The following is a 55,488-nucleotide window of genomic DNA, read 5'->3' as shown; positions in this document are numbered from 1 at the left end:
GCGTCGCGGGGCGCGGTCGCCCGGATGCCGTCGATGATCGCCCGCGCCTCCGCCTCGTGGTCGTACTCCCAGAGGTTCGCCGCCTTCAACGCCCGTACCAGGTGCGGGTTCTCCAGGGCGGCGGGGCCGTCGGGGGACGACAGCAGACGGTCGTAGAGCGCCGTCGCGGCGGGGCGGTCGCCGGACAGCTCCAAGTGGGCCGCCGCACGCAGCAGAAGGGCCTCGGCGTCCTCGGGATACAGGGCGGCGGTCCGCTCCAGGCGGGCCGCTTCGGCGGCGTGGTCGACGGTTTCGACGTTCTCGACGGTCTCGGCGTTCTCGGCGGGCGTGTCGGGGCGCATGGGGGACACCGTACTGCCGTGCGGTGACAAAAGTGAGGTATCTGCAGGCCAGGTGACCGGGGCCGGACCGGGACCGGGACCGGGGAGGGGCCGGGACGGGACGGTCCTCCACTCGCGGCCGGGGCCGGGACGGGACGGTCCTCCACTCGCGGCCTCGGACCCCGGCGTCGGGGCCGGCTCAGGCTCCGGCGCGCGGGCGGCTCAGGACCGTCACGCCGACCGCGCCCACCGCCGCCAGGACCGCCGACACCACCATCGCCACGTCGGCGCCCCGGGACAGGCTGCCCGAGGACGTCGCGATGGCGATGGTCAGGGCCACACCCGCGCAGGAGCCGATGTAGCGGAAGGTCTGCTGGGCGCCCGAGCCCATCGCCGCGCGCTGCGGCGGGACCGACTCCACCGCCACCAGGGGCAGGGCCGCGTTGAGCAGGCCGCTGCCCACGCCGCCGATCAGCAGGCCGGGCAGCAGGCGCGTCCACGTGCCGGAGCCGAGCGCGCCGAGCATCGTCAGGGCCGCGGCGCCGTGCAGGAGGAAGCCCAGGGCGAGTTGGCGGCGCGCCGGGACCCGGCCCGCCAGCCGCTTCGCCTGGAGCGCCACCGCGAAGCTCAGGGCGGACCACAGCAGGAACAGCCACGCGGTGTCCATGGCGGACAGGCCCAGCGACTGCTGCAGCAGCGCCGGCAGGAAGGTGAACAGGCCGATCACCGCGAAGCCCGTGAAGAGGCCGGCCGCCGAGGAGGCCAGGAAGTGGCGGTGGCGCAGCAGGGACAGGTCGATCATCGGCGTACCGGCGCGGCGCTCCACCAGCAGGAACACGCCGACCAGCACGACCGCGGCCGCGAACAGCAGCCCCACCGGCGCCCGCAGCCAGCCGTCCCGGCCCAGGGTCAGGGCCGCCACCAGGGCCACCAGGGCCAGGCCGAAGGTGAGCGCGCCGAGCACGTCGGGGCGGCCGCCCCTGGGCGCCCGCGACTCGGTGAGCGCGCGCACGCCGAAGGCGGCGGCGACCAGGGTGGCGGCGCCGAAGACGCCGTAGCCGACACGCCAGTCGGGCAGCGCGCCCGCCACCAGGGGGCCGACCGCTATGCCGCCGCTGACGAAGGCGCCCCAGACACCGGTGGCGTGCAGCCGGCCGCGCGGGGTGGGGAAGGCGTGCACGAGCAGGCCCAGGCTGCTGGCCAGGATGGCCGCGCTCGCCGCGCCCTGGGCGATACGGGCCAGCGTGAACTGCCAGGTCGACGTCGCGAGGGCGCCCAGCAGGGTGGTCAGGCCGAGCGCCAGGGTGCCGGTGAGGAAGACGCGGCGGCGGCCGTAGTCGTCGGCCAGGCTGCCCGCGACCAGGAGCAGCGCGGCCAGGCCCAGCGGGGTGCCGTTGAGCAGCCAGGCCTGGGCCGACAGGGGGGTGTGCAGGGCGGCGGCGGTGCCGCGGAGGGTGACGGCCGGGGCGGTGTACGTCATGAGGGCGATCGCGGTGGCGGCGCTGGTCAGGGCCAGGGTCGCGCGGGGACGCGGGGGCGAGTCGCCGGGGGTTCGTGCCCGGGCTGTGGAGGGGGCGTCGGTGGGGGCGTCCGTTCCGGTGGCCGGGGTGGGCACGGTGGCGGCGGTGGTGGGGGCGGTCGTAGCGGCGGTCGTGGCAGCCGTGGCGGTGGTGGGGTCGGACCCGGTCATGGTGGCGATTCCTTCCGGGGGAGGGGAGACCTGGCGCGGGGCGCCGATGCTGTCGATTCGGTGACTGAACCTATGACGCTCGTGAACCGTAGCACGATGAGTTCGGTCATCGAACCAAGAGTGGGAAAAGTGGTTACAGTGGATGCCATGGCACTGGGCAAGGACTACGCGACGCAGGAGTGCTCGATCGCCCGCGCGCTGGAGGTCGTCGGGGAGCGCTGGACGCTGCTCGTCATCCGCGACGCTCTCTACGGCGTGCGGCGGTACAACGACTTCCTGACCCACCTCGGCATCCCGCGCGCCGTGCTCGCCGCGCGGCTCCAGACGCTGACCGCGGAGGGGCTCCTCGTCAAGCGCCGCTACCAGCAGTCCCCGCCCCGGGACGAGTACGTCCTCACCGAGCGGGGCGCCGGCCTGTGGCCGACGCTGCTCTCGCTCGGCACGTGGGGGCGGGAGCACTACGGCGAGGCCCGGCTCCGCTACTTCCGGCACGCCGGCTGCGGTGCCGAACTCGGCTCGAACGGTGCGTGCACCGCCTGCGGAACCGTCGTGCCCCTGGAGGACGTCATCATGATCCCGGGCCCCGGACTCGATCCGGACCCGGCCGACCCGGTCAGCCGGGCGCTGCTGAAGCCGAAGCGGTTGCTCCAGCCGCTCCAGACCGAGCCGGCGTGACACCGGGCCGGCCTGACACCCGGGCCGGCCTGACACCCGGGCCGGCCTGACACCCGGGCCGGTCTGACACCCGGGCCGGCCTGACACCGGGCCGTGAAGGGCCCGGGTGGCAACATCTCGCGGAGGGCCCGCGGGACGACGACAGGCCGAGGAGGCCGGGGACAGGGGGCGACCGTGATCCGCGACCGGGTCCGCCGTCCGCGCCGTCCGCTTCCCGCGGCGGCGTCGCCGCTCCTGCTGCTGTCCGCGCTGCTGCCGCTGTCCGCGCTGCTGCCGCTGTTCCAGGCCGTCGTGCTCGGCGTACTCGATCTCGACAACGGCGGTCTCTTCGCCGGTGTCGCCCTCGCCGCCGCGGCCACCGCCGTGGCCGGGGCCGCGCTCACCGCCTGCGCGCTGCTCGCCGCACGGCGCACGCCCGCGGTGCCGCCCGCCCGGGTGCGTACGGCCATCCGGGACCGGGACCGCCGTACGGCGTTCCTGCCGCAGCGCGATCCCGACGCGGCCGGCCGGCCGCGGCCCCGGGCGCCCGGACTCGCCCTTCCGACGACCGTCGCGCAGGGCATCCCGGGCATGTGAGGGGCACCTTGTGGGCCCGGTGCGGCTGGTGCGCCCCGGGCACCCCCACCGTGGGTTCGGTGCGCCCAGAGCGCCCGTCGGGTTCCGCCCGTCCCGCTCCGTGACCCCGTCCCGTGACCCCGTCCCGTGACCCCGTCCCGTGACCCCGTCCCGTGACCCCGCGCGCGTCGTCATGCCGCCATTCCCATGCCCCTGTGCATCCGGCACGACGAGACCCCGGGAGGTTCACCCATGTCCTTGTTCGCCACTGTGGTGGAGCAGTTCGCCCACCTGCTCCAGCCGCTGTTCCACGCCTCGGCGACGGCCGCCGCGATCGTCCTGTTCACCGCACTCGTACGACTCCTCGTCCACCCCCTGTCCCGGGCCGCGGCACGCGGGCAGCGGGCCCGGGCCGCGCTCGCGCCGAGGATCGCCGAGCTGCGCCGGAAGTACGGCGAGGACCCGCGGAAACTGCAGAAGGCGGTCCTGGAGCTGCACGCGGCGGAGAAGGTGTCGCCGTTCTCGGGCATCCTGCCGAGCCTTTGCCAGCTGCCCGCCTTCTTCCTCCTCTACCGCCTGTTCTCCGGGCCGGGCGCCGGCGGCCTGCTCGACCACCGTCTGTTCGCGGCGCCGCTCGGCGGACGGTGGGCGGACGTCCTCGGCGACGGCCAGGTCCTCGGGGCGGCGGGGGCCGTGTACTGGGCGCTGTTCGCGGTCGTCGCGCTCATCGCCGGCTTCAACTACCGGCAGGCGAAGAGGAGCGCGGCCGGGCTGTCCGGGGCGACGGGGGCGGCCGGTACGGGCGATCGCCCCAGCGGCGCCAGCGGCGCAACCGGGGCCGCCGGGGCTGCCGGGGCGGTCGCCAGGGTGCTGCCGTTCATGTCCTTCTTCACCCTCGTCACCGTCGCCGTCGTACCGCTGGCCGCCGCGTTGTACGTGGTGACCAGCACGGCGTGGAGCGCGGTCGAACGGGCGGTGCTGTACCGCTGAGGCGTGGGCCGGCGGGTCGGCTGCCCGCCGACCCGCCGACCCGCCGACCCGTCGGCCCGTCGGCCCGGCGGGCAGCGGCGGGCGGGCGCCGGTGCGAGGGGCGCGGTGACCGGTCGCCGCGGTCCAGTACGTGAACCAGGTGTTGCGGACCGGACGCCGGGCCTGGAAGATCGTCCGGTCCGCGAGCGAGGGAGACGGTGCGCATGAGGCTGCTGCGAGTCGGGCCGGCGGGGGCGGAGCGGCCCGCGCTGCTGGACGCCGGGGGAACGCTGCGGGACCTGTCGGGCCTCGTCCCGGACATCGACGGCGCGCTGCTCGCCGACGACGCGGCGCTCGGCCGGATCAGGGACGCCGGCGCCGCGGGGGAACTGCCCGTGCTGGAGGCGGCCGGGCTGCGGATCGGGCCGCCGCTCGCGCGGATCGGCAAGATCGTGTGCATCGGGCTGAACTACCACGACCACGCCCGCGAGACCGGCGCCCTGCCGCCCACCGAGCCGGTGATCTTCTTCAAGGCGCCGGACACCGTGGTCGGGCCGAACGACACCGTGCTCGTGCCCCGCGGCTCCACCAGCACCGACTGGGAGGTGGAGCTGGCCGTCGTCATCGGTCGCACGGCCCGGTACCTGGAGTCGCGCGAGGAGGCGCTCGCGCACGTCGCCGGGTACGCGGTGGCCAACGACGTCTCCGAGCGCGAGTTCCAGATGGAGCGCGGCGGGACCTGGGACAAGGGCAAGAACTGCGAGACGTTCAACCCGCTCGGGCCCTGGCTGGTGACGGCCGACGAGGTGCCGGACCCGCAGCGGCTGCCGCTGCGGCTGTGGGTCAACGGGGAGCTGAAGCAGGACGGGAACACCGCCGAGCAGATCTTCCCCGTCGCCGAAGTCGTCCGGTACGTCAGCCGGTTCATGACCCTGTACCCGGGGGACGTCATCAACACCGGTACGCCGGCCGGCGTGGCCATGGGCCGGCCCGAGCCCAAGCCCTATCTGCGCGCGGGTGACGTGATGGAGCTGGAGATCGAGGGGCTGGGCCGCCAGCGGCAGGAGCTGAGGGACGCGTAGACGCCCGCCGTCCCCGTGGCCCGCGCCCGCCGTCCCCGTGGCCCGCGCCCGCCGTCCCCCGTCCCGCGGCCCGTGGCCCGCTCAGGCGAGGAGGGCGGCCACGCGACGCCACTCCTGCCGGGGCAGCGTGTCGCGGTCCTGGCCCGCCACGACCACCTGGAGGGCCACGTGATCCGCGCCCGCGGCCTCGAACTCCCGGACGCGGTCACGGATCCTGGACTCCTCGCCCCAGGCGAACACCGCGTCGACCAGCCGGTCGCTGCCGCCGCCGCGCAGATCGTCCTCGGTGAAGCCCAGGCGCAGGAAGTTGCCGGTGTAGTTGGGCAGCTCCAGGTACATGGCGAGGTAGCCGCGGGCGATCTCGCGGGCGCGGGCCGGGTCGGTCTCCAGGACGACCTTGAACTCGGGTGCCAGCAGGGGCCCTTCGCCCAGGATCTCGCGGGCGCGCGCCGTGTGCTCCGGTGTGACCAGGTACGGCACCGCGCCGGCCGCCCGGTCCCGGGCCAGCTCCAGCATCCGTGGACGCAGCGCGGCGAGCACCCGGCGGTCCGCGGGCACCCCCGCGGCGTCCAGGGCGTCGAGATAGGCGACCAGCGCCGAGTACGGGCGGCGGTACTGCTCGGCGAGCCTGGCGTGGCTCACGCCGAGTCCCAGCACGAACCTGCCCGGGTACGCCGCCTCCAGCTCGGCGAAGCCCGCCGCGCTCGCCTCGGCGTCGTGCTGCCAGATGCTCTGGATGCTGGTGCCGACGGCGAGCCGCGAGGTCGCCGCGAGCAGCGGAGCGGCGTTCGGGGCGGCGCTGCTGCCGCCGAGCCAGGCCGCCCCGAACCCGAGTTCCTCCAGCTCGGCGGCGGCCTCGCCGATCTCACCACGTCGGCCGGGATCCTCGGAGCGCAGGCCGATGCTCCAGACGCCGTACCGTCCGACGGTCTCCTTCAGTGGGGTTGCCGTACCGCTCATCGGTTCCGATCCCTCCGGGGGTGGGGTGCTGTGATCATCGCGTCCACAGCACCCCAACCCGGGGAAACGCGCCGGTAATCCCGGTGAACCCGCCGGGTTCCCGTGGTCCCAGGGGGTTCCCTGTGGTCCGGGGGTCCGGTGGTGCGGGGGCTCGGTGGTGGTGCGGGGGCCGCGGGGACCCATGGGGCCGGTGCCCCGTGGGTTGCCGGGCCCCCACGGGTCCGGTGGTCCGGGCGCCGCCGGGCCCCCATGGGGGACTACCGGTCCCCGGACCGCTCCCCGGACCGCTCCACGAACCGCTCCAGCGCCTCCACCACCAGCCGGTGGTCCTGGAGCTGGGGCAGGCCGGAGACCGTCACCGCGCCGATCACGCCGGCGCCCTCCACGGCGATCGGGAACGAGCCGCCGTGGGCCGCGTAGCGGTCCGGGTCCAGCCGGGAGGACTCCTCGAAGGTGCTGCCCTTGGCCCGGAAACGGGCCCCCACCAGGTACGACGCCGAGCCGTAGCGCTCCACCACCCGGCGCTTGCGGGCGATCCAGGCGTCGTTGTCCGGGGTCGAGCCGGGCAGCGCCGCGTGGAAGAGCTGCTGGCCCGCGCGGTGGATGTCGACGGCGACCGGCGCCTGCCGCTCCCGCGCCAGCTCCACCAGCAGCGAGCCCAGCGCCCAGGCGTCCTCGTACGTGAACCGCCGCAGGACCAGGCGGCGTTCCTCGGCCTCCAGCTCCTCCACGGTCGGGGTGATCTCCGGTGCGGACCGGGGCGCGACCCGCGCGGCCGGCCTGGGGTTGTCCGTCACGGCGTCACCACCACGCCGTCGCGGGCCGAACGCCGGGCCGCCTCCAGGACGTCCAGGGCCGCGGCGGCCTCCCAGGCGGTGACCGGGTTGGGGGCGCCGTCGCGCAGGGCGGCGGCCACCGCCGCGTAGTACGCCGGGTAGTCGCCGGGCAGGGTCGGCACCGGGCGCCCGCCGCCGGTCAGCGGGGACTCCCCGGCGCCGACGCGGCCCCACAGGGACTCCTCCTCCGTGCCCCAGTCACCGGGCTCGGCGCCGGGCCGCCGGCCCTCGCGCAGCGCCGCCTCCTGCGGGTCCAGGCCGTACTTCACGAAGCCCGCCCGCGAGCCGAGGACCCGGAAGCGCGGGCCCAACTGGGCGGCCGTCGCGGAGACGTACAGGTGGGAGCGGACGCCGTTGGCGTGCGTCAGCGCGAGGAACGTGTCGTCGTCGGTCTCGGCTCCCTCCCGGCGCACGAGCACCTCGGCGTACACCTGGGTGACCGGACCGAACAGGACCAGGGCCTGGTCGACCACATGGCTCCCGAGGTCGTAGAGCAGCCCCCCGATCTCCGCCGGGTCGCCCGACTCGCGCCAGCCGCCCTTCGGCTGCGGCCGCCAGCGCTCGAACCGCGACTCGAACCGCCACACGTCGCCCAGCTCGCCCTTCGCGATCAGCTCGCGCAGGGTGCGGAAGTCGTTGTCCCAGCGGCGGTTCTGGAAAACGGACAGCAGCAGCCCGCGCTCCTCGGCGAGCGCTGCCAGGCCGCGCGCCTCGGCGGCCGTACCGGCGACCGGCTTGTCCACGACCACCGGCAGCCCGGCCTCGAGGGCGGTGGTGGCGAGCGGGACGTGCGTGCGGTTCGGGGAGGCCACGACGACCAGGTCGAGTTCGCCGGCCCGGGCGAACAGCTCGTCGGGGCCGGCCACGACGCGTACGTCCGGGAACTCGGCCCGGGCCTGTGCCTGCCGTTGCGGGTGGGAGGTGACGACCGTGTCGAGGTGCAGGCCCTCGGTCGCGGCGATCAGCGGGGCGTGGAAGACGGAACCCGCGAGGCCGTAGCCGATGAGGCCCACGCGGAGGGGAGTGCCATGGGTCATGCCCCTACTTTCGCAACGCTGTTGCCAAAGTGCAAGCGGGGGCGACAATGGGGAGGTGAGCAGCGGAGTGGACGAAGCGGGTGCGGGTGCGTCGGGCGCGGGCGCGGGTGCGGGCACGGGGGCGGGTGCGGGTGCGCGTACGAGGACCGGCGTGGTCCGGGGGACGGGAGCCGGGGCAGCCGTGGGAGCCCGGGGCGCCGTGGGCGCGGCCGGCGCGGCGGGGCGGCCGGCCGGACCGGCGGGGGTGAACCTGCTCGCGCTGCGCAGCCACAACACCGCCCTGGTACTCGACCTGCTGCGCGGAGCCGGGGCCGGGGGCATCAGCCGGCTGGAACTCGCCGAGCGGACCGGGCTCACCCCGCAGGCGGTCAGCAAGATCACCGCCCGGCTGCGGCAGGAGGGGCTCGCGGCGGAGGCGGGACGCCGCGCGTCCACGGGCGGCAAGCCGCGCACCGTGCTGCGCCTGGTGCCGGAGGCCGGGCACGCGGCCGGTGTGCACGTCGACCGGGACGAGGTGCGGACGGTGCTGGTCGACCTGAACGGCACCGTCGTCGGCGAGCGCCGCGCCCCGCTCGATCTGGGCGCGGCGGCCGCGGCGGTCGTCGAGCAGGTGGCCCGGGAGGTCGAGGACTTGGTGGACGAGGCGCTGGGAGGTGTCGTGTCGCCGGTCGGGGTGGGGGTGGCGCTGCCCGGGCCGCTCGACCACGGGCGCGGGGTGCTGCACCGGGTGACCGGGTTCCCGCAGTGGGACGGGTTCCCGCTCCGGGACGCGCTTCAGCGGCGGCTCGGGATACCGGTCGTGGTCGACAAGGACACCAACGCGGCGGCGCTGGGTCTGGCGGTGGCCGGGGGCGGCGAGGAGCACGGCGCGGGCGGTGGTGGCGTGAGCGGGGACGGCGGCGGGCGCGACGGGGGTGCGGGTGCCGAAGGTGCGGGCGGCGGGCGTGCGGGTGGCGAAGGTGCGGGCGGTGGGGGTGCGGGTGGCGAAGGTGCGGGCGGTGGGGGTGCGGGTGGCGGGGGTGGCGCCTCCTTCGCCTATCTCCACGTCGGTACGGGGCTCGGGGCCGGACTGGTGATCGGGGGGCGGGTGCACCGCGGACCGCGGACCGGGGCGGGAGAGTTCGGGCACCAGGTGATCCAGCTGGACGGACCCGTGTGCGAATGCGGGGACCGCGGGTGCCTCGAGGCGCTGTGCCTGGACGCCGTGGGCCGCGGGGACCCGCGGGAGGCGGCACGGGTGCTCGGGACCGGCGCGGCGAATCTGGTGGGGCTGCTGGACATCGAGGAGGTGCTGCTGGGAGGCCGCACGGTGGAGGCGGCGCCGGAGGCGTTCGTGCACGGGGTGTCGGAGGTGCTCCGGGCCCGGGCGCGCAGGGAGGGCACGGACGGCGGGGCGGTGCCGGTGCGGGTCGTCGGCGATGAGCGGTCGGTCGCCGAAGGGGCCGCCCAGCTGGTGCTCGCGCCGATGTTCGGACGCGGCGACGGATAGCCGCCTCACCGGACGGCCGCCTCACCGGACGGCCTCCCCGCTGGACGGCTGCCTCGCCGGACCGCTCCCGCCGGACCGGTCGCTCGGGCGGTGGCACGACGCCGTTCGAGGGGAAACGCGGCGCCGTTCGGGGGCGGGGGACGGCGTGGCTTCCCGGGCTGGAGCGCCGAGGCGGAATGGTCATGTGTTCATGCGATTGTGCACGTCCCTGCCCTTCTGCCTCGCCGCGGCCGCCGTCGCTCTGGCCGGCCCGGCCCACGCCGCCCCGCGTCCCGTCTGCGCCGGGCCGGACGACCGTCACTTCCCCATCACCAGCCGCGTCCACGGCGGCCCGGAGTCGTACACCGCCGGTGGCGGATACGGCACCTTCTCCATCGACCTCACCAACACCACCTCGGCCACCTGCGCCGGCATCCACCCGGTCGTCGTGCTCGTCGACGCCAAGCGCGCGCTGAAGGCCGGTCAGGTACGGCTGGAGTTCTACGACGGCTCCCGTCCCCGTCCCGTGCGCCTGGAGACGACCGACCGGGCCGAGCTCGTCGGCCCCTTCGACGCGGGGCTGCCCGGGGTCACCCTGGGCCCGGGCAGGACCGTCACCGTCAAGGTACGGCTGGCGATCACCTCGGACGCCGTGGCCAACGAGGTCACGGCGAACGCCGCCGTCGTACAGCGGCACGACGACGACGGGGAGTGGGTCGGCCAGTCCGGCGACTACCGGTTCCGCATCGCCTCGGACGCCGCCACCGGCCCGGCCCCGGCCGGCAGCCGCGAGGCCGATCCCCGCGCCAGCGCAGGCGCGGACGCCAGTGCCGGCGCGGACGCCGGCGCAAGCGCGGGGGCCGGGGTCGGCCCGGGTCCGGGTACGGCGTCCGACGGCCCGGGCGCCTCCACCGCCGTCCCCGGCGCCGACCCGACCGCCGCCCTGGACCCCTCCGACTCCGACGGCCTGCCCTTCGCCGACGAACTCGCCCGCACCGGACTCGCCACCCCGCGCGGCCTGCTCACGGGCGCCGCCCTGCTGCTCGCCGTCGGCAGCACCCTGGCACTGGCCCGCAGACGCCGCTGAGCCGGGGGCGCGACCGCGCCCCGCGGCGCCGTCTCGCGGCCGCGCCCCGCGGCGCCGTCTCGCGGCCGCGCCCCGCGCTCCCGTCTCGCGGCCGCGCCTCGAGACCTCGTCTCGCGGCCGCGCCTGGTGCCTTAGCCCGCGGGCATACGGCGGTGGTACGGGCGGACATGCCGACGCCGGGTGGCGGACCGTTTCGGCAAGATCCGGCCACTGACTAGGCTGGGCGCACGCAGGCCCGCGGACGGCAGGAGATCGGCACATGGCAGACCGCAAGCCCATCGAGTCCTGGCTCACCGACATGGACGGTGTCCTGATCCACGAGGGCATCCCGATCCCCGGCGCCGACGCCTTCCTGAAGAAACTGCGCGAGTCCGGCCGCCCGTTCCTGGTGCTGACCAACAACTCGATCTACACGCCGCGCGACCTGCACGCCCGGCTGCGGCGCATGGGCCTGGACGTGCCCGAGGAGAACATCTGGACCTCCGCCCTGGCCACCGCCCAGTTCCTGGACGACCAGCGACCCGGCGGCAGCGCCTACGTCATCGGCGAGGCGGGCCTGACCACCGCGCTGCACGACATCGGGTACATCCTCACCGACCAGGAGCCGGACTTCGTGATCCTCGGCGAGACCCGGACGTACTCCTTCGAGGCGCTGACGAAGGCCGTGCGGCTGATCAACGCCGGCGCCCGGTTCATCGCCACCAACCCCGACAACGTCGGCCCCTCGGCCCAGGGCGACCTGCCCGCCACCGGCTCGGTGGCCGCGCTGATCACCGCGGCGACCGGCAAGAAGCCGTACTTCGTCGGCAAGCCCAACCCGCTGATGATGCGGGCCGGGCTCAACGCGATCGGCGCCCACTCCGAGGCCTCCGCCATGATCGGCGACCGTATGGACACCGACGTGCTCGCCGGCCTGGAGGCCGGGATGCGCACCTTCCTGGTGCTCAGCGGCGTCACCCGGCCGCAGGAAGTCGACCGCTACCCGTTCCGGCCGTCCGAGGTCGTGGACTCGATCGCCGACCTCGTCGACCGCGTCTGAGCCGACGGCGTCCGGGCGCGGGCCGCGTCCGAGCGCCGGCTGTGTTCGGGTGCGGGCCGCGTCCGAGCGCCGGCTGTGTTCGGGTGCGGGCCGCGTCCGAGCGGGTCTCGTCGGGTCTCGGCGGGTCTCGTCGGGTGCACCGTCTCACCCGGCCGACCCCTTCCCCTCGCCCGCACGGGGCAACGCCGGGCCGCCGCGGATGCGGAAACGGCCGATCCGAGGTCTCCTGGTGACGGAGGTCTCACGATGGGTCCACTACGGCTCACTCTCTGTACAGGGCTGCTGGCGGCAGCCGCCTGCGTCCCCGCGGCCCACGCGATGGGCGCGGGGGACGGTGCCGTACGGACGTCGCCGTCGTCGGCTCCGGCTCCGGCGCGTGCGACGGCGTCCGCCCCGCCGGACGCGCACGCCGCTCCCGAGCCGCCCGAGCCCTCGGCGGCGCACACGGTCACCGGGCTGGCCCTCGCGGGCGCGGCCGCGGCCGCCGTGGCCTTCCTGCCCCGCGCCCTCGACAGGGCCCGCGCCGACCGGGCCCGCGCCGACCGGGCCCGTACCGACCGCACCCGAACCGACCGGGAACGTGATCGCGATGTCCGGCACCGACGCTGAACGCCTGGGCGCCGGCCGCCTGATCACCGGACTGGTCTGGGTACTGCTGCTGCTCGGCCTGTGGTCGTGGGGCAGCGGCCCGACCGAGGTACGGCAGTCGCCGTCCGGCCCCGCCACGGGTGACATGGCCGCGGCCGGACGGCCCGCCGGGAACCCGCTGCCGCCGGCGGCCACCCCGCTGCGCGACGCCGTACCGCGCCGGCTCGACATCCCCGACCTCGGGGTACGGGCTCCGGTGGTGTCCCTCGCACTGGACGCGCGCGGCGCGCTCGAGGTGCCGCCCGCCGCCGGGTCCGGCGCCGTGGGCTGGTACGCCGCCGGGGTCAAGCCGGGGGCGCCGGGGACGGCGCTGCTGGTGGGGCGGGCGGACGGCGGCAGCGGGACCGCCGTGTTCCGTGACCTCGGTGCGCTGCGGCCCGGCAGCACGATCCGGGTCGGCCGCGGCGACGGCACGGTCGCCGACTTCACCGTCGAGGACGTCGCGACCCGGCCCCGCGACCGGGCGGCCTCCGGTGTACGGGGAGTCGTGGACGCCTCCGAGGCCCCCGCCCCCCGAGCCTCCGGGGTGCCGGAGGTCCCGTGGGTCCCGGGAGTCTCAAAGGTCCCGGCAGCCCCGGGGATCGCGGGGGCCGCGGCAGCCCCGGGGGTTGTCACCGGCGTCACGGGCATACCGGACGTACCGAACGGACCGGGCGTTTCGGGTGCGGCGAACGTCCGGCCGGCCGGACACACCGGGCCGGCGGACCGTGCCCGGCGCGCGGGGCTGCGGCTGGTCGCCGAGGGCGGCGCCGAGAGCGTGGTCGTCTCGGCCTACCTCACGGGAACGGGCGCCTGAGTCGGCGCCGGCGGGCGGCAGTTGGCCCCCGGGCAACGCGAAGGCCCCCCGCTCGTGCGAGGGGCCCTGCCGTCGGTGCGCCGCCAGGGACTCGAACCCCGGACCCGCTGATTAAGAGTCAGCTGCTCTAACCAACTGAGCTAGCGGCGCCTGCTGACACCGTTAACTCTACAGGACGTGCGGGGGTGCTCCCGACCATCCGTGCCTGGTGGGCGCGGTCGCGGACCGCCCGAGTCGCGCGTACGGCCGGTGCCGTGCCGGTGCCGTACATCATTCGGACCGTCAGCATGCGTGCTTCGGTGCCGATGGTGACACTGATCAACGTGCACAGATCGGGACAAGTCCGTATGGAGTCTGACGTGGATCGCATCGAACCCCCGGGTGACCGGGCGAACCGTTCCGCCTCCCGGCTCATCCAGAACGAGGCGACCACCGAGATCCCGGTCCACCTGTTGTTCCGCGACGAGCCCGGACCCCGCCCCGGTCCGGTGCGGCTCGGCCCCGCGGTGGTGGCGAGCCGGCAGGGCACCGGCGAGCAGCCGCGCTACCGGCGCCGGGTGCCCGCACCGGCCGCCCGGCCGGCGCCGGAGACGGACCCCGCCCTGGTGGAGCGGCCGGCCCGGGTGCTGCCCGGAGCGGTGGGGGTGATCGCGGGCGCCTGCGGCACGGCGGGTTGCGTCCTCACCTCGTGGTGGGCGGGGGCGCTGCCGCCCCTCGCGGTGGCGGCCCTGCGGCTGCCGGCCGGCGCCGGCGCCGGGCTCGGCCTGCCGCAGTGGGCCGCCTACGCCGGGGCGGGCGTGCTCGGGCTGTCCGGCATCGGCGGGCTGACCCGGGGGCGTACCGGACGGGCCTGGGTGCTCGGGCTGTTCGGCCGCTACGCGGGGACCGTCCGCCGCACCGGGCTGCTGTGGGTCAACCCGCTGGCGCGCCGCCGCCGGGTCGACGTACGGCTGCGGCACTGGCGCAGCGAGCCGATGCCCGCCGCCGATCCGGGCGGGGTGGGGCTGCGGGTGGCGGTGCTCGTGGTGTGGCGGGTGCGGGACACCGCGCGGGCCGCGCTCGGGATCGACGACCACGAGCGGTATCTGCGCGAGTGCGTGGAGGCCGCGCTGCTCCGGGTGCCGGTGGAGGCGCCGGGCGGTGCGCCGGGGGCGGCGGACGCGGCCGAGGGGGCGCTGACCCGGCTGGTGGCCCGGGACGCGGAACCCGTCGGGCTGGAGGTGTTCCGCGTGCGCCCGGCCCGGGTGGAGTACGTCCCCGAGGTGGCCGCCGCGATGCACCGGCGCGGTGTCGCGGCGCTGGACGCGCGGCAGCGGGCGACGATGGTCACCTCGGTCGTGGACTCCGTGGAGGACACGGTGACCCGGCTGACCACCCGCGGGCTGGTCGAACTCGACGACTACGAGCGCAAGGTGCTGGTGCGCGATCTGACCGTGGCGTTCTGCGCGGGACGCCGGGGACCGGGACCCGCCGTTGGTATGGACATGTTCAACTAACGGCAATAATCTGCTACTTGGTCTAGACCTACTCGCAAGACCTGCACAGCTCACTGAAACTCCCCACGTTCACCAGGAGCGGCAGCATGCGCACCAAGGCCAAGTTGTACGCGGCCGTGCTGGGCCTCACCACCGCCGGAGCCTTCGTGCTCTCCACCGGCGGCGCCAGCAGCCACGGCTACACCGACCTCCCCATCAGCCGGCAGAAGCTCTGCGCCAACGGCACCGTGACCAACTGCGGCGACATCCAGTGGGAGCCGCAGAGCGTCGAGGGCCCCAAGGGCTTCCCGGCGTCCGGACCGGCCGACGGACGGATCTGTTCCGGCAACAACACCCGGTTCGGCCAGCTCGACAGCCCGCGCACCCCCTCGGGCGGGGCCTGGCCCACGACCAGGGTCAACGGCGGGCAGAGCTACACCTTCCGCTGGCAGTTCACCGCCATGCACGCCACGACGGACTTCAAGTACTACGTCACCCGGCAGGGCTGGAACCAGAACCACGCGCTGACCCGCGCCGACCTCAACACGACACCCTTCCTGACGGTCCCCTACGGCGGACAGCGCCCGCCGGCCACCCTCAGCCACAGCGGCACCCTGCCGACGGGGCTGAGCGGCCACCACGTGATCGTCGGCGTGTGGACGATCGCCGACACGGGCAACGCGTTCTACGCCTGCTCGGACGTGACGTTCTGACGGGTCTCCGTTGCGCGGAGCGCCGGGCATGCCGAAGGGCCCCTCGTGATCACGAGGGGCCCTTCCTCTGTGCGCCGCCAGGGACTCGAACCCCGGACCCGCTGATTAAGAGTCAGCTGCTCTAACCAACTGAGCTAGCGGCGCATGACTCCCGCCGTCCGCTTCCGCGGCCGGCGACGAGAAAATAGTACCCGGTCTCCGGGGGTGCTCGTGACCAGGTGCTCGTCGGTCGGCGGCACCTGGATCGCCAGGGACGGCAGCACGGGCGTCGCACGCCGGTTCAGCCGGTCGGCGGGCCGGCGCACCATCCGGCCCGCCCGCCCGGCTCGGTGGGGTGAGGAGTGGCCGCCACGGGGCTGCGCCCCGGACCCCATGCGGGGCTTCGCCCCCGCACCCCGGGCGGGGGCTTCGCCCCTGCACCCCCCTTTGCCCCATCCGGCCCGCCCGACTCGGTGGGCCAAGACGGCACCGCCACGGGGCTGCGCCCCGGACCCCATGCGGGGCTTCGCCCCTGCACCCTGGGCGGGGGCTGCGCCCCCCTGCACCCCCCTTTGCCCCATCCGGCCCGCCCGCCCGGCTCGGTGGGGTGAGGAGTGGCCGCCACGGGGCTCCGCCCCGGACCCCATGCGGGGCTCCGCCCCTGCACCCCGGCGGGGGCTGCGCCCCGGACCCCCGCGGACCCCCGCGGGGCTCCGCCCAGCGCCCCCGGCCCTGGGCGGGGGGCTCCCGCCCCCGCCCAGGGCCTGCTACAGCACCGCGCTCAAGAACTCCCGTGTCCGTTCCTGTTCCGGGTCGCCGAAGAGTTGTTCCGGGGGGCCGGATTCGATCACGTGGCCGGCGTCGAACATCAGGACCTGGTCGGAGATGTCGCGGGCGAAGCCCATCTCGTGGGTCACGCACAGCATGGTGATGTCCGTGCTGCGGGCGATGTCCCGCAGTACGTCCAGCACGCCGGCGACCAGCTCCGGGTCCAGTGCCGAGGTCACCTCGTCGAGCAGCAGGACCTGCGGGCGCATCGCCAGGGCCCGGGCGATCGCGACCCGCTGCTGCTGGCCGCCGGAGAGCTGGGAGGGGCGGGCGGCGCACTTGTCGGCCAGGCCCACCAGCTCCAGCAGTTCCCGGGCCCGGGCCTCGGCCTCGTCCCTGGACAGGCCGAGCACCGTGACCGGGGCCTCGGTGATGTTGCGCAGGACGGTCATGTTCGGGAACAGGTTGAACTGCTGGAAGACCATGCCGATCTTCTTGCGGATCTCCCGGACCTGCTTGGCGGGGGCCGGGAAGAGCCGCCGGCCGTCGACGGTGATCGTGCCCTCGTCGGGCTCGGTCAGGGTCATCAGCATCCGCAGGATCGTCGTCTTGCCCGAGCCGGAGGGGCCGATCAGGGTGACGTGCTTGCCGGCGTCGACCGAGAAGTCGAGCCCGTCGAGGACCGTGTGGTCCCCGAACCGCTTGGTCACGTTCTCCAGGCGGACCAGCTCCGGGGCGGAGGTGGCGTCGGCGGGGCGGTCGGGTTGCTTGGCGGTGTCAACGGACAAGACGTCGCTCCAGTGCTCGCAGGAGGAGGGAGGCCAGGTAGGAAACGAGGACGAAGGCCACGCCGATCACGGTCAGCGGCTCGGTGAACTGGAAGTGCTGCTGCGAGAACAGCCGCGCCTGCCCGAGCATCTCCAGCACGGTGATCGCCATCAGCATCGGTGTGTCCTTGAGCATCGAGATGACGTAGTTGCCGAGCGCGGGGACGACCCGGCGGATCGCCTGCGGCAGGATCACCGCCGTCCACGTCCGCCGCCGCGGCAGGTTCAGTGCCGTCGCCGCCTCCCACTGGCCGGCCGGCACCGCCTCGATGCCGGCCCGGTAGACCTGCATCGTGTACGTCGAGTAGTGCAGCCCGATCGCGAAGACGCCGGTGGTCAGGGCCGAGAAGGTCAGCCCCCACTCGGGCAGCACGTAGAAGAGGAAGAACAGCTGCACCAGCAGCGGCGTGTTGCGGACGAACTCCGTCACCGTGCCCACCGGCCAGCGCACCCACCGGCTCGGCGTCCGCATCAGCAGCGCCCACAGCAGGCCCAGCGCGAACGAGATCAGCGAGCCGAGGGCCAGCGCCTGCAGGGTGACCAGCAGGCCGTCCCAGAAGTGCGGCATGAAGTCACGCACGGCGCCCCAGTCCCAGTTCATGCGGCACCCCCTTCCGTGGCGCCGGCGCCTGCGCCCACGCCGGTCGTCCCGGCGTGCCGGGGCTCAGGAGCGCTCGGCTCGTCGAGCGGGGCCTTGCCGACGCCGCGCTTGAGCCGCTTCTCCAGTCCCCGCATCACCCGGGTGAGCGCGAAGGCGATCACGAAGTAGATCACCAGCACGTAGGTGTAGATCTCGGCGCTCTCCTGGAGGGCGAGCCGCACCAGGTTGCCGCTGAAGGCCAGATCGCCCATGCCCATGATCGACACCAGGGAGGTGCCCTTGAGCAGCTCGATCAGCAGGTTGGAGAAGGACGGGATCATCTCCGGCACCGCCTGCGGCAGCAGGATCAGCCGCAGCCGCTGCCAGGGCGTGAAGCTGAGCGCGATGCCGCCCTCCCGCTGGGCCGGGTCCACCGCGTTCAGCGCCCCCCGCACGATCTCCGAGCCGTACGCCCCGTAGGTCAGCCCCAGCGCGAGCGTGCCCGCCCACATCGGCACCAGCTGCCAGCCGAAGGCCGGCGGCAGCACGAAGAACACCCAGAAGATCATCACCAGCGCGGAGGTCCCGCGGAACACCTCGGTGTAGAAGCCCGCGAGGAAGCGCAGGACCCACAGCCGGTGGGTGCGCGCGACACCGACCACGAAGGAGACGGCGGTGGCCAGCAGCGCGCTGAACACCAGCAGCTGGACCGTGGTCCACACGCCGGTCAGTACCAGTTCCCACAGTCCCGTGGTCATCCGCCGCACAGCTCCTTCGCGGTGAGGTCCGTCATCTCGGCCTTCGTGAACCCGAAGGGCTGGAGGATCCGGAACAGCTCGCCGCTGCGCTTCAGCTTCCGCAGCTCGGCGTTGAAGGCGTCCCGCAGCCCGGTCTCGGTCGGGCGGAAGGCGAACGCGCCGCCGTCGACGTGCGGCCTGCCCTCCACCAGCGGCGCGAACGGCTTGGTGGCCTCCGCCTTGGACGACTTCTTCACCACCTCGCGGGTGGTCAGCGCCGTGCCGGCGAAGACGTCCACGCGCCCGGCCTCGACGGCGTTCAGACCGGCCACCTGGTCGGGGACGACGAGGATGTCGCCCTGGTCGTACCCGGCATCGACGGCGTACTGGATCTCCGCGTAGCCGGTGCCGGTGGCGAAGCGCGCCTTCTTGCGCACGACGTCCTGGTAGCTGTGCAGCCCCAGCGGATTGCCCTTGCGCACGATGAAGGAGTCGAGCATCTGGTAGTCGGGATCGGCGAAGATCACCTGCTCGCAGCGCTCGGCGTTGACGTACATCCCGGCCGCCACGACGTCGAACTGCTGGGAGTTCAGCCCCGGTATCAGCGAGCCGAACTCGGTCGGCACGGGCTGCACCCGGTCCACCCCGAGGCGCTTGAAGATCACCCGGGCCAGCTCCGGCGCCTCACCGGTCAGCCGCCCGTCCTTGTCGATGTACCCGAACGGGATCTCCCCCGCGATGCCCAGCCGTACGACGCCCTGGGCCCGGAGCCTGCGCAGCAGGTCGCCGCCGCTGCCGGTGGACGCCGTGGCCACCCGGCTGCAGCCGGCTGTGCCCAGCGCGCCGAACGCCGCGGCCCCCGCTACCCCCGCGACGCCCGTGAGCAGCGACCGGCGGCTGGGCTCGGGTGTCTGTCTGCCTTTGCCTGGTGCACGTGGTGGAGCCATGGGCGCGCGGCTACCCAAGGCCATGCGGCCCATGCCCCGGAGATTGTGCGGAGGCGATGGGGAAACCGTGACCGCGCGGAGGGGGCGGCCGGTGCGGGCCTGCCCGCCGGTCACGGGGTACCCGCAATCGGGAACCGCCATTCACCGACGGCAGGAAGGCTGGTCATGACGGCACTCGGATTCCTCTACCCGGGCCACTTCGCCGAGGACGACTATCCGCGCATCGAGCAGCTCCTGGGCAGTGACATCCGGGTCGATCTGGTGCACACCGAGGTCGGCGAGGACGCCTACCGGCTCCGGACGCTGCGCGGGACCGGATCGGTCGAGGAGCTGGCCCGGAGCGTCGAGGGGCTGCGGCTGTCGGGTGCCGAGGCGGTGGTGTGGGCGAGCACCAGCGGCAGCTTCGTGCACGGCTGGGAGGGAGCCCACGAGCAGGTGCGCTCCCTCGCCCGCGCGGTGGGCATGCCGGCCTCCTCCACCTCCTTCGCCTTCGTGCACGCGGCGGGCGAGGTCGGCGCACGGCGGGTGGCGGTCGCGGCGACCTACCCCGACGACGTGACCGCCCTCTTCGCGGACTTCCTGCGGGCCGGCGGGCTGGAGGTGGCCACCGCCCACAGTGCCGGGATCGGCACGGCGGCTGAGGCGGCACGCTGGACGGAGGCGCAGATCCGCGACCTGGCCCGCGCGGCCGACACCGACGCGGCCGAGGCGGTCCTGGTGCCCGACACCGCCCTGCACACCGCGTCCCACATCGCGGCGCTGGAGAAGGACCTGGGCAAGCCGGTGCTCACGGCGAACCAGGTGAGCGTCTGGGAGGCGCTGCGGCTGACCGACCGCCGCGTCAACGCCCCTGAGCTGGGAGCGCTGTTCACCCGGGAGCCGGTCGTCCAGGTGTGAGCGGGCAGGCGCCCGGGCCGCCGGGCGGGGCGGGTTGCGGGCCGTGGCACGGGGGCGTTACCTGGAAATGTCCGGCGGTGCAGCGAGACCGCCCGGGGCGACGGCGCGACCGGGAGGACCGCGCCCGCCCGAGCGCCCCCGTCCGCGCGTCCCTCTTCGCGGCTCGTCCCGCCGCCGTCGTCCAGCGCTCGACGCGGAGGTGACCGAAGGTGAAAGCCGTCGTCTACGAAAAGCCCTTCTCCGTCTCGGTGAAGGAGGTCGAGGATCCCCGGATCCAGCACCCGAACGACGTGATCGTACGGGTCACCTCGTCCGCGATCTGCGGATCCGACCTGCACATGTACGAGGGCCGCACGGCCGCCCAGTCCGGCATCGTCTTCGGCCACGAGAACCTCGGGATCGTCGAGGAGACCGGCGAAGGCGTGACCTCGCTGTCCGAGGGCGACCGGGTGGTCATGCCGTTCAACGTGGCCTGCGGATTCTGCAAGAACTGTCTCGACGGCAAGACCGGGTTCTGCCTCACGGTGAACCCCGGATTCGCCGGCGGCGCCTATGGATACGTGGCGATGGGCCCCTACCTCGGCGGCCAGGCCGAGCGGGTGCGCGTGCCCTACGCCGACTTCAACTGCCTCAAACTGCCGCCCGGGGACGAGCACGAGACCGACTTCGTGCTGCTCGCCGACATCTTCCCCACCGGGTACCACGGCTGCGAGCTCGCGGAGGTGAAGCCCGGTGAGTCGGTGGCCGTCTTCGGCGCCGGACCGGTCGGCCTGATGGCCGCCTACTCGGCGCTGCTGCGCGGCGCGGCCAAGGTGTTCTCGGTGGACCGGGTGCCGGAGCGGCTGGCCAAGGCGGAGGAGATCGGGGCCATCCCGATCGACTTCACCAAGGGCGACCCGGCCGAGCAGATCAAGGAGCAGACGAACGGCGAGGGCACCGACAAGGGCGTGGACGCCGTCGGCTACCAGGCGCAGTCCCCCAAGGACACGAGCCACGAGGAGCCCGCCGTCGTCCTCAACACGCTCGTGGAGACGGTACGGCCCACCGGCAAGCTCGGTGTGCCGGGCCTGTACGTGCCCTCCGACCCGGGCGCACCCGACGAGCACGCCAAGCACGGACAGCTGCTGGTCTCGATCGGCCGCATGTTCGAAAAGGGTCAGCAGATGGGTACCGGCCAGACCAACGTCAAGCGGTACAACCGCCAGCTGCGCGACCTGATCATCGCCGGGCGGGCCAAGCCCAGTTTCGTGGTCTCCCACGAGCTGCCCCTGGAGCAGGCGCCCGAGGCCTACGAGAAGTTCGACAAGCGGATCGAGGGCTACACGAAGGTCGTACTGCACCCCGGGCACGCGCTGGCCGCGTGAGCCGTCCGGAGGAAGGCGAGGCGGAGCCGCCGGCGGTGACCGGCGGCTCCGGCCTGCGCGGGGCGGACGCGGAATAAACGGGGACTGTCTCCTGTTGTCGGCGCAAGGACGTCGTACACCAGGAGGCACCCCGTGGCAGACGAGATCCGTGGCGCGGCACAGGGCACCGCACCCGTACCCCTGTCCGTACTGGACCTGGTCACGGTCGGCGCCGGCCGCACCGCCACGGACGCCCTGCGCACCAGCGTCGGGATCGCCCGCCTCGCCGAGTCCCGCGGCTACCACCGCTACTGGGTGGCCGAGCACCACTCCATGCCGGGCGTCGCCTCCTCCTCGCCGGCCGTGATCCTCGCCCACCTCGCCGCCCACACCGACCGCATCCGCCTCGGTTCGGGCGGCGTCATGCTGCCCAACCACGCCCCCCTGGTGATCGCCGAGCAGTTCGGCACGCTGGAGGCGATGGCCCCCGGCCGGATCGACCTGGGGCTCGGCCGGGCCCCCGGCACCGACGGCGCCACCGCCGCCGCCCTGCGCCGCACCGATCATCCGAACGAGGGCGCCGACGACTTCCCCCAGCAGCTCGCCGAGCTGATCCGCTTCCTCGACGACGACTTCCCCGACGGCCACCCCTACTCCCGTGTCCACGCCGTCCCCGGCCCCGTCCAGGGCACCTCACCGGGCGGTGTGCAGTCCCCGCACCGCCCGCCGGTCTGGCTGCTGGGCTCCTCCGGCTTCAGCGCCCGCCTCGCGGGCATGCTCGGCCTGCCGTTCGCCTTCGCCCACCACTTCTCCGCGCAGAACACCGTTCCGGCCCTGGACCTGTACCGCGAGTCCTTCCGGCCCAGCGCGGTGCTCGACGCGCCGTACGCCCTCATCGGCGTCGCCGCGCTCGCCACCGAGGACGAGCGCGAGGCCCGCCGCCAGGTGCTGGCCGCCGCGCTCAACATGGTCCGGCTGCGCACCGGCCGGCCCGGTCTCGTGCCCACGCCGGAGGAGGCGGAGGCGTACGACTTCAGCCCGCTGGAGCAGGAGTTCATCGCCTCCTGGAACGCCAACGTCATCCACGGCACCCCCGACGAGGTGCGCGCCGGCCTGGACGACCTGCACAAGCGCACCGGCGCCGACGAGTTGATGCTGACCAGCAACGCCCACAGCGGCGAGGTCAGGCTGCGCTCCTACGAACTCATCGCCGACGCCTACGGCCTGCCCGGCACCGAGCAGACCTGACACGCCGGGCTCGCACGTCACGCCGGGCCCACAGGTCGCGCCGGGCTCGCGCATCGCCGCGCCTGGGACCTGGGCCCCGCGCCGGGCCCGGCGCGGGGTGTCAGCGGCGGCCGCAGGCGCGGCTGTCGAGGAGTTCGGAGATGCGGTCCGGCGGGACCGGCCGGGAGTACAGCCAGCCCTGCCCCGTGTCGCAGCCGATCCGGCGCAGCCGGCTTGCCTGGTCGGAGGTCTCCACGCACTCGGCGGTGACGCTCAGGCCCAGCCGGTGGGCGAGCTGGATCATCGCCTCCACGATGACCTCGTCGGCCGGCTCGGCCTCCTTGCGCCGCGCTTCCTCCTGCTCCCGTTCTTCCTGCTCCCGTTCCTCCTGCTGGAAGCCCCGGACGAAGGAGCCGTCCAGCTTCAGTACGGAGACCGGAAGCCGGCTGAGGTAGGCGAGGTTGGAGTAGCCGGTGCCGAAGTCGTCGATGGCGATGTGCACCCCCATGTCGCTCAGGGCGCGCAGGGCCTGCAGCGGCCGGCCCGCCGAGCCCATCACCGCCGACTCGGTCAGCTCCAGTTGCAGCAGCTGCGGGGCCAGCCCGGTCTCGGCGAGCACCTCCGCCACGTCCGCGACCAGGTCGGAGTCCCACACCTGACGCACCGCCACGTTGACGCTGACGAAGATCGGCGGCGCGTCCGGGTGGTCCAGCTGCCAGCGGCGGGCCTGACGACAGGCGGTGGCCAGGATCCAGCGGCCGAGCGGCACGATGGAGCCGTCCTCCTCCGCGAGCTGGATGAACCGATTCGGCGTCAGGGTGCCGAACTGCGGATGCCGCCAGCGCACCAGCGCCTCCACCCCGCGCAGCCGCCCGTCGTCCATGCCCACCAGCGGCTGGTACTCCAGCGTGAACTCGCCCCGCTCCACGGCCGCGCGCAGGGTGGAGACCAGGGCCTGCCGGGTCATGCGGTGGGCGTTGCGCTCCGGGTCGAACAGCGTCCAGCGTGCCTTGCCGTCCGCCTTGGCCCAGTACAGCGTGGTGTCCGCGGCCTGCATCAGCGCGGTCGCGGACGTCCCGGCCGCCTGCCGCTCGACCACTCCGATCGACGCGGAGACCGACAGCCGCCGGCCGGAGATCTCGAACGGCGTCTGGAGGGCGGTCAGCACCGACTCGGCCAGGTCCGCCAGTTGCTCGGTGCCGGTGGAGTCCTCGACGAACAGCGCGAACTCGTCGCCGCCCAGCCTGGCCACCAGCGGGGCGCTCGCCCGGCCGTAGCCCGCCTCGTCGGCGCAGCGCGTCAGCCGCTCGGCCACGGCGGCGAGCAGCCGGTCGCCCACCCGGTGGCCGAGGGTGTCGTTGACCGCCTTGAAACCGTCCAGGTCCAGGTAGCACAGGCCGATCCGGCCGGTGCCGCCGCCGTCGTACGACTCCGCCTCCAGCGCGGCCGACAGGCGTTCGAAGAACAGGGTGCGGTTGGGCAGCCGGGTCACCGGGTCGTGGTTCTGCAAGTGCCGCAGCCGTGCCTGGAGTTCGCGCCGTGCGCTGATGTCGGCGAGGGACAGCAGCACCCCCCGCGACTCGGAGGGCAGCGGGCAGACGGTGGCCTGGACCCACAGGGAGCGGCCGTCGGGACGTTTCAGACGGCGGGTGCAGCGCATGCGGGCCTGGCGGCCGTGCAGCACCTCGCGATAGGCGTGCCAGGCGCGGGCGTCGGAGGCCAGGTCCAGCAGGTCGGCGGCGACCTGCCCGGCGAGCCCCTCGGGACCGGCGCCGAGCAGCGCGGCGAAGGAGTCGTTGGCGTTGAGGACCAGTCCTTCGGGGTCGACGACCGCCATCGCGAGCGGCGCGGCCCGGAAGGCCGAGCGGAAGGGACGCTCCCCGGCCGGGGACTCGGACGGGTCGGGTGGCTCGGGTGAGTTGGGGGGCTCGGGTGACTCGGACGAGTCGGGTGGGTCCGGAGACTCGGCCGGATCGGACGCCAGGGAGTCGGGTGGATCGGCGGACTCGGCCGGATCGGGGGATGCGGCCGGGGAGTCGGGCGGACCGGGGCACTCGGCCGGGGATGTGGCCGGATCGCGGGGTTCGGCCGGGACGCCGGGTGGTGCCTTCGGCTGGGCCGGGGCGGTGAATTCCGCGGAGGCGGGCGGGTGCTGGGCCGTTCGGGTGAGGCCGGGTGCGGGCGGGGGGCCCGGCGGTGGCTCGGCGGGGAGGGCGAGCGGGGCGGCGGGCGCGGTGGCGGCGGCCGCTCGCGCGCCCGGCGCGGCCACGACCGCATCGGCACCCGCGGCCTTCAGAACATCACCCTGTGTGATATTCGACCCGATGAGGTCTGCCGCGGGCGTCGGCCCTTCGGACGTTCCGCTCACCGCTCGCTCCCGCAGTGCACTCGTTCTTCGTATCGGTCTCGTCGGGTGGCCGGCCGGGTGACGATCGGCCGCCCGGCCCGTGTCCGCGCAGGAAGTGCCAGGAAAGTGTGCCGATCATAGAGGGCGGCACCTGGCCCCTTCCAGCCACTTGCCGGTCCCGTGTGCGGACCGGCCCTCCCGGCAGATCGTTTCTGCCCGCAGCTGGACGGGTTCTGCAGGCGGCCGACCACTTGTGACGTTCCGTGAGCGGTCCGGGGGTGTCGCATCTCACGGCCCGCGCTCCGGAGCCGTACCTCGTGAACCCGCACGTCTCACCCTTCCGGTGCAGACAAACAGGGCGTACCCCTACAAACTCGCACAGGCTGGGTGCGGTGTCCCCGCGAACCGCACCCGGAGGTTCCCCGTGCCGCGTCAGCTCCCCCTGAAGGCGCTCGGCCGTGACGCCCTCAAGGCGCTGAACCGGGGCGGGGCGCGACCCCGGCTGCGCAGCACCGCGGCCGTCTTCACCACCCTGTCCGCGGTCGCCGCCACCTCGATCCTGAGCGGCCCGTCCGTCGCCGAGCCGTTCTCGGCCGCGCCCTGCGCGCTGCGGCGCACGGACGCGCACCACTCGGAGGGTGTGGACACCTGGAACGCCTCCTACGCACGCCCGACCCGGGCGCTGGACGCCGTGATGGTGTTCCTGTCCTTCCCCGACTCGGCCCCGCTCACCACGCCCACCGAACTGGCCGCCGACCATTTCCCGGCCACCAGCCGCTACTTCGAGCAGGCGTCCTACGGCAGGTTCACGCTGCGGGCGCATCCGCTGGGCCACTGGCTGCGGATGCCGCGGCCGTCCACGGCCTACGCCATGCACCGCGACTGGGGTGCCGGGGACCGCGCGGCCTATCTGCGCGACGCGCTCGCCGTCGCCGACCGGGAGGTGGACTTCTCCCGCTACGACGTCGTCTACCTCGTCGCCGACCCGGACGCGCCGGGCGTCGACTCGGACGCGACGAAGGTGGTCAATCTGGACACTCCGGTGCGGCTCGACGGCCGGGACCTCCGGCGGGTCGTCACGGTGTTCGAACGGCATCCGCCGGACCGGCTGGTGCTCGCCCATGAGACCGGACACGTCTTCGACCTGCCGGACCTGTACCACCGGCCGGCGGACGGCAAGGGCGACTGGGACACCTTCGTCGGCGACTGGGACCTGATGGGCAGCCAGTTCGGGTTGTCTCCGGACCTGTTCGCCTGGCACAAGTGGAAGCTGGGCTGGCTGGACCCCCGTCAGGTGGTGTGCGTCCGCGGCACCGGGCCGACCCGGCTGACCCTGGAGCCGGTGGAGGCGGGTCCGGCGGACGCCGGGCAGCCGATGACGGCGGCCGCGGGGGCGCCGCCGTTCGGGCTGGGCGGCGGCACGAAACTGGCGGTGGTGCGCACCGGGGCCGGCAGTGTGCTGGCCGTGGAGGCGCGGGCCTCGCTCGGCAGCGACACGGCCGGATGCCGGCAGGGGGTGCTGATCTACCGGGTGCGCAGCGAGGCGGAGTCGGGCGGCGGGCCGGTGCAGGTGATCGACGCCCATCCGCGCACCGAGGCCTGCTGGGAGGAGTCCGTCTACCCGCCGCTCGCCGACGCTCCCGTGGGCGAGGGGGAGAGCTTCACGGTGCCGGGCGACGGCGTCCGTGTGGCCGTGGAGAACCGCACGGCCTCGGGGGCGTACACGGTGCGCATCACGCCCGGGTGAGTGCCGGGGGAGAAGGAAGGCAGGCGAAGGAAGGCAAAGGTGCGGGAGGCGGAAGGTGCGGGAGGAAAAGGCGAAGACACCGGAGACGAAAGATGGCGAGACACCGTCCGCGTCGTCCGCGAACACGTCTCGCCATCGTCATGGTGCGCCGCCAGGGACTCGAACCCCGGACCCGCTGATTAAGAGTCAGCTGCTCTAACCAACTGAGCTAGCGGCGCCTGCTGACGTCGTAGACCTTAGCATCCTGATCGGCGGGAGGAAAAATCGAAATCCGTACCGCCGCCCGGGCTGCCCGCACGGCCGCCCAGAGCAGGACCTCCGGGCCCGGCAGCCAGGGGTGCCGGGTGTCCGGGGCGACGAGCCAGCGGGAGCCGCCGCGGTCGTCCGGGGCGGACTTCCCGGCCGGGGCGGGGACGGTGACCGCGTCGCCGTTGCCGTGGCACAGCAGCGGGGGCACGCGGGCCGTGCGGCCGCCGTCCGCCCGGCCCTGGGAGCCCCACTCCTCCCACTCCAGCAACGAGGGCAGCCGGTACGCGGTGCCGGGCGCGGCGAACAGCAGCATCCGGCCGCGGTGGACGGCCACCGGACCGGACCCGGGGCCCTCGGTCCACAGCCGGTCCAGCATCCGGCGGCCGAAGATCGCCGGTGCGTTGACCACGTCGAACGTCGTGCCGCAGGGCAGCACGACCGGCGCGGCGGGGCGCTCGCGCCAGTGCGCGAGGGTGCTGCGGGGATACGTTCCTGCCGAGGCCAGCCAGGCGGCGCCCTGCGCGGTGACGCGGGAGGCGTCGCTGTGCCGGCCGGCCGTCCGGTCGAGGCGGTCGGCGGAGAGTTCGTTCCCTGTGCGGCTCATGGCGCTTACATCTACCCGCCGTGAGCGGGCACTCTCACAGGGTTGCGGGAAATCGGGACAGACGGGAGGGAGGGGGAGTATCTTGCCCGCCCGGCATATGCCCCGGGGCTGGTACGGCCCGCCCGCGGGCCGCGGCTCACACCGGGTCGGCGGGGTTGGCGTGGACGCCGCCCTCGGCTCCGCGCAGCAGGTCCCGCCCGAAATCCACCATCTTCTTGGCGTAGTCCTCGGTCCACTCCGCCCGCTCGGCGATGTCCGCCGGGCTCAGCCGGTCGAATCTGCGCGGATCGGCCAGCTGCGCCGCCGCGATCGCCTGGAACTCCACGGCGCGGTCCGCCGCCGCCCGGAAGGCGAGCGTCAGCTCGGTCGCCCGCGCCAGCAGCGCCCGCGGGTCGTCGATCGACTCCAGGGCGAAGAAGTGCTCCGGGTCGGAGGCCGCCGCTGCGGGCTCGAAGAGCAGGGGCGCGGGGCGTAGCCGCGGTTCGTTGCGACGCGGCGTGGGCTCCGCCATGTCTTCTCCTTCTCGTGCGGTCGGGGTGGCGCCCCGGTGCGAGGGCCACCCTCCATTCTCCCGCGCCGGTGCAAGAGGGCCTCGCCGCGGCGAGCGCCCAGGAATCCTTCAAGGCTTCCGGGCCGCCCGGTGTTCCCGCCGGGGCGCGCGGTCTGCCCGCCGGGGCGCGCGGCACGGCGTGGTCCGGGTGCCCGCCGCGCCGGCCGGGGACGCCGGCCGTGTGCCGGTCACGGACTCCAGCTCACCCGGTGTTCCCGCAGATGCGCCAGGACGGCGTGGTTGGCCTCCCAGCCGTCCGGGAACTTCACCGTCACCCCGAGCTGGACCGGCTCCGTCGACGGGTGGTCGTCGAGGAGTTCGCCCACCCCGGCGCGGCAGACCACGACGCAGGCGTGGCGGTGGCGGGAGGCCAGGACGCACAGGCGGCCGGTCTCCAGGTGGAAGGCGGTGGCGTCGGGGCGGCCGGACAGCGGGTGCAGGACCACCGTGACGTCGAACTCACGGCCCTGCAGCCGGTTCGCCGTGTCCACGGTGACCTCGCGCACCCCCAGTTCGGCGAGGGCGGACCGGACCGCCGCGGCCTGGTCCCGGTGCGCCGTGCCGACGGCGATCCGGTCCGCGGTCAGCGGCGCCGGGTCGTCCGGGGCGCGCTCCGAGACGGTGGCGCCGCCCCGCTCCAGCAGCCGCGCCACGACCGCCGCCACCGCCCGCACCGCCTCCGGGTCCGTGCGCGGGGTGTGCCGTGCGGGCAGCTCCAGCAGGCCCCAGCCCGATACGGCCGCCTCGTCGATCACCCGGTCCGGTCCGGAGCCGTCCGACCGGACCGCGAACGTCAGGCGCCGGTCCCCGGGGCCGGTGCCGCTGCGGAACGGCGTGTACGGGTAGAACGCGTCCGACACCAGCGGCGCCGCCGACGCCGGGAGCCGCCAGGACACCGGCAGCCGGTGCTGGGGCAGCTCGGGGTTGTGCGCGAGCAGCGTGGTCACGGCGGACGCCGAGGGGTCGTAGGACAGCCCCGCCCACTGCTCGCCGCCGACGATCGAGAACGGGTCGAGCTGGCCCGGGTCCCCCACGAACAGCGCCCGCTCGAACAGCCCGGCCACGGCGAGCAGCGCGTCCGAGCGCATCTGGTACGCCTCGTCGACGATCGCGTGCCGCCACGGCGTGTCCGTCTTCACGTGCGCCCACTTCGCGGCGGTCGACAGCACCACGTCGAGCCCGGCGAGGTCGCCGGCCTTCGCGGACTTGCGCACGTTCGGCAGGTCGTCGAGCGCCCGGTCGCAGGCGTCGGCGTCGCTGCTGTGCAGCCGGCCCACGGGCAGCTCGGGGTTCTTCTCCGCGAGCCGCAGCACCAGGTCGTCGACCTGCGCGTTGGTCTGCGCCACCACCATCAGCGGCCGGCCGGCCGCCGCCAGCTCCAGGGCCGCGCGCACCACGAGCGTCGACTTGCCGGCGCCGGGCGGGGAGTCGACGACGACACCGCGGTGCGTGCCGTGCAGGGTGTCGCGCAGGATCGCCTCGGTGGCGCGGGCCGCCGCCGACGACGGGTCGGGAACCGCGCGCGGGCCGGCCGGGCCGGGCGCGGGATCCTGCGCGGGGTGGACGGGGGCGGTCACAGGACGTCCTCCTCGGTCACCGGGTCGGGGGCCTCCGGCGGGCGGTCCTGCTCCGGCGGGCCGCCGTGGGTCCACGGGGTCTCCTCCGGAGCGGGCAGCTTCGCCCCGCCGCGCTGCTCGTGCTCGAACAGGGTGAAGCACAGCCGGTCGCCCTTCTCCGGCACGGACCCGGCCTCGGGTTCCTTGCCGCGGCCCATCCGGTCGAGCACCCGCAGGACGATCAGCGCCCCGTCCTCCTGGACGGCCACGCACTCGGCCGACTGCGGTTTCCCGGCCAGTGACCGGTACGCCCGGCCCCGCTCGGCCAGGTGTGGCCGGTCCTCCGTGCGCACGGTGACCAGCGGGCGCGGGCTGGGACGCCTGCCCTCGCTGTACGCCATGACCACGTCGAGGACCTCACCCTCGAACGCCTCCCCGGCCAGCCGCCGCCCCGCCATGACCAGCGGATCGTCCAGCGCCTCCTGGGCGTCCAGGCGGGCCTGCTCCCGCTCCCGCGCGGCCAGCTTGCCGGCCGCGGTGACCGCGTCGTCGCGGCGCGGCTGCGGCGGTTCACCGGCCAGCACGCGGTCGCGGTGCGCGGTGAACGACCAGCGGTCGCGCGTCCACCGCTCCGCCACGTGCGCGCCCTCCGGGAGGGCCCGCAGCAGGTCCAGGCCCTCCCAGACCTTGTCCCAGGTGGGCAGCGCGCACCGCTCGACGAGGGCGCGGATGTCGCGTTCGGCCGCGGTCAGGGCGGCCAGCCGGCCGTCCGCCTCCAGGCCGTCCTGCGCGGCGGCGAGGGCCGTGCGCGCGCGGTCGTAGCGCTCGATGGCGGGGGCGAGCAGCCTGTTGTCGAAGGCCGGGTCGGTGGCCGGGCCGGCGGGCGGGCACGCGAGCTGGCCGTCCGCGTCCCGGGCGACCTCCGCCCGCAGCGCCGCCTCGGCGCCGGTCAGGCCCGGCGGAGGGGCGATCCACGCCAGCAGCGCGCCCAGGTGCTGGTCCTCGAGACCGGACTGGCCGGTGGCCCAGTGCCGGGCCAGCAGGTCGCTCATCGCCAGCAGCAGCGAGGAGCCGGGCACCCGGGCCCGCTCACCGAAGTGGGTCAGCCAGCGCCCGAGCAACGGCACCCGGGGCGGCGCCGGGTACGGGGCCTCGGGGTCCTGCTCGGCGGTGCGGCGAAACCGCATGGAGCGCCCGAGCAGCCGTACGAAGTCGATGCCGGCGCGGCTGGGCACGATCAGCTGGGGGGCGTCCGCGCACAGTTCCACCTCGACCTTGACCCGCTTGCCGGTCTCCGGGTCGGCCTCGGTGCGCTCGGCGGCCTCGACCGCCCCGGCGCACGAGTCGATGTGGGGCAGCACCACGTCGGCCAGCTCGGCGAGGAACGCGAACCTCAGGTCCCGGTCGCGCGGCTGCGGCACGGCCAGCAGCCGCGGCGCGCCGCGGTCGGTGCCGACCAGCGCGCCGAGCGGGGCGCCCGCCTCGCCGGCGGTGGTGAGCGGCACGAACACCAGCGGCCGGTCCGACAGATGCCGGTGCCGGACGGTCGCGGCCGGCTGGGCCCGCCCGGCCCGCACCGCCTCCAGGCGGGCGAGGGTGTCGATCAGCGACATGCCGCCTCCCGCCCGGCCGCGCGCAGCGCCTGGGCCCGCAGGGCCGCCGCCCGGCGCAGCGTCGCCACCGCCGGATCGTCGGGGTCGCCGGCCTCGCCGTGGGCCGCCGCCAGGACGTCGCCGACCGTGGCCAGGCCGCCCAGTTCGGCGCGGACCGAGCGGCCGAGCGCGGTCACCGCGCCCTCGGCGCGGGACCGGGCGCGGCAGTGGAAGGCCAGTTCGCACGTGGCCAGGCACTCCGGCGCGTACGTCGCCGGGACCGCCTCGACCGCGGCGGTCAGCTCCTCCGGGGGCAGTTCGGGGGAGAAGCACACGCCCTCGGGGAGCGTGTCCGTTATGTCCTCCAGGCGGGTCAGCCGGGCCAGCTGCCGGGCGGTGACCGCGCGCTGCTTGCGCACGTCGACGGCGGAGGCCGTGGGCAGGTTGGAGAAGTCCTTCGGGCACACCAGCAGGACCCGGTGCCGTACCCGCGGGGCCGGGGCCAGCCGGGCGGCGACGTCCTCCAGCGCCAGCACGTACACCGCCGCCTGGCGGGCCGCCGCCCCGACCTTGGCGGGGTCCGCGGAGCCGTCCAGCATCGGGAAGGACTTGATCTCCACGACCGTCCAGCCGCCGTCCGGGTGCACCACCACCGCGTCCGGCTCAAGGAACGCGGGGGAGCCCGCCACCTCCAGGGCGAGCATCGGGTGGTCGAGCAGCGTCCAGGCGCCCGCCGCCGTCGCCTCGCGCAGCGCCAGCGCCGTACGCGCCGTGCGCCCCTCCGGGCCCTGCGCGCTCAGGTCGGGAACGCGGGGCTCCACCGGTGGTTCGGCGCCGGCGTCCATCGTCCGGTGCACCAGCCGCAGCAGCTCGGCGCCGCCGTCCGCCTTGACCTTCGCCTCGAAGGCGTTGCCCCGGACGAAGGCGAACTGCGACTGCCCGAAGACCGGGGGCGAACCCAGCGCGCCCGCCAGTGCCGCCTTGTCCACGCCCGCGCCGTCCAGGACGGCGCGCCGCCTGCACCCGGGGTTGGCGGCGAGTGCCGCCAGGGCACGGGCGTCCAGGGCCCGGGCGGCGACGCCGGGCCCGCGCAGCTCAGCGAGCCTTCCCCAGGCTCTCGACCTCGCCGGAACGGGGAAGTCCCCAGGCGGTGGCTCCGTCTGGCGCGTCCGTGGGGGCGGCACCCGGTTCGGCTCCGGGGCCGGACCGTGCTTCGCGCTGCCGTGGAATTCGCTCACCCGCCGAAGTCTGGCATCCGCCACTGACAACCGGGGAACGCGCGTCGCCCGGGCGCCCGGGCAGGACCGCGAGCCGCGCCCCCAGCGACGCCCACAGGCGGTCCGCGCCGCGCATCACGGACGGCGCGAGCAGCACGCCCAGCCCCATCACCGCCGCGCCCGCGACCGCGTCCAGGAAGTAGTGGTTGGCGGTGCCCATCACCACCAGCGCGGTCACCAGCGGGTAGATCACGGCCGCCGCCCTCGCCCAGCGCGTGCGGCCGTGGCGCCACAGCATGACCCCGCACCACAGGGCCCAGCCCACGTGCAGACTCGGCATGGCCGCGTACTGGTTCGTCATGCCGCCCAGGCCCCGGGGGGCGCTGGCCTCGCCGCCCCACCAGCCGTAGGAGCTGTAGTGCGCCATCGTGTCCACGAACCCGTGGCCCGGCGAGAGCAGGCGGGGCGGGCAGGTCGGCAGCAGTGTGAAGCCGATCAGGCCGATGAACGTCGACGTCATCAGCCAGGTGCGGGCGGCCCGGTAATGCTGCGCCCGCGTCCGGAACAGCCAGACGAGGACCGCGGGCGTCACCACGTAGTGCAGCGACGCGTACCAGAAGTCCGCCGGCACGCCGATCCACGGCTCCCGGGTGAACAGGCGGTTGAGGGGGTGCTCGGCGTTGAGGTGGAGCAGCTTCTCGGCGCGCAGGAGCGCCAGGCCGTGGTCGACGGCGCCGGCGACGTCACCGCGGGCCAGCAGCCGGCCCGCCGAGTAGCAGCCGTACACCAGCAGGATCAGCGGCAGCTCGGTCCACCAGCGCAACCGGGTGCGCGGAACCGCCTCGACGCCCGGTGCCGGTGTCTCGGTCTGCGGCATCCGATGCCCCTCCCCGTTCGTGTCGCTCGTCGTGGCACGGCCGTCCGGTCCCACCCGGACGGCCGTGCCACCCTACGGCCTGCGCGCCCGCCCCGGTGGGGCGCCCCGGCCCTCAAAGACGCCGGGACCGCCCCCGGGGTTGCCCCGGTACAGGGTGCGCGATGATGGAGGGGCTCCGCCCCGGAGTCCTCACTTTCTCCCTGGAAGGTCCTCATGGCACCGCGCGTCCTGCTGGCCCGGCACGGACAGACCGAGTGGTCGCTGTCCGGCAAGCACACCGGCAGGACCGACGTTCCGCTGCTGGAGGAGGGCCGGCGCGGTGCCGAACTGCTCGGTGAGCGGCTGCGCCGGGCGCCGTTCGACGGGCTGCCCGGCGCCGAGGTCCGCACCAGTCCGCTGGCACGCGCGCGTCAGACGTGCGAGCTGGCCGGCTTCGGGGCGCGCGCCGAGTGCTGGGACGCGCTGATGGAGTGGGACTACGGCGCGTACGAGGGCATGACGCCCGCGGAGATCCAGCGGGAGCGGCCCGGCTGGCTGATCTGGCGCGACGGCGTCCCGCGCGGGGAGACCCTCGCGGAGGTGACGGCCCGCGCCGACGAGGTGGTGGCCTGGGCGCGGGGCGAGGACCGGGACGTACTGGTCTTCGCGCACGGGCACATACTGCGGTCGATCGCCGCGAGGTGGCTCGGCCTGCCGGTCGCCTTCGCGGCCCGCATCCGCCTGAACCCGGCCTCGCTGTCGGTCCTCGGCTGGGCCTACGGCGACCCGGCGCTGGAGAGCTGGAACGACGTCGGCCACCTGCCGGTGTAGCCGCACCGCGCGGCACCGCCGCGACCGCGGCGACCGGGGGCGCGGCGACCGGGGGCGCGGCGACCGGGGCGCGTCGGTCGTGCGCGTGCGCTCACGCGGGTCGTGCGCGTGCGCTCACACCGGTCGTACGAGCGTGGTCACGCCGGTCGTACGGGCGCCGTCACACGGTCCGCGGCGCCGACGCGTGGCGTTCGAGGAACTCCGACACCCCCGACGCCCGCCGGTGCGGCAGCAGGACGCGCGCGGTGCCCGCCAGCATCGTCTGGATCCGCGACGACTGGACCTGGTCCAGCAGGTGCAGCACCCGCATCCCCGCCGACGCCGCCTCGTCGGGCCGCCCGCCGCGCGCGAGGTCGTCCGCCAACTCGGCGGTGTACAGCGCGATGTTCCGGGTGAAGTGCGGGTCCTGCAGATGCGCGGCCCGCCGGGCGTGCCGTGCCGCCCGCGGCCAGTCGCCCAGCGTGGACCAGCACTGCGCCTCCAGCCCCTCCAGCTCCGCCCGGCCGTAGAAGCTCATCCACTCGGGATCGGCGTCCGAGGAACCCCGCTCGTAGAGGGCCTGCGCCCGGGTGAGCGCCTGCGCGCAGCCGGTGCGGTCGGCGAGCCCCGCCCAGCCGCCCGCCTCGCGCAGCGCGAGCAGCGACATCAGCCGGTCGGACCCCAGCGTGCGCGCGACGCGCTGCGCGGCCTGCGCCGCCCGCACCGCCTCGCGCGGCCGGCCCGCGTCCCGGGCGAGGAAGGCCATGTTGCAGAAGGCGTGCGCCTCCACCGCCGCGTCCCCCGTCACGCGCGCGGTGGCCAGGGCCTCGGCGTAGTGCGAGCGGGCGTCCTCGAAGCGGCCCGAGTCGTGCGCCAGCCAGCCCACCGAGATGGCCAGTTCACCCGCGCCCGCGTGCAGGCGGTCGACGGTGGCCTGCCGGGTCGCCCCGGCGTCGAGCAGGGCGTACGCGGCGCGCAGGGGAGCCGCAGCGCGCCGGTACAGGCCGTCCGCCCCGTGCCGGTCGTCGAGCAGCCGGATTCTGCGGACGGCCTCCTCCAGGGCGCCGGCGTGGCTCGCCCCGGCACGGCGGACGGGGCGGTCCGCGGCCGAGGCGTCGATGGCGAGCCCCAGGGGGCCCAGCGAGGCGGCGGCCACCGTGGCGCCCCCCCGGGTCATGAATGCGCGACGCAGCACGTCGCTCTCCTCGTGGTCTTCGTGCGGGTGGTACGGGTCGTACGGGTCGTGCGGGTGGTGGTGCGGGTCGTGCGGGAACTGCGGCTCGTACGGATCCTGCGGTTCGTACGGGTACTGCCGGCCCTGCGGGTACTGCGGGTACTGCGGGTCCTGCGGGTCGGGCCGGTCCCGCGGGTCGGGCCGGTCCCGCGGGTCCCGCGCGTCGTAGGGGTGATACGGGTGGCCCGGCGCCCGCGTTTCATGCGGGGCGCGTTCCACGGTCACGGCGTACGCCGTGGGCGCGTCGTCCCCGGCCCTGCGCGCCGCCCGCCCGCGGACGGACGAGCGGGGCGCGAAGCCCAGGTCGGTGAGGGTGCGGCCGGGGAACATGTGCAGGAACACACGCTCGTAGGCGTAGTTGGGACAGCGGATCTCGCCCGCCTCCACCCGGCCGATGTAGCGCGCGTCACAGCTGACCCGCTCGCCGATCTCGCGCGCGGCCCGCCGTACCGCCGCGGCGAACTCGGCCGGCGAGCGCTGTCCGCGCAGGCGCCGGAAGGCGAGATTCGGCCGCGGTGGCCGGGGGGACGGGGACGAGGTCACCTGTGACGACGCCATGGCCGGGCCCTCTCGTGCGAACCGTCGAACCATGCCGGAGCGAGGAAGAGTTGACCGAATTGTCGGGTGTTCTCCCTGTTTCCGGCGAGCAAGAACGTACCGGCTGTGTCCGGTCCGCCACGCGGTGTTTGGCTACAAACCGGATATCTCATACGTGATCTGCCATGAAGTGCCATCCTTTGTGGCTGACTTGGGCCGTAGCCGTTGACGCTTTCGCGCGTTGTTCCCCGTGGACCGGGAGCCCCGACTCCCGACCCGCTCGCTCACGAGGAGGGGTTTCGTGGTGGAGGCCGGGATGGAGACCGACCGGAGTGCGGACACGGGCGCGCCGCCCGGATGCGACCTGGTGACCGTGCCGGCGCGGCAGGGACTGGAGGCGGTCGACATCCTGCGCCGCGGTGCGGAGGACTCGGTGGGGCCGGTGCTGCACGACGGCGGCGACACCCTGGGGTTCGTGGTCCCGGCGGGCACGGCCGCCGCATGGGACGTCCCCGGCAGCATCTGCACCGGGACGGACGGGCGCGGCACGACCGCGGTTCCCGAGCCGCCCGTGGAGGGCTCCGACTGGCTGGTCCCGCCCGGCGAGGCGGACCTCGCGACGGACCCGGCCGTGCTCCGCCGGGCCCTGGACGAGGCGGCCCGGACGATCAGGGCGGCCGACAGCTGCCGCTGACACCGGCCGCTCCGGTGCGCACTCCTGGTCCGGCACCCGCCGGGGCGCGCTCCCGCCCGGTCGTGACGTACGGCGCTGACGGACAGCGCTGACGGACAGCGCTGACGGACAGCGCTGACGGACAGCGCTGACGGACAGCGCTGACGGGCGGCGGGACGGGTCTTGCGACAATGGGCGCATGGGAAGGTCCGGGAGGTCCGCGCGGTCCAAGGAGCACCGCAGGGCGCGGGGAGCGGTGGAAGCCGTCGCCGAGCAGGTCGACGGCGGGCTCGCCCGGCTCGTACCCGACCGGGAGCGGGCCAGGGCCTGGACGCTGCTGATCGACGGGGCTCCGCAGTCGCACGTCGACCTGGACGACCCGGCGTACCTCTCCTTCGAGTACCAGCGGCGGCTCGGGCACGTGATCGACCTGGCCGCGCCCGCCGGAAAGCCCGTCCACGCCGTCCATCTCGGCGGCGGCGCCCTGACCCTCGCCCGCTACGTCGCCGCCACCCGGCCGCGTTCCACCCAGCAGGTCGTCGAACGGGACGCCGCCCTCGTCCACCTGGTGCGCCGCGAACTGCCGCTGGATCCCGCAGCCCGGATACGGGTGCGGTCGGCCGACGCCCGGGAGGGGCTGGCCAGGGTTCCGGACGGCTGGGCCGACCTCGTCCTCGCGGACGTGTTCAGCGGGGCCCGTACGCCCGCCCACCTCACCTCCACCGAGTTCCTCGACGAGGTGCGCCGGGCCCTGAAACCGGGCGGTGTCTACGCCGCCAACATCGCCGACGGCCCGCCGCTCGGCCATCTGCGGGGCCAGATAGCCACCGCCGCCGCCCGCTTCGCCGAACTCGCCCTCGTCGCCGACCCGGCCGTACTGCGCGGCAAGCGCTTCGGCAACGCGGTCCTCGCCGCCTGCGACCGGCCCCTGCCGCTCGCCGAGCTGACCCGCCGGGCCGCCTCCGACCCCCATCCGGCCCGCGTCGAACACGGCCGCGCCCTCACCGACTTCACCGGGGGTGCCCCACCCGTCACCGACGCGGCCGCGGTGGCCTCCCCGGCCCCGCCGGCCTCGGTGTTCCACTGACGGTCCCCCGGCTCCACGGAGGGAGCGCGGGAGAGCCGGTGGCAGGAGACCCGGAGGCGGGAGAGCGGGGGAGCGGGAGGGCGGGCGAGCGGGAGGGCGGGCGAGCGGGGGAGCGGGGGAGCCAACAGGGCCGGAGCGCGGGGCCGCGGGCCGGTGCCGTCCGAAGTGCCGTCAGGTCCCTAGTAGTTGCCCACTTCCACGCGGGGCGGGCCGTCGTGCCAGGTGCAGATGACCGACACCCGGTTCGGGCCCGAGGTGAACTCCACGCGGATCCACGACTCCGTCTTCCACACCTGCATCGACCAGCCCGTGCCCGGTGTGGCCGAGACGAGGGTCGCGGAGGCCGGACCCAGGTCGAACACCGCCCGGCCGCCCTCGGTGTCGTAGCTCCTGACCCGGCCGGAGGCGGTGGGCGAGGGGCCGGTGCGCGGCGTCGTGGAGGCGCTGGGGGCCGGGCCCGGCCTGCCCGGGGACCGACTCGGCCGGGCCGAGGGGGACTTCGACGGCGCGGGCCGGTGGGTGGAGGAGGCCAGCGGCCTGGACGCCTGGGTGGCCGCACCGGCCGCCGTGATGGGCAGGGCGCGCGGCGGGTCGTAGGCCGTGCCCGCCATCACCGTGTGGACGCCCCACCACGACAACGTGACCGCGGCCCCGGTGGCCAGCGACCACGCCAGTACGTGTACGGCTCCTCTGAACATCGCGGCCATAGTGCCCCACGAGCCCCACCCGTGTCGCCCCGAACGGCGATCGTGCGAGGTTGTCCACAGGGGCCGGGAGCGCGGCGAAGTTGTCCACAGGGCGGCACCGGGCTCGTCCGCATGGCGTACGGTGCGGCGCATGGCAAGTGTTCTCGTGGTCGAGGACGACCAGTTCGTACGCTCCGCGCTCATCCGGCACCTGACCGACGCCTCGCACACCGTGCGCAGCGTGGGCACGGCGCTGGAGGCGTTGCGCGAGGTCGCCCACATCCGCTTCGACGTGGTCGTCCTGGACCTCGGACTGCCCGATCTGGACGGCTCCGAGGCGCTGAAGATGCTGCGCGGCATCACCGACGTGCCCGTCATCATCGCCACCGCGCGCGACGACGAGGCGGAGATCGTCCGCCTGCTGAACGCCGGGGCGGACGACTACCTGACCAAGCCGTTCTCCGTGGAGCACCTGTCCGCGCGGATGGCCGCCGTGCTGCGCCGGGCCCGCTCGGCGGCCGGTGAGACCCCGCCGTCCACCGTGATCCGGGTCGGCGGGCTGACCGTGGACCCGTTGCGCCGCCAGGCCGAACTGGACGGCAGGCGACTGGACCTGACCCGCCGTGAGTTCGACCTGCTCGCCTTCCTGGCCGGCCGCCCCGGCGTGGTCGTGCCGCGCAAGGAGCTGCTGGCCGAGGTGTGGCAGCAGTCCTACGGCGACGACCAGACCATAGACGTCCATCTGTCCTGGCTGCGGCGCAAACTGGGCGAGACGGCCGCCCGGCCGCGCTATCTGCACACCCTGCGGGGCGTCGGCGTGAAGCTGGAGCCGCCGGGAGCGGAGGGGCCGCGATGAGATGGGCGCTGGTCAAGGTCTGCCTGGCGGTCACCACCATGGTCGTGGTCGCCTTCGCCGTGCCGCTCGGACTGGTCATCAAGGAGATGGCGCGCGACCGCGCCTTCTCCAACGCCGAACGCCAGGCGGCGGCGGTCGCCCCGGCGCTGTCCATCACCACCGACCGCGAGCAGCTGGAGCGGGTCGTGGCCTCCGCGGGCTCCGACGCCGGGATGGCCGTGCACATACCCGAGGCCGACGGTCAGCCGGCCGTCGACATCGGCCGCGGCCGGGCCGCCCGTGAGGCCGTCGCCGCGGTGCGGAGGATGGGCCGCGCCTCCACCACCGAGGTGCCCGGCGGCTCCACACTGCTCCAGCCGGTCGCCCTGAGCTCCGGCGCCATCGCGGTCGTCGAGGTGTACGTCCCCGAGTCCGAGGTGAGCAACGGCGTCGGCACGGCCTGGGCGGTGCTCGCCGCGGTGGGCGCCGCGCTCGTCGTCGGCTCCGTCGCCGTCGCCGACCGGCTGGGCGTACGGATGGTGCAGCCGGCGCAGCGGCTCGCCGAGGGCGCCCACGACCTGGGCGAGGGCAAGCTGGGCGCCCGGGTGCCGGAGGAGGGGCCGTCCGAACTGCGGCTGGCGGCCGTGGCGTTCAACTCCATGGCCGACCAGGTCGTCCAGCTCCTGGCCAACGAGAGGGAGCTGGCCGCCGACCTGTCCCACCGGCTGCGCACCCCGCTGACCGTGCTGCGGCTGAACGCCGCCTCGCTCGGCGACGGGCCCGCCGCCGAGCAGACCCGCACGGCGGTGGCCCAGCTGGAGCGGGAGGTGGACACCATCATCCGCACCGCCCGCGAGGCCAAGCCGCAGACGGCGGCGGCCGGTCCGGGCGCCGGGTGCGACGCGGCCGAAGTGGTGCGGGAGCGGATGGAGTTCTGGTCCGCGCTCGCCGAGGACGAGGGCCGCAAGTGGCGGGTGGCCGGCGTGGAGCGGCCGGTGCGCATACCCGTGGCCCGTGCCGACCTCGCCGCCGCCCTGGACGCCCTGCTCGGCAACGTCTTCCGGCACACCCCCGAGGGCACGGCGTTCGCGGTGGACGTGCACAACGCCGACGACGCGGTGATCGTGCTGGTCTCCGACGCGGGCCCCGGCATACCCGACCCCGACGCGGCCATGGCCCGGGGCCGCGGGTCCGGAACCGACGGCTCCACGGGGCTCGGCCTGGACATCGTGCGCCGTCTCGCGGAGGCGACCGGCGGGGACGTGCGGATCGGGTCCTCGGTGCTCGGCGGCACCGAGGTGCGGATCTGGTTCCAGCTCGACGGGCGCAAACCGGTGCGCAGGGGCCACCGGGGCGCGGTACGGCGGCGCAGGCGCCCGGCCCTGAGATGACCACGCACCGTGCCCTGTACGTGACCACCCGAAACGACCCTCACGCCCGATTGGTCTCTACCTTTAACCGGCCCCGATCCCTTCCTTAAGCGCACCCTAAGATCCTCAACCGCCGTCCGTATCAAGCCGTTTGCCCGATTCCCGCTCGCTAGCGTGCTGCCGCACCCCACCCCCGTGAACAGCGAAGGCAGGCACGATGAGCACGCACCGGCGCAGGATCAGTGGCAGGAACAAGGCGATAGGCGGTCTCGTCGCCGCGGCCGTGGCCGGCGGCGGCGCCCTCCTGTTCACCGGGATCGCCCAGGCGGCCGGGGTCGGCGCCGCGTACACCAGGACCAGCGACTGGTCGACGGGCTACACCGCGCAGTACGTCGTCACCAACAACTCCCAGCAGACCGAGAAGGACTGGAAGCTGGAGTTCGACCTGCCGGCCGGAGCGAAGCTCAGCTCGCTGTGGAACGCCGAGTCGAGCGTCAGCGGCCGGCACGTCACCGTGAAGCCCGCCAAGTGGGACACCGACGGGATCGCCCCCGGCAAGTCCGTCACCGTCGGCTTCGTGGTCAACGGCACCGGCGACCCGACCGGCTGCCGTATCGACGACGCCGCCTGTTCCGCCGACGGCGGCGCCACCCCCGAGCCGAGCGGGCGCCCGACGCAGACGGCGACGCCCGCCCCCACGCCCACCAAGTCCGCCACCCCGAGCGCCACTCCGTCGACGCCGGCGCCGAAGCCGACCCCGTCGCAGACCACCGGCAGCGGCACCACCACCAGCGCCGGCTTCGCGCCCTACGTCGACACCTCCCTCTACCCGGCGTTCGACCTGCTGGCCGCGGCCAACGCCACCGGTGTGAAGAACTACAACCTCGCCTTCGTCACCGACGGCGGCGGCTGCACCCCCAAGTGGGGCGGTGTCACCGACCTCGCGAGCGACGGTGTGGCCTCCCAGATCGGCGCGCTGCGCGCCAAGGGCGGGGACGTGCGCGTCTCCTTCGGCGGCGCCTCCGGCTCGGAACTCGCCACCACCTGCTCCTCGGCGGACGCGCTGGCGGCGGCGTACGGCAAGGCCGTGGACCAGTTCAAGCTCACCAAGGTCGACTTCGACGTCGAGGGCGGGGCGCTGCCCAACACGGCCGCGAACACCCGCCGCGCCCAGGCCATCGCCAAGCTCCAGCAGCAGCACCCCGGCCTGGACGTCTCCTTCACCCTCCCGGTCATGCCCGAGGGGCTGACCCAGGACGGCGTGAACCTGCTCTCCGACGCCAAGTCCAACGGCGTGAAGATCTCCACCGTCAACATCATGGCGATGGACTACGGCCCCGCCTACAGCGGCGACATGGGCACCTACGCCGAGCAGGCCGCCACCGCCACCCAGGCCCAGATCAAGAGCGTCCTCGGGCTGTCCGACAGCGCCGCCTGGAAGACCGTCGCCGTCACCCCGATGATCGGCGTCAACGACGTCTCCTCGGAGGTCTTCAAGGTCGACGACGCCACCCAGCTGGTGAACTTCGCCAAGTCCAAGGGCATCGGCTGGCTGTCCATGTGGTCCGCCACCCGCGACAAGCAGTGCGCCGGCGGCACCAAGCCCACCGCGGACGCCACCTGCAGCTCCATCACCCAGGACGCCTTCGCCTTCGCCAAGGCCTTCGGCGCCTTCAACTGACCGGGCGGCCGACGAGCAGACCACTCGACGGAGGCCGAACAGACCACTCCAGGAAAACGGGGAACGCGCCCCGGCCGGCACCCAACCCCCCATCCGGCCGGGGCGCGCGGTCGTGGGGCCGTGATCAGGCCCCCGTACGCGATCGACCCCCGTACGCGATCTACCCCCCCCGTGTGGGATCGGGCCCCGTGCGGGACCGGGCCCCGTGCGGGACCGGGCCCCCGCCGGGCGGACGGCTTGTAGCATCGGGACGCCGGCGAACGAGGGGGAGTCGTGATCGAACTGTCGGACATGATCCGCGAGTTGAGGCACCAGCTCACCGCGGCACTCGTCGAGGGGGCGGGCGGGGCGCTGCTCTTCGAGGCCGGTCCGGTGGAGGTGGAGGCGACCGTCGCGGTCACCCGCGAGGCCGGCGGGGGCGGCAAGGTCCGGCTGTGGGTGGTCGACGCGAACGCCGACGGCAAGCACACCCGGGCGCAGACCCAGCGGATCAAGGTCACCCTCACCCCCAAGGCCGTCCCGCCGGGCGGCGGCGCACCGCGCCCGGCCTGGATCTCCGGCGACGAGGCCGACGGCGAACGCTGACGCCGGGCGCTGACGGCAGGCGCCGACCGCCCCCCTCGCACCGGCCCGCAGGGGGCGCGGACCGCCCGGGGCGCGGCACTCCCCTCCACTCCCGCGCGCCGCGCCCCGTACGCCGTTCCCCCGGGTCAGCGGCCGGCCGGGGACTGGTCCCTCTCCGCCCGGTCAGACCGCGTCCACCGGGGGCAGCTGCCCCGTGCGGGCCGCCTTCGCGTACCACAGGGCGCTGCTCTTCGGGGTCCGGGCGAGCGTGGCGTAGTCCACGTACACCGCGCCGAACCGCTTCTCGTAGCCGTAGGCCCACTCGAAGTTGTCCATCAGCGACCACAGGTAGTACCCGCGCACATCGGCGCCGTCGGTGATCGCCCGGCGGACCGCCGCCAGGTGCTGGTGCAGGTAGGCGACCCGCTCCGGGTCGTGCACCCGGCCGTCGCCGTCCACCTTGTCGTCGTAGGCCGCGCCGTTCTCCGTGATGTACAGCGGCAGCCCGGGGGCCTCACGGGTGTAGCGCATGAGCAGCTCGTGCAGGCCGGTCGGGTCGACCGTCCAGCCCATGGCGGTGCGGTCGCCCGGTGTCTGGTGGAAGGCCACGTCCTCCGCGCCCGGCCACGGCGAGTGCGCGCTCGCCCCGTGACCGTCGGCGCGCGGACCGTCCTGGACCGATTCCGCCGCGCCCACCAGGGCCGGCGTGTAGTAGTTCAGGCCGAGCGCGTCCAGCGGCTGGTGGGCGGTGCGCAGATCGCCGTCGCGGACGAAGGACCAGTCGGTGATCGACGAGGTCGCCTCCAGCAGCGTCGCCGGGTACGCCCCGTGCAGCATCGGACCGTGGAAGACGCCGTTGGCCAGGTCCTCGATCTTCCGCCCGGCGGCCAGGTCCGCCGGGGCCTGGGAGACCGTGCGGACCACGGAGGAGTTGAGGCTGACGGCGACCTCGTTGCGGGCCGGCATCACCGAGCGCAGCGCCTGCGCGCCCAGCCCGTGGGCCAGGTTCAGGTGGTGGGCGGCGCGCAGCGAGGCCAGGGGCTCGGTGCGGCCCGGGGCGTGCACACCGGAGCCGTAGCCGAGGAAGGCGCTGCACCAGGGCTCGTTGAGCGTGATCCAGCTCTCCACGCGGTCGCCGAGCGCCTCGCCCACGATCCGGGCGTACTCGGCGAAGCGCAGCGCGGTGTCCCGCTCCGGCCACCCGCCCGCGTCCTCCAGCTCCTGCGGCAGGTCCCAGTGGTAGAGGGTGATCGCCGGCTTGATCCCGTGCGAGAGCAGCTCGTCGACCAGCCGGCGGTAGAAGTCCAGGCCCACCTGCACCGCGGGGCCGCGGCCGGTCGGCTGCACCCGCGACCAGGAGATGGAGAAGCGGTAGGCGCTCAGGCCCAGCTCGGCCATCAGGGCGACGTCGTCGCGGTAGCGGTGGTAGTGGTCGACCGCGATGTCACCGGTGTCGCCACCGGCCGTCCTGCCCGGGGTGTGGCTGAAGGTGTCCCAGATCGACGGCGTACGGCCGCCCTCCCGCACCGCACCCTCGATCTGGTACGCCGAGGTCGCGGCGCCCCAGAGGAAGGCGGGAGGAAAGGTCACCGGGGTCACCGGCTGTGCGGACTCAGGCATGGAAGCGCTCCCATAAGAGGTCGTGAAGACCGACGGGTAGGAGGGGGAAGGAGAAGGGGAGGAAGAGGGCGAAGAGGGAGGAGAAGAGGGAGAAGAGGGGGAAGGGGCGAGAGGGGAAACGGGGGAGGCGGCGAGCCGAGGCGAGGCGGGCCGAGGCAAGGCGAGCGGCGGGGAAGAAGGGCCGAGGCGGCGTCGACCCGGCCCTTGCGCAGACGCCCGGGGCGTCAGCCCTTGACCGCTCCCTGCATGATGCCGCCCACGATCTGCTTGCCGAAGACCGCGAAGACCAGCAGCAGCGGCAGCGTGCCCAGCAGCGCGCCCGCCATGATCAGTGACTGGTCGGGGGTGTAGCCGCGGCCCAGCCCCGCGACGGCGACCTGCACGGTCGGGTTGCCGGTCTGGGTCAGCACCAGGAACGGCCACAGGAAGTCGTTCCAGGTCTGCACGAACATCAGCATGCCGAGCACGGCCATGGCCGGCCGCGCCGCCGGGAACACCACGTGCCACACCACGCGCCAGCTGCTCGCGCCGTCCACCCGGGCGGCCTCGATGATCTCGTCCGGCAGCGCCTGCAGCAGGTACTGCCGCATGAAGAACACCCCGAACGCGCTGACCAGCGACGGCAGGATCACCGCCTGCAACTGGTCGGTCCAGTCCAGCTTGGCCACCATCATGTACAGCGGGATGATGCTGAGCTGCGGCGGGACCATCATCGTGCCGATCACGAGCAGCATCAGCGCGCTCCGGCCCTTGAACCTCAGCTTGGCGAAGGCGAAGCCGGCGATCGTGGACAGGAAGACGATCGTGCCCGCCGAGATCCCCGCCACGATGGTGGTGTTGAGGAACGCCTTGCCCAGGTTGGCGTCCGACCAGGCCACCTGGAGGTTGTGCGTCAGGTTGGAGCCGAACCAGAAGGGCGGCGGGGTCTGCGCCAGACGGTTGTTGTCCCGGGAGGCGGCGATCGCGGTCCACACCAGCGGGAACAGCGAGCCGAGGGTGAACACGGCCAGGATCAGGTACGCGACCGGGCCCGCGTGCAGCTGCCCGCCCGCGCGGGCGGCCTTGGACCGGCGCACCCGGCGCGGTGGGGCGGCCGGTGCACCGGGGTCGGTTTTCGTCAGGGTCGTCGTCACGGCCGTACTCCTTAACTACTGGCGCGCAGCCGGCGCGAGATGACGTAGTTGACGATGCCGATCACGATCAGGATCAGGAACATCGTCCAGGCGATCGCGGAGGCCCGGCCCAGGTGCTGGTTGACCCAGCCCTGCTCGTACAGGTACAGGCCGAGGGTCTGGAACTGGTGCTCCGCGCCGCCGGAGGCGCCCTTGTTGGCGTCGAACAGCAGCGGCTCGCCGAAGACCTGGCTGGCGCCGATCGTGGAGACCACGGCGGTGAACAGGATCGTCGGGCGCAGCTGCGGCAGCGTGACGTGGAAGAACTGCTGCCAGCGGTTGGCGCCGTCCAGCGCCGCCGACTCGTACAGGTCCTGCGGGATGGCCTGCATCGCGGCGAGGTAGATCAGCGCGTTGTAGCCGGTCCAGCGCCAGATGATGATCGAGGAGACGGCGATCTGCGAGGGCCACTTGTCGTTCTGCCAGTCGATGGCGTCGATGCCGGCGAAGTGCAGACCCCAGTTGATCATGCCGTAGTCGCGGCCGAAGAGCAGCACGAAGACCAGCGACGCGGCGGCGATCGAGGTGGCGTACGGCGCGAGCATCACGACCCGGTAGAAGGTCGAGGCGCGCAGCTTGTAGTTCAGGATGTGGGCCAGGCCCATCGCCATCAGCAGCTGCGGCACCGTGGAGATGACGCCGATGGTCAGGGTGTTCTTCGCCGCGTTCCAGAAGAAGTCGTCGTCGAAGATCCGGGTGTAGTTGCGCAGGCCCGCCCACTGCATGTCGGTCGGGGCGGTCAGCTCCACCGTGTGCAGCGAGGCCCACGCCGTGTAGATCAGAGGGAACAGGCCGAAGGCCAGGAACAGCAGGAAGAACGGCGAGACGAACGCGTACGGACTCCACCGCACGTCCCGCTGCCAGCGACGGGACAGCCGGGCCCGGTGCCGCAGCTCCGCCTCGTCGTGCACCGCGCCCGTGGCCGGGCGGCCCGGGGCCGCGCCCCCCTTGACGGGGGGCGCGGCGGTGTCGTGCCGGGTGGCCATACCGGTCACTTCTCCAGGTTGTTGTCGATGGTCTTGGTGGCCGTCTTCCATGCGTCGGCGGGCGACTTGCCCTTCGTCACGAGGATGACGCCGTTGTCCGTCAGACCCTGCTGGATGATCTGGTCCTTCGGGCCGATCACCTGCGTCGGAATGGCCTTGGCGGCCTCCGCGAAGATCTCGCCGATCGGCGCGTCACCGGTCATCTCGTTCTTCGCGCCGGTGACGGCGGAGGAGCTGTAGGCGCCGGGGGCGCTCGGGAAGCTGCCCTGAACGCTGAACAGCTTCGCCTGCTGGGCCGGGGCGGTCAGCCAGGCGACGAAGGCCTGGGCCTCCTTCACGTGCTTGCCGTTCCTGGGGACGGCCAGGAAGGTGCCGCCCCAGTTGCCCGACTTCGGGGCGACGGCCACGTCCCACTTGCCCGCGGACTCGGGCTTCGACTTGCCCTTGAGGTAGCCGAGCATCCACGGCGGACAGGCGACGGTGGCGAACTTGCTGTTGGCGATCGTCTGGTCCCAGGCCGGCTGGAACTGGGTCTGCGACTGGACCAGCCCGTCCTTGGCGGCGTTGGCGGTCAGGTCGAAGGCGGACTTGACGGCCGGGTTGGTCTTGTAGATCACATTGCCGGAGGAGTCGTAGAACTTCTCCTTCTCGCTGCTGAGCACGGCGTTCAGCAGGCCGCCGGGGGAGTCCATGAAGTAGGTGCCGGAGGGCGCCTTCTTCTTGTACGTCCGGCCTGCCTCGATCAACTTGTTCCAGTCGCCCGCCCACAGCTTGCCGACGGCCTCGCGGTCGGTGGGCAGACCGGCCTTCTGGAAGAGGTCCTTGCGGTAGCAGATCGCCAGCGGGCCGATGTCGGTGCCCAGGCCGACGGTCTGCCCGTCCTTGGTGGTGGCCTGCTGCCACTTCCAGTCCAGCCAGCCGCTCTTGTTCACGCCCGGAACCTTGGAGAAGTCCGCGAGCTTGGCGGCCTGGGTCTGCACGACCTCGGCTATGTTGCCCACCTCCACGGCCTGGACGTCCATCAGGCCGCTGTTGGTGGTCAGGTGGTTGACGAGCGCCGGGTAGTAGTTCTCGTTCCGCTCGGTGACGTTCTCCTGGATCCTGATGTCGGGGTGGAGTCTCTGGTACTCGGCGTAGAGGCCGGCCTCCTTGAAGCCCTGGGTGCCGAAGAGTCCCATCGTGAGCGTGGTCTTGCCACTCCCACCGTCCGACGAGCCGGACTTGTCTCCGCTGTCGCTGGCGCAGCCGGCCAGCAGCCCGGCACCCAGCGACGCGGCTGCCGCCAGGACCACCGCCTTGCGGGCTGTGGGGGTCCCCACGCTCGGGCGAAGCCGAGAGTGGGAGCGGGAACGTGCTCGCATTGCGTCCTCCTGTTGCCCTGACGTGCCGACCCCCCGGCCAACTGCTGTTGGGCCCGTTCAATTCTCGCTGCGGCTCGGGCGGGGAACGTGCGGGTTGTGTATGTGTCAGGTACCGTGGGAGCGCTCCCATCGGTGATGTGTTGAAGAGTCGCGGGTTCGCACGGGGGTGTCAAGAGTGTGAGCGGGGCAATATGCCTTCGGTTATCGGGCTGTTAACCGACGCCCCGGAACGGTGCATCGCGGACGGCGGAGGGCCGGCGGAGGGCAGGCGGCGCACCCGCCGCCCGGCCGCCGGACCGCCCCGGTTCCGGGCTGCCCGACCGCCCGGTTCCGGGCCGCCGCGGCCCTTCCGGACCGCCCGGTGCCGAGGTGCCGCGGCCCTGCCGGGGCGCCCGCCGGCGACCCCCGGGGACGGTCACTTCACCGACCGGGCTGTTACATTCCAGGCCAGGTGGTACGACAGTGGAGAGGCGGAGCCCATGGCAGGCCACGGAGCGCGGGGCCGGAGCGGCGGTCGGCCGACGCTCGAGGAGGTCGCCGCGCGGGCCGGCGTCGGCCGCGGCACCGTCTCCCGCGTGATCAACGGCTCGCCCCGGGTCAGCGACGCGACCCGCGCCGCGGTCGAGGCGGCGGTCGCCGAACTCGGCTACGTGCCCAACACGGCCGCCCGCGCCCTCGCCGCCAACCGCACCGACGCGATCGCCCTCGTCGTCCCCGAGCCGGAGACCCGCTTCTTCGCGGAACCGTACTTCTCGGACATGCTGCGCGGGGTCGGCGCCGAACTGTCGGACACCGAGATGCAGCTGCTGCTGATCTTCGCGGGCAGCGACCGCAAGCGGCAGCGGCTGGCCCAGTACCTCGCCGCGCACCGCGTGGACGGCGTCCTGCTGGTCTCCGTGCACGCCGACGACCCGCTGCCGGACATGCTGTCCCAGCTGGAGATCCCCGCCGTGATCAGCGGTCCGCGGTCGGCCGGGGAGACCCTGACCTCGGTCGACTCGGACAACTACGGGGGCGCCCGCTCGGCGGTGGAGCACCTGCTGGCGCGCGGCCGGCGCCGTATCGCGCACATCACCGGGCGGATGGACGTCTACGGCGCCCAGCGCCGCGTGGACGGCTACCGCGACGCCCTGCGGGACGCGGGCCGGGGCGTGGACGAGCTGCTCATCGAGCGGGGTGACTTCACCGAGAACGGCGGACGCCGGGCGATGGCGCGCCTGCTGGAGCGCAGCCCCGACGTGGACGCGGTCTTCGCCGCCTCGGACGTGACGGCGGCCGGCGCCCGCCAGGTGCTGCGCGAGGCGGGCCGCCGCATACCCGACGACGTGGCCCTGGTCGGCTACGACGACTCGGCCATCGCCCGCCACATGGACCCGCAGCTGACCAGCGTCCGCCAGCCCATCGAGGAGATGGGCCGCGCGATGATCGACCTGCTGCTCGCCGAGATAGCCGACCGCCGCCCGGCGACCACCCGCGACCTGGAGCGGCAGCACGCGGTACTCCCGACGGAACTGGTGGTGCGGACGTCGTCGTGACGGGGGTCCGAGGCTGCTGGACACCACGATCGAACACACCCGCCGCACCTTCTCGATGCCCGAAGCCGTGGATCCGTCGTAGTAGCCGTGTCTCCCAACGGCCCGGCCCGGTGGCGTCGTGAACTTCAGGACAGGTGAAATCGATGTTGCCGGCGGGAGCGCATGGCTCAGATCTTGAACACGCGGATGCCGGGGCCGCAGAGCGTCAGAAGGTCTTCCGGGTCCGAGGTCAGGACGGTCACGGGGGCGGGGGATGCGAGTGCGGTGGCGGCGACGATCGCGTCGAGGGCGTACTTGTGTCCGTGGAGACCTGCTGCGGCGAGGAGTCCGCTCGCGTGGCGAGCGATGGCTTCGGTGGGCGGGATGATGTCGATGCGGGAGACGGCGTAGTCGAAGCGGGCCTCGGTGGCCTTGGGGTCGCGGGCTTCGACGAGGGTGACGGAGCTGGTGACGACGCGGACGTCTTCGGCTTCGGCGGCCAGCCATTCGGTGAGTTCGGGTGTGCGTCGTACGAGTGTGGACAGGCCCTCGCAGTCGAGGACGAGGGTGCCGCTCACGCGGCGTCCGCCGAACCGTCTGCGTCACCGCGCAGCATGGACCGCTTGGTCTCGACCGCGGTCTGGTCGACGGGCCCGTGTTCGGCCTCGGCGTCCTCGATGAGTTCGCGCAGCCGGCCGCGTTCCAGTTGGCGCTGGATGAGCGCCTCGACGTAGGCGGACATGCCCCGCCTGCCGGTACGCGCCTTGAGGGCCGCGATGGTGCCTTCGTGAAGGGAGACGGAGACTGGGCGGACCGGACCTTCGCCGGGAGCGGGCTCGGAAGTGGTGGCCATGGAGGCACATTGACAAAACTCTTGTTATCGCGTGGGGCGAGTCTGCCACGGTGGGGCTTGACCGGAGGCGGGTGGCGGATCGACTCGCGGGCACAGAGCCAAACGGCAGTCAGGCCCGTGATCCGCTTTTCCGCGGATCACGGGCCTGACTCGTAGGGTGAGTGACGGGACTCGAACCCGCGGCATCCTGGACCACAACCAGGTGCTCTACCAGCTGAGCTACACCCACCATGACCGGCGGTGTTCCCACGTCGTGGTTTCCCCGACCGGCCGAGAAAAAGTGTACAGGGTCCGAAGGGGTGCTCGCGCACGGCTTTTGCGGCGCCCCTTCGCGTGTCCCTCCTGTGCCGTCACTACGCCTTCTGAGCAGGCAGGACGTGCTTCGCGGCGATCGCCTTGGCGGTGTCGGAGTCGGGTCCGGGCTGCGGCACGAAGATCGCCTCGCGGTAGTAGCGCAGCTCGGCGATGGACTCGCGGATGTCGGCGAGGGCGCGGTGGTTGCCGTTCTTCTGCGGGCTGTTGAAGTACGCCCGCGGGTACCAGCGCCGGGCCAGTTCCTTGATCGAGGACACGTCGACGATCCGGTAGTGGAGATAGGCCTCCAGCTCGGGCATGTCGCGCAGCAGGAACCCGCGGTCGGTGCCGACGGAGTTCCCGCACAGCGGCGCCTTGCCCGGCTCCTTGACGTACTCCCGCACATACGCGAGGACCTGCTCCTCGGCGTCCTTCAGCGTGATGCCGCCGGGAAGCTCCTCCAGCAGTCCCGACGCGGTGTGCATCTGACGCACCACCTCCGGCATCGTCTCCAGCGCCGAGTCCGGCGGCCGGATGACGATGTCGATTCCTTCGCCGAGCACGTTCAGCTCGGAGTCGGTGACGAGGGCGGCCACCTCGATGAGCGCGTCGTCGGACAGCGAGAGGCCGGTCATCTCGCAGTCGATCCACACCATGCGATCGTTCATATGTCTAACCTTACGGCGCGCCGTCGCCGTACGGGCCCGGTGTGCACGGGGTGATCGCGAGGACCGCCCGCCGCGCCGCCCGCCGCACCGTCCGCACGGCGGGTCGGCGGGCGGTACGGTGCGGTGCGAAAATGCACGAAGCGGAACCTTGCTCCGGCCGGCCGGCCGGCTCGCTCGCCCGCCGGCCGGTGGACCGGCCGGTCCGGGAGCGGGAGCACCGATCGCGCCGCGCAGGCCCGAGGGAAGGATCGTCGTGGTGAAGGACACCGGTGGGGGCAGGGCCACCGCGGCCGGGCCCAAGCGCAAGGACGCCCTGCGCAACCAGCAGACCCTGCTGGACGCCGCCGCCGCGGCCTTCGTCGCCTCGGGCGTGGAGGCACCGGTACGGGACATCGCGGCCCGGGCCGGTGTCGGCATGGGCACGATCTACCGGCACTTCCCGACCCGGGCGGACCTGATCATCGCCGTCTACCGCCACCAGGTCGACGCCTGCGCCGAGGCGGGGCCCGAGCTGCTGGAGAGCTGCGCCACGCCCTACGAGGCGCTGGAGCGGTGGATCGACCTGTTCGTCGACTTCCTGGTGACCAAGCACGGACTGGCCGGTGTGCTCCAGCCCGACAACGCCGGCTTCGACGCGCTGCACACGTACTTCCTCGACCGGCTCGTGCCGGTGTGCGACCGGCTCCTCGACGCCGCGGCCGCGGCCGGGGAGATCGAGTCCGGGATCAAGGGCCTGCAGCTGATGCGAGGCGTGGGCAACCTCTGCATCGGCGCGGACGCCGACCCCGGCTACGACGCCCGCCGCCTGGTCACCCTCCTACTCACGGGGCTGCGCCGCCCGAGGTGAGCGGACGGTGAGCCGGACGGGAGCCCCGCCCGGGGCGCGGGGGCCCAGCCCCCGCCTGGGCGCAGAAGGCGCAGCCCCCGCCCGGGGTGCAGGGGCGGAGCCCCGCGTGGGGGTCCGGGGCGGAGCCCCGTGGCGGCAACTCCTCACCCCGCCGAGTCGGGCGGGCCGGATGGGGCAGAGGGGGGTGCGGGGGGCGCAGCCCCCTGCCGGGGTCCCGGGGCGGAGCCCCAGGGACGGTGCCGCCTCACCCCGCCGAGTCGGGCGGCGGGTGGGCAAAGGGGGCCGCGCGGACACAGCCCCCGCCGGGGTCCCGGGGCGGAGCCCCGGGACCGAGCGCCCCTCACGACCCGCTGCGCGGCCCCGGCACACTCCCGGACAACGCCGCGGGCGCCCTGCGCGCCTGGTGCGGCACCGCCCCCTCGGGATGCAGCGCCGGCGGCGAGGACGGCCCGCCCCCGCCGGGCAGCCCGAGCGCACCCGCGGGTCCGTGGCCGGGCCCGGACCCGGACCCCACCGCACCGGCCGCCGCCTCGGCCTCCGCCGCCCGCTCGCCCTGCGGCCTGCGCGCCCGGTACGCGGCCCGGTAGGCCGCGGGCGACGAGCCCAGCTGCCGCCGGAAGTGGCCGCGCAGCGCGACGGGGGAGCGGAAGCCGCAGCGTCCCGCCACCTCGTCCACCGAGTAGTCCGACGTCTCCAGCAGCCGCTGCGCCTGCAGCACCCGCTGGGTGATCAGCCACTGCAGCGGCGCGCTCCCGGTGAGCGAGCGGAACCGCCGGTCGAACGTACGGCGGCTCATGTACGCCCGCGCCGCCAGCGTCTCCACGTCGAACTGCTCGTGGAGGTGCTCCAGCGCCCAGGCGACGACCTCGGCGAGCGGGTCGGCGCCGATCTCCTCGGGTAAAGACCTGTCCAGGTAGCGTTCCTGGCCTCCGCTGCGCCTCGGCGGCACCACCAGCCGGCGGGCCAGCGCGCCCGCCGCCTCGTTGCCGTGGTCCGTGCGCACGATGTGCAGGCACAGGTCGATCCCGGCGGCCGTACCCGCCGACGTCAGCACGTCGCCGTCGTCGACGAACAGCTCCCGCGGATCGACGTGCACCGACGGATAGCGCTTGGCCAGCGTCGGCGCGTACATCCAGTGCGTGGTGGCCGGCCGTCCGTCCAGCAGGCCGGCCGCGGCCAGGACGAAGGCCCCGGTGCACAGGCCGACGATGCGGGCCCCCTCCTCGTGCGCCCGGCGCAGTGCGTCGAGCGCCTCCTCCGGTGGTGGTGAGGTGATCGAGCGCCAGGCCGGCACGACGACCGTGCCCGCCCGGGAGATCGCCTCCAGGCCATGTGGTGCGGTGAGTTCCAGGCCCCCTGTGGTCCGCAGCGGGCCTTCCTCGCCGGCCGCCACCAGAAGGCGGTAGCGCGGCACGCCGGCGTCCTGGCGGTCAATCCCGAACACCGACAGCGGTATGGAACTCTCGAAGATGGGGCCGCCGCTGAACAGCAGCACCGCGACGATCTCCTTGCGGCGTCGCCCGGACAGTTTCCGGGCCGCGTTTTCCGGCGCGGCAGTGGAGTCGTGGCTCATACTGCTAAGCCCCCCTCGGTGGTCGCGGCTCCTCGGTTGTGTCGCTCCTGCACGTTTCCCCTCGGTCCTGCACGAGTCCCCCGCCGTAGACAGTCAAGATCGAATCTACTGTGTCCCGCCGTGCCACGGTGGCCGGTTCGCCATCCGGCACATTGTCGACATGGCAACTTGGCGTGAAGCATTCGATCACGAAGCGTTGCACTCGGGGAGCGTGCAGGGAAGTACGCCTCGTCGCGGTGGCCAATCCCCGTAGGGTACGCAGGGTGCCCTGGACCCTTTCCGTGCAGGTCGAACGGGGGGTGGAGGGCACTTGGGCCAGGGGATGCACGGGTTCGAGAAGTTGGCTGAAAAGATACGTGTGTGTGCGCGGAAACCGGTCAGTCGACCGGTGCCGTTCCGCCCGGGTGGCGGCCGCCCCGGTGGGCCCCCGTGCCGGTCCTGTGATGCCGGCCGCGATGGGGGGCGCGCTCCTCCCCGCGCAGCCGCGCCGCCCCGCGCTCGGACTGGCGCAGCAGCACCCGGCAGACCCCCGTGACGGCGGCCAGGCCGAGAGCCGTGCCGGCCGCGCCGGCGAGCGAACCGCCGCACCAGAGCAGGACCACGGGCACCAGGGCGCAGCTGAAGGCCGCCCAGCGCACCACGTCGCGCACGCCGTCGGGGCCGGCTTCCGCGCACGCGCCGTCCTCGCACGGGGGCACGGGCGCGGCGGACGGCGAGGCGTGGTTCCCGGGGACGACCGGGGGCTGGGACACGGCGTGCTCCCTACGGGGGCCGGTGGTGGTTCACCGGGCTCAACGCCGCCGCGGTCCGCCGGTCACTGTGCGGCACCGGCACGGCCCCCGGACCGCTGCCGCCGGACACGCGCCCGCGGTGTCCGGGGCGCCGCATGATGCGCGATCGCGCGGTCGCCGTGCGTGAATCCCGCGCAAACCGCCTGTACGGGGCAGCAACCATTGCGTTCCGGGCGTCGCTCGTGCATGCTCCGGGGAACCGCCACGGAGAGTGCGCGGGGTCTGGGCGAAGGAGGCGTGCCGCCGTACCCTTGGGGGTATGGGGACGGGAAGACGATTCCCGGACACCGCTCCGCCGCCCACTGTCGTCCCCCACAAAGGATCACATCGCCGAGACAGCCATGGCCGGTCACGAATTCTTCGAACCCGCGGACCGCAAGCGGCCGGTCGCCGATCCCACGGCGGCCGATCCCCTGGCGGCGCAAGAGCCACGCCGTTCCTGCGATCCGGCGTTCAAGCACGGTGTCGTCGTCGGCTTCGACGGGTCCACCTCCAGCGAACGCGCCCTCGCCTACGCGATCGGGATGGCCCACCGCACCCGGTCCGGGCTGATCATCGTGCACGTGGCCAACCGGCTGCCCACCACGGTGTGGGCGGGCTGCGAGCCACCGGTCTTCGTGGACGTCCCCGACCACCGCACGGAGGTCCTCGGCCTCGAACTCGCCTGCGCCGAGTACCTCGCCGAGGTGCCGTGGATCCTGGTCGAGCGCGGCGGCGACATCTGCCACGAACTCGAGGAAGTGGGCAAGGAGTACGAGGCGGACGCGATCGTCGTCGGCTCCACGCACGGCATCGTGGGCCGTCTCTTCGGCTCGGTCGCGGGCCGGCTCGCCAAGCGGGCGCAGCGGCCGGTCGTGGTCATCCCCTAGTGTCCTGCGCCGGAGATCCGTCGGCAGAATCGTGCGAGGGATTCGAGGATCTCCTCGGCGGTCTTGGTCCAGATGAACGGCTTGGGGTCT

The 55,488-nt window shown here is 74.0% G+C and carries 52 protein-coding genes and 4 tRNA genes (1 of these 56 only partly in view); 25 read left to right on the top strand and 31 right to left on the bottom strand.

The features are described 5' to 3' along the window. Positions 1-341: the start of an SEC-C domain-containing protein gene (locus tag ACI2LW_RS29055; protein WP_404734202.1), read on the bottom strand. Its footprint begins 709 nt before the window's first position; only the first 341 of its 1,050 coding nucleotides appear in the window; it begins with the start codon at positions 339-341; its stop codon lies beyond the left edge, outside the window. A gap of 178 nt (positions 342-519) precedes the next feature. Then, positions 520-2,010 carry an MFS transporter gene (locus tag ACI2LW_RS29050; RefSeq protein WP_404734201.1) on the bottom strand — a complete coding sequence of 497 codons (1,491 nt, stop codon included), beginning with the start codon at positions 2,008-2,010 and terminating at the stop codon, positions 520-522. A 147-nt stretch (positions 2,011-2,157) separates the two neighbouring features. Here ACI2LW_RS29050 and ACI2LW_RS29045 point away from each other — a divergent pair, with 147 nt between their 5' ends. The 4 genes from ACI2LW_RS29045 (at position 2,158) to ACI2LW_RS29030 (ending at position 5,291) form a co-directional block, all read left to right on the top strand. Further along, a complete protein-coding gene (locus ACI2LW_RS29045) occupies positions 2,158-2,685 on the top strand; it encodes a winged helix-turn-helix transcriptional regulator (RefSeq protein ID WP_404734200.1) in 528 nt (175 codons plus the stop codon). A 240-nt stretch (positions 2,686-2,925) separates the two neighbouring features. Beyond that, positions 2,926-3,261 (top strand): DUF6412 domain-containing protein, encoded by a 336-nt coding sequence (locus ACI2LW_RS29040; RefSeq protein ID WP_404734239.1) that lies wholly within the window; start codon positions 2,926-2,928, stop codon positions 3,259-3,261. Positions 3,262-3,492: 231 nt separating this feature from the next. Then, the gene (locus tag ACI2LW_RS29035; RefSeq protein ID WP_404734199.1) at positions 3,493-4,230 is read left to right on the top strand and encodes a YidC/Oxa1 family membrane protein insertase; all 738 of its coding nucleotides are present in this window, start codon (positions 3,493-3,495) and stop codon (positions 4,228-4,230) included. Positions 4,231-4,433: 203 nt separating this feature from the next. Next, entirely contained in the window at positions 4,434-5,291 is an 858-nt protein-coding gene (locus tag ACI2LW_RS29030; RefSeq protein WP_404734198.1) for a fumarylacetoacetate hydrolase family protein, read from the top strand. 81 nt (positions 5,292-5,372) lie between these two features. Here the strand turns inward: ACI2LW_RS29030 and ACI2LW_RS29025 are convergent, their stop codons facing one another. The 3 genes from ACI2LW_RS29025 to ACI2LW_RS29015 all read right to left on the bottom strand — a co-directional run bounded on the left by ACI2LW_RS29025 (position 5,373) and on the right by ACI2LW_RS29015 (position 8,124). After that, the gene (locus ACI2LW_RS29025) at positions 5,373-6,251 is read right to left on the bottom strand and encodes an LLM class F420-dependent oxidoreductase (protein ID WP_404734197.1); all 879 of its coding nucleotides are present in this window, start codon (positions 6,249-6,251) and stop codon (positions 5,373-5,375) included. A gap of 257 nt (positions 6,252-6,508) precedes the next feature. Then, entirely contained in the window at positions 6,509-7,048 is a 540-nt protein-coding gene (locus ACI2LW_RS29020) for a heme-degrading domain-containing protein (protein WP_404734196.1), read from the bottom strand. Next, positions 7,045-8,124 (bottom strand): Gfo/Idh/MocA family oxidoreductase, encoded by a 1,080-nt coding sequence (locus ACI2LW_RS29015; RefSeq protein ID WP_404734195.1) that lies wholly within the window; start codon positions 8,122-8,124, stop codon positions 7,045-7,047. The genes ACI2LW_RS29020 and ACI2LW_RS29015 overlap by 4 nt, the downstream gene beginning before the upstream one ends. 181 nt (positions 8,125-8,305) lie before the next feature. On the opposite strand from ACI2LW_RS29015, the gene ACI2LW_RS29010 reads away from it, so the two are divergent. The 5 genes from ACI2LW_RS29010 to ACI2LW_RS28990 all read left to right on the top strand — a co-directional run bounded on the left by ACI2LW_RS29010 (position 8,306) and on the right by ACI2LW_RS28990 (position 13,162). Next, a complete protein-coding gene (locus tag ACI2LW_RS29010) occupies positions 8,306-9,613 on the top strand; it encodes an ROK family protein (protein ID WP_404734238.1) in 1,308 nt (435 codons plus the stop codon). Positions 9,614-9,803: 190 nt separating this feature from the next. Continuing rightward, a complete protein-coding gene (locus ACI2LW_RS29005) occupies positions 9,804-10,679 on the top strand; it encodes a hypothetical protein (protein ID WP_404734194.1) in 876 nt (291 codons plus the stop codon). Positions 10,680-10,938: 259 nt separating this feature from the next. Next, complete coding sequence (locus ACI2LW_RS29000; protein ID WP_404734193.1) at positions 10,939-11,718, top strand: HAD-IIA family hydrolase; 780 nt, start codon at positions 10,939-10,941, stop codon at positions 11,716-11,718. A gap of 246 nt (positions 11,719-11,964) precedes the next feature. Next, positions 11,965-12,327, top strand: coding sequence for a hypothetical protein (locus ACI2LW_RS28995; protein WP_404734192.1), 363 nt, complete (start codon positions 11,965-11,967; stop codon positions 12,325-12,327). Continuing rightward, positions 12,308-13,162, top strand: coding sequence for a sortase domain-bontaining protein (locus ACI2LW_RS28990; RefSeq protein ID WP_404734191.1), 855 nt, complete (start codon positions 12,308-12,310; stop codon positions 13,160-13,162). Before ACI2LW_RS28995 ends, ACI2LW_RS28990 begins: the two co-directional genes overlap by 20 nt. A 76-nt stretch (positions 13,163-13,238) precedes the next feature. On the opposite strand, the gene ACI2LW_RS28985 is transcribed toward ACI2LW_RS28990, so the two are convergent. Next, a tRNA-Lys gene (locus ACI2LW_RS28985) sits at positions 13,239-13,312 on the bottom strand. A 197-nt stretch (positions 13,313-13,509) separates the two neighbouring features. On the opposite strand from ACI2LW_RS28985, the gene ACI2LW_RS28980 reads away from it, so the two are divergent. Then, on the top strand, positions 13,510-14,658 hold the full coding sequence (locus tag ACI2LW_RS28980; protein ID WP_404734190.1) for an SPFH domain-containing protein: 1,149 nt from the start codon (positions 13,510-13,512) through the stop codon (positions 14,656-14,658). Positions 14,659-14,744: 86 nt separating this feature from the next. Then, on the top strand, positions 14,745-15,350 hold the full coding sequence (locus ACI2LW_RS28975; RefSeq protein ID WP_404734189.1) for a lytic polysaccharide monooxygenase: 606 nt from the start codon (positions 14,745-14,747) through the stop codon (positions 15,348-15,350). 70 nt (positions 15,351-15,420) lie between these two features. Here the strand turns inward: ACI2LW_RS28975 and ACI2LW_RS28970 are convergent. The 5 genes from ACI2LW_RS28970 to ehuB all read right to left on the bottom strand — a co-directional run bounded on the left by ACI2LW_RS28970 (position 15,421) and on the right by ehuB (position 19,188). Beyond that, positions 15,421-15,494 (bottom strand) — tRNA-Lys (locus ACI2LW_RS28970). 602 nt (positions 15,495-16,096) lie between these two features. After that, the gene (ehuA, locus tag ACI2LW_RS28965; RefSeq protein WP_404734188.1) at positions 16,097-16,885 is read right to left on the bottom strand and encodes an ectoine/hydroxyectoine ABC transporter ATP-binding protein EhuA; all 789 of its coding nucleotides are present in this window, start codon (positions 16,883-16,885) and stop codon (positions 16,097-16,099) included. Continuing rightward, complete coding sequence (gene ehuD, locus ACI2LW_RS28960; RefSeq protein WP_404734187.1) at positions 16,875-17,525, bottom strand: ectoine/hydroxyectoine ABC transporter permease subunit EhuD; 651 nt, start codon at positions 17,523-17,525, stop codon at positions 16,875-16,877. Before ehuD ends, ehuA begins: the two co-directional genes overlap by 11 nt. Further along, complete coding sequence (ehuC, locus tag ACI2LW_RS28955) at positions 17,522-18,262, bottom strand: ectoine/hydroxyectoine ABC transporter permease subunit EhuC (protein WP_404734186.1); 741 nt, start codon at positions 18,260-18,262, stop codon at positions 17,522-17,524. The genes ehuD and ehuC overlap by 4 nt, the downstream gene beginning before the upstream one ends. Next, positions 18,259-19,188, bottom strand: a complete 930-nt coding sequence (gene ehuB / locus ACI2LW_RS28950; RefSeq protein WP_404734185.1) for an ectoine/hydroxyectoine ABC transporter substrate-binding protein EhuB — start codon at positions 19,186-19,188, stop codon at positions 18,259-18,261. The genes ehuC and ehuB overlap by 4 nt, the downstream gene beginning before the upstream one ends. 165 nt (positions 19,189-19,353) lie before the next feature. Between ehuB and ACI2LW_RS28945 the strand changes: the two genes are divergently transcribed. The 3 genes from ACI2LW_RS28945 to ACI2LW_RS28935 all read left to right on the top strand — a co-directional run bounded on the left by ACI2LW_RS28945 (position 19,354) and on the right by ACI2LW_RS28935 (position 22,676). After that, complete coding sequence (locus tag ACI2LW_RS28945) at positions 19,354-20,085, top strand: decarboxylase (RefSeq protein ID WP_404734184.1); 732 nt, start codon at positions 19,354-19,356, stop codon at positions 20,083-20,085. Between the two features lie 209 nt (positions 20,086-20,294). Then, positions 20,295-21,449 (top strand): glutathione-independent formaldehyde dehydrogenase, encoded by a 1,155-nt coding sequence (locus ACI2LW_RS28940; RefSeq protein ID WP_404734183.1) that lies wholly within the window; start codon positions 20,295-20,297, stop codon positions 21,447-21,449. Between the two features lie 132 nt (positions 21,450-21,581). Next, positions 21,582-22,676, top strand: a complete 1,095-nt coding sequence (locus tag ACI2LW_RS28935) for an LLM class flavin-dependent oxidoreductase (RefSeq protein WP_404734182.1) — start codon at positions 21,582-21,584, stop codon at positions 22,674-22,676. 100 nt (positions 22,677-22,776) lie between these two features. Here ACI2LW_RS28935 and ACI2LW_RS28930 read toward each other — a convergent pair whose 3' ends face one another. Beyond that, positions 22,777-24,639 (bottom strand): putative bifunctional diguanylate cyclase/phosphodiesterase, encoded by a 1,863-nt coding sequence (locus ACI2LW_RS28930; protein ID WP_404734237.1) that lies wholly within the window; start codon positions 24,637-24,639, stop codon positions 22,777-22,779. A gap of 787 nt (positions 24,640-25,426) precedes the next feature. Here ACI2LW_RS28930 and ACI2LW_RS28925 point away from each other — a divergent pair. Further along, on the top strand, positions 25,427-26,749 hold the full coding sequence (locus ACI2LW_RS28925; RefSeq protein ID WP_404734181.1) for a M6 family metalloprotease domain-containing protein: 1,323 nt from the start codon (positions 25,427-25,429) through the stop codon (positions 26,747-26,749). A 141-nt stretch (positions 26,750-26,890) separates the two neighbouring features. On the opposite strand, the gene ACI2LW_RS28920 is transcribed toward ACI2LW_RS28925, so the two are convergent. The 7 genes from ACI2LW_RS28920 to ACI2LW_RS28890 form a co-directional block, all read right to left on the bottom strand. Continuing rightward, positions 26,891-26,967, bottom strand: a tRNA-Lys gene (locus ACI2LW_RS28920). Beyond that, positions 26,958-27,602, bottom strand: coding sequence for a bifunctional DNA primase/polymerase (locus ACI2LW_RS28915; protein ID WP_404734180.1), 645 nt, complete (start codon positions 27,600-27,602; stop codon positions 26,958-26,960). The genes ACI2LW_RS28920 and ACI2LW_RS28915 overlap by 10 nt, the downstream gene beginning before the upstream one ends. Before the next feature lie 136 nt (positions 27,603-27,738). Further along, on the bottom strand, positions 27,739-28,113 hold the full coding sequence (locus ACI2LW_RS28910) for a hypothetical protein (protein WP_404734179.1): 375 nt from the start codon (positions 28,111-28,113) through the stop codon (positions 27,739-27,741). 227 nt (positions 28,114-28,340) lie between these two features. Then, positions 28,341-29,729: an AAA domain-containing protein gene (locus tag ACI2LW_RS28905; protein WP_404734178.1), complete on the bottom strand. Its 1,389-nt coding sequence runs from the start codon at positions 29,727-29,729 to the stop codon at positions 28,341-28,343. Further along, positions 29,726-31,321, bottom strand: coding sequence for a hypothetical protein (locus tag ACI2LW_RS28900; protein ID WP_404734177.1), 1,596 nt, complete (start codon positions 31,319-31,321; stop codon positions 29,726-29,728). Before ACI2LW_RS28900 ends, ACI2LW_RS28905 begins: the two co-directional genes overlap by 4 nt. Further along, positions 31,312-32,484: a hypothetical protein gene (locus ACI2LW_RS28895; protein ID WP_404734236.1), complete on the bottom strand. Its 1,173-nt coding sequence runs from the start codon at positions 32,482-32,484 to the stop codon at positions 31,312-31,314. The genes ACI2LW_RS28900 and ACI2LW_RS28895 overlap by 10 nt, the downstream gene beginning before the upstream one ends. Further along, positions 32,396-33,394, bottom strand: a complete 999-nt coding sequence (locus tag ACI2LW_RS28890; RefSeq protein ID WP_404734176.1) for a phosphatase PAP2 family protein — start codon at positions 33,392-33,394, stop codon at positions 32,396-32,398. Before ACI2LW_RS28890 ends, ACI2LW_RS28895 begins: the two co-directional genes overlap by 89 nt. Before the next feature lie 213 nt (positions 33,395-33,607). Here ACI2LW_RS28890 and ACI2LW_RS28885 point away from each other — a divergent pair, with 213 nt between their 5' ends. Continuing rightward, positions 33,608-34,204, top strand: coding sequence for a histidine phosphatase family protein (locus tag ACI2LW_RS28885; protein WP_404734175.1), 597 nt, complete (start codon positions 33,608-33,610; stop codon positions 34,202-34,204). 160 nt (positions 34,205-34,364) lie between these two features. Here the strand turns inward: ACI2LW_RS28885 and ACI2LW_RS28880 are convergent, their stop codons facing one another. Beyond that, positions 34,365-35,975, bottom strand: coding sequence for a hypothetical protein (locus ACI2LW_RS28880; RefSeq protein ID WP_404734174.1), 1,611 nt, complete (start codon positions 35,973-35,975; stop codon positions 34,365-34,367). 280 nt (positions 35,976-36,255) lie between these two features. On the opposite strand from ACI2LW_RS28880, the gene ACI2LW_RS28875 reads away from it, so the two are divergent. Then, positions 36,256-36,648 carry a hypothetical protein gene (locus tag ACI2LW_RS28875; protein ID WP_404734173.1) on the top strand — a complete coding sequence of 131 codons (393 nt, stop codon included), beginning with the start codon at positions 36,256-36,258 and terminating at the stop codon, positions 36,646-36,648. Positions 36,649-36,826: 178 nt separating this feature from the next. Continuing rightward, positions 36,827-37,714, top strand: a complete 888-nt coding sequence (locus ACI2LW_RS28870; RefSeq protein ID WP_404734172.1) for a spermidine synthase — start codon at positions 36,827-36,829, stop codon at positions 37,712-37,714. 179 nt (positions 37,715-37,893) lie between these two features. Here the strand turns inward: ACI2LW_RS28870 and ACI2LW_RS28865 are convergent, their stop codons facing one another. Beyond that, positions 37,894-38,412 carry a hypothetical protein gene (locus ACI2LW_RS28865; protein WP_404734171.1) on the bottom strand — a complete coding sequence of 173 codons (519 nt, stop codon included), beginning with the start codon at positions 38,410-38,412 and terminating at the stop codon, positions 37,894-37,896. Positions 38,413-38,551: 139 nt separating this feature from the next. Between ACI2LW_RS28865 and ACI2LW_RS28860 the strand changes: the two genes are divergently transcribed. The 4 genes from ACI2LW_RS28860 (at position 38,552) to ACI2LW_RS28845 (ending at position 42,871) form a co-directional block, all read left to right on the top strand. Continuing rightward, the gene (locus ACI2LW_RS28860; RefSeq protein WP_404734170.1) at positions 38,552-39,256 is read left to right on the top strand and encodes a response regulator transcription factor; all 705 of its coding nucleotides are present in this window, start codon (positions 38,552-38,554) and stop codon (positions 39,254-39,256) included. Further along, the gene (locus tag ACI2LW_RS28855; protein WP_404734169.1) at positions 39,253-40,626 is read left to right on the top strand and encodes a sensor histidine kinase; all 1,374 of its coding nucleotides are present in this window, start codon (positions 39,253-39,255) and stop codon (positions 40,624-40,626) included. The genes ACI2LW_RS28860 and ACI2LW_RS28855 overlap by 4 nt, the downstream gene beginning before the upstream one ends. Before the next feature lie 196 nt (positions 40,627-40,822). Then, complete coding sequence (locus ACI2LW_RS28850; RefSeq protein ID WP_404734168.1) at positions 40,823-42,286, top strand: cellulose binding domain-containing protein; 1,464 nt, start codon at positions 40,823-40,825, stop codon at positions 42,284-42,286. 273 nt (positions 42,287-42,559) lie between these two features. Next, positions 42,560-42,871, top strand: a complete 312-nt coding sequence (locus ACI2LW_RS28845) for a trypco2 family protein (RefSeq protein ID WP_404734167.1) — start codon at positions 42,560-42,562, stop codon at positions 42,869-42,871. Between the two features lie 162 nt (positions 42,872-43,033). Here the strand turns inward: ACI2LW_RS28845 and ACI2LW_RS28840 are convergent, their stop codons facing one another. From ACI2LW_RS28840 to ACI2LW_RS28825, 4 genes are all read right to left on the bottom strand, one after another. After that, positions 43,034-44,470 (bottom strand): GH1 family beta-glucosidase, encoded by a 1,437-nt coding sequence (locus ACI2LW_RS28840; protein ID WP_404734166.1) that lies wholly within the window; start codon positions 44,468-44,470, stop codon positions 43,034-43,036. 224 nt (positions 44,471-44,694) lie between these two features. After that, the gene (locus ACI2LW_RS28835) at positions 44,695-45,603 is read right to left on the bottom strand and encodes a carbohydrate ABC transporter permease (RefSeq protein WP_404734165.1); all 909 of its coding nucleotides are present in this window, start codon (positions 45,601-45,603) and stop codon (positions 44,695-44,697) included. 11 nt (positions 45,604-45,614) lie between these two features. Beyond that, the gene (locus ACI2LW_RS28830) at positions 45,615-46,628 is read right to left on the bottom strand and encodes a carbohydrate ABC transporter permease (protein WP_404734235.1); all 1,014 of its coding nucleotides are present in this window, start codon (positions 46,626-46,628) and stop codon (positions 45,615-45,617) included. Positions 46,629-46,633: 5 nt separating this feature from the next. Next, on the bottom strand, positions 46,634-47,989 hold the full coding sequence (locus tag ACI2LW_RS28825; RefSeq protein WP_404734164.1) for an ABC transporter substrate-binding protein: 1,356 nt from the start codon (positions 47,987-47,989) through the stop codon (positions 46,634-46,636). Positions 47,990-48,468: 479 nt separating this feature from the next. On the opposite strand from ACI2LW_RS28825, the gene ACI2LW_RS28820 reads away from it, so the two are divergent. Continuing rightward, complete coding sequence (locus tag ACI2LW_RS28820; protein WP_404734163.1) at positions 48,469-49,524, top strand: LacI family DNA-binding transcriptional regulator; 1,056 nt, start codon at positions 48,469-48,471, stop codon at positions 49,522-49,524. Between the two features lie 167 nt (positions 49,525-49,691). Here ACI2LW_RS28820 and ACI2LW_RS28815 read toward each other — a convergent pair whose 3' ends face one another. From ACI2LW_RS28815 to orn, 4 genes are all read right to left on the bottom strand, one after another. Next, positions 49,692-50,081, bottom strand: coding sequence for a type II toxin-antitoxin system VapC family toxin (locus tag ACI2LW_RS28815; RefSeq protein ID WP_404734162.1), 390 nt, complete (start codon positions 50,079-50,081; stop codon positions 49,692-49,694). Beyond that, positions 50,078-50,356, bottom strand: a complete 279-nt coding sequence (locus ACI2LW_RS28810; protein WP_404734161.1) for a hypothetical protein — start codon at positions 50,354-50,356, stop codon at positions 50,078-50,080. The genes ACI2LW_RS28815 and ACI2LW_RS28810 overlap by 4 nt, the downstream gene beginning before the upstream one ends. 156 nt (positions 50,357-50,512) lie before the next feature. Next, a tRNA-His gene (locus ACI2LW_RS28805) sits at positions 50,513-50,585 on the bottom strand. Between the two features lie 124 nt (positions 50,586-50,709). Then, complete coding sequence (gene orn, locus ACI2LW_RS28800; protein WP_404734160.1) at positions 50,710-51,318, bottom strand: oligoribonuclease; 609 nt, start codon at positions 51,316-51,318, stop codon at positions 50,710-50,712. 256 nt (positions 51,319-51,574) lie between these two features. Between orn and ACI2LW_RS28795 the strand changes: the two genes are divergently transcribed. Continuing rightward, positions 51,575-52,165 carry a TetR/AcrR family transcriptional regulator gene (locus ACI2LW_RS28795; RefSeq protein ID WP_404734159.1) on the top strand — a complete coding sequence of 197 codons (591 nt, stop codon included), beginning with the start codon at positions 51,575-51,577 and terminating at the stop codon, positions 52,163-52,165. Positions 52,166-52,505: 340 nt separating this feature from the next. On the opposite strand, the gene ACI2LW_RS28790 is transcribed toward ACI2LW_RS28795, so the two are convergent. Continuing rightward, a complete protein-coding gene (locus tag ACI2LW_RS28790) occupies positions 52,506-53,738 on the bottom strand; it encodes a helix-turn-helix domain-containing protein (RefSeq protein WP_404734158.1) in 1,233 nt (410 codons plus the stop codon). 377 nt (positions 53,739-54,115) lie between these two features. Beyond that, on the bottom strand, positions 54,116-54,436 hold the full coding sequence (locus tag ACI2LW_RS28785; protein WP_404734234.1) for a hypothetical protein: 321 nt from the start codon (positions 54,434-54,436) through the stop codon (positions 54,116-54,118). A 434-nt stretch (positions 54,437-54,870) separates the two neighbouring features. On the opposite strand from ACI2LW_RS28785, the gene ACI2LW_RS28780 reads away from it, so the two are divergent. Further along, a complete protein-coding gene (locus ACI2LW_RS28780) occupies positions 54,871-55,398 on the top strand; it encodes a universal stress protein (RefSeq protein ID WP_404734157.1) in 528 nt (175 codons plus the stop codon). The last annotated feature ends 90 nt before the right edge of the window (positions 55,399-55,488 follow it).

Origin of the sequence: Streptomyces sp. NPDC004065 (assembly GCF_044903565.1) — a bacterium.
In the GTDB taxonomy this organism is placed as follows: Bacteria; Actinomycetota; Actinomycetes; order Streptomycetales; family Streptomycetaceae; genus Streptomyces.
The sequence above is the reverse complement of the archived record's forward strand: the minus strand, read 5'-3'. Positions and strand labels throughout refer to the sequence as shown.

Excerpts from the sequence above, each read along its gene's own strand:
- ACI2LW_RS29050 (WP_404734201.1), bottom strand. The coding sequence starts at position 2,010 with ATGACCGGGTCCGACCCCACCACCGCCACGGCTGCCACGACCGCCGCT.
- ACI2LW_RS29045 (WP_404734200.1), top strand. The coding sequence starts at position 2,158 with ATGGCACTGGGCAAGGACTACGCGACGCAGGAGTGCTCGATCGCCCGC.
- ACI2LW_RS29035 (WP_404734199.1), top strand. The coding sequence starts at position 3,493 with ATGTCCTTGTTCGCCACTGTGGTGGAGCAGTTCGCCCACCTGCTCCAG.
- ACI2LW_RS29030 (WP_404734198.1), top strand. The coding sequence starts at position 4,434 with ATGAGGCTGCTGCGAGTCGGGCCGGCGGGGGCGGAGCGGCCCGCGCTG.
- ACI2LW_RS29025 (WP_404734197.1), bottom strand. The coding sequence starts at position 6,251 with ATGAGCGGTACGGCAACCCCACTGAAGGAGACCGTCGGACGGTACGGC.
- ACI2LW_RS29015 (WP_404734195.1), bottom strand. The coding sequence starts at position 8,124 with ATGACCCATGGCACTCCCCTCCGCGTGGGCCTCATCGGCTACGGCCTC.
- ACI2LW_RS29005 (WP_404734194.1), top strand. The coding sequence starts at position 9,804 with ATGCGATTGTGCACGTCCCTGCCCTTCTGCCTCGCCGCGGCCGCCGTC.
- ACI2LW_RS29000 (WP_404734193.1), top strand. The coding sequence starts at position 10,939 with ATGGCAGACCGCAAGCCCATCGAGTCCTGGCTCACCGACATGGACGGT.
- ACI2LW_RS28995 (WP_404734192.1), top strand. The coding sequence starts at position 11,965 with ATGGGTCCACTACGGCTCACTCTCTGTACAGGGCTGCTGGCGGCAGCC.
- ACI2LW_RS28990 (WP_404734191.1), top strand. The coding sequence starts at position 12,308 with ATGTCCGGCACCGACGCTGAACGCCTGGGCGCCGGCCGCCTGATCACC.
- ACI2LW_RS28980 (WP_404734190.1), top strand. The coding sequence starts at position 13,510 with ATGGAGTCTGACGTGGATCGCATCGAACCCCCGGGTGACCGGGCGAAC.
- ACI2LW_RS28975 (WP_404734189.1), top strand. The coding sequence starts at position 14,745 with ATGCGCACCAAGGCCAAGTTGTACGCGGCCGTGCTGGGCCTCACCACC.
- ehuD (WP_404734187.1), bottom strand. The coding sequence starts at position 17,525 with ATGAACTGGGACTGGGGCGCCGTGCGTGACTTCATGCCGCACTTCTGG.
- ehuC (WP_404734186.1), bottom strand. The coding sequence starts at position 18,262 with ATGACCACGGGACTGTGGGAACTGGTACTGACCGGCGTGTGGACCACG.
- ehuB (WP_404734185.1), bottom strand. The coding sequence starts at position 19,188 with ATGGCTCCACCACGTGCACCAGGCAAAGGCAGACAGACACCCGAGCCC.
- ACI2LW_RS28945 (WP_404734184.1), top strand. The coding sequence starts at position 19,354 with ATGACGGCACTCGGATTCCTCTACCCGGGCCACTTCGCCGAGGACGAC.
- ACI2LW_RS28915 (WP_404734180.1), bottom strand. The coding sequence starts at position 27,602 with ATGAGCCGCACAGGGAACGAACTCTCCGCCGACCGCCTCGACCGGACG.
- ACI2LW_RS28910 (WP_404734179.1), bottom strand. The coding sequence starts at position 28,113 with ATGGCGGAGCCCACGCCGCGTCGCAACGAACCGCGGCTACGCCCCGCG.
- ACI2LW_RS28900 (WP_404734177.1), bottom strand. The coding sequence starts at position 31,321 with ATGTCGCTGATCGACACCCTCGCCCGCCTGGAGGCGGTGCGGGCCGGG.
- ACI2LW_RS28890 (WP_404734176.1), bottom strand. The coding sequence starts at position 33,394 with ATGCCGCAGACCGAGACACCGGCACCGGGCGTCGAGGCGGTTCCGCGC.
- ACI2LW_RS28885 (WP_404734175.1), top strand. The coding sequence starts at position 33,608 with ATGGCACCGCGCGTCCTGCTGGCCCGGCACGGACAGACCGAGTGGTCG.
- ACI2LW_RS28880 (WP_404734174.1), bottom strand. The coding sequence starts at position 35,975 with ATGGCGTCGTCACAGGTGACCTCGTCCCCGTCCCCCCGGCCACCGCGG.
- ACI2LW_RS28870 (WP_404734172.1), top strand. The coding sequence starts at position 36,827 with ATGGGAAGGTCCGGGAGGTCCGCGCGGTCCAAGGAGCACCGCAGGGCG.
- ACI2LW_RS28865 (WP_404734171.1), bottom strand. The coding sequence starts at position 38,412 with ATGTTCAGAGGAGCCGTACACGTACTGGCGTGGTCGCTGGCCACCGGG.
- ACI2LW_RS28860 (WP_404734170.1), top strand. The coding sequence starts at position 38,552 with ATGGCAAGTGTTCTCGTGGTCGAGGACGACCAGTTCGTACGCTCCGCG.
- ACI2LW_RS28855 (WP_404734169.1), top strand. The coding sequence starts at position 39,253 with ATGAGATGGGCGCTGGTCAAGGTCTGCCTGGCGGTCACCACCATGGTC.
- ACI2LW_RS28850 (WP_404734168.1), top strand. The coding sequence starts at position 40,823 with ATGAGCACGCACCGGCGCAGGATCAGTGGCAGGAACAAGGCGATAGGC.
- ACI2LW_RS28840 (WP_404734166.1), bottom strand. The coding sequence starts at position 44,470 with ATGCCTGAGTCCGCACAGCCGGTGACCCCGGTGACCTTTCCTCCCGCC.
- ACI2LW_RS28830 (WP_404734235.1), bottom strand. The coding sequence starts at position 46,628 with ATGGCCACCCGGCACGACACCGCCGCGCCCCCCGTCAAGGGGGGCGCG.
- ACI2LW_RS28825 (WP_404734164.1), bottom strand. The coding sequence starts at position 47,989 with ATGCGAGCACGTTCCCGCTCCCACTCTCGGCTTCGCCCGAGCGTGGGG.
- ACI2LW_RS28820 (WP_404734163.1), top strand. The coding sequence starts at position 48,469 with ATGGCAGGCCACGGAGCGCGGGGCCGGAGCGGCGGTCGGCCGACGCTC.
- ACI2LW_RS28810 (WP_404734161.1), bottom strand. The coding sequence starts at position 50,356 with ATGGCCACCACTTCCGAGCCCGCTCCCGGCGAAGGTCCGGTCCGCCCA.
- orn (WP_404734160.1), bottom strand. The coding sequence starts at position 51,318 with ATGAACGATCGCATGGTGTGGATCGACTGCGAGATGACCGGCCTCTCG.
- ACI2LW_RS28790 (WP_404734158.1), bottom strand. The coding sequence starts at position 53,738 with ATGAGCCACGACTCCACTGCCGCGCCGGAAAACGCGGCCCGGAAACTG.
- ACI2LW_RS28780 (WP_404734157.1), top strand. The coding sequence starts at position 54,871 with ATGGCCGGTCACGAATTCTTCGAACCCGCGGACCGCAAGCGGCCGGTC.